Source organism: Oceanobacillus caeni (assembly GCF_019037185.1).
Taxonomy (GTDB): domain Bacteria; phylum Bacillota; class Bacilli; order Bacillales; family Amphibacillaceae; genus Oceanobacillus; species Oceanobacillus caeni.
Map to the genome: position 1 here is coordinate 1 of NZ_JAHHXM010000009.1, position 57,671 is coordinate 57,671.

The following is a 57,671-nucleotide window of genomic DNA, read 5'->3' on the forward strand; positions in this document are numbered from 1 at the left end:
AAATATTTGGTAAGACAATGTATTAGGCAAAAATTTAGAGACACTTCAGTACTGTCTACTTGACAGAACCAGGTGCAATTCCATTCGGGCACTCATCTACCTCATGAGTGACCGTTTTCTTATAATTCCATTCCATTCGGGCACTCATCTACCTCAGAACTCCCGATCCCTCCGTTCTTTCCTCAACAGTCAATCCCCTAGCTGCTGCTCAGCAAATGTCCGGTATAATTCATGGGAAGCCATCAACTCCTGATGTGTTCCTTCCCCTGTTATTTGTCCTTTTTCGATAAACATTATTTTATCAGCGTGAACGATGGTGGATAGTCGGTGTGCAATGACAAACGTTGTACGTCCGACCATTAAACGAGATAATGCCTCCTGGACAGCTTGTTCGGATTGACTATCTAAACTTGCAGTCGCTTCATCTAGCATTAATATTTTCGGATCTCTTAAAAAGGCCCGAGCGATATTAATTCGCTGTCTTTGCCCTCCGGAGAGTTTCACACCACGTTCTCCAACCTCTGTATCTAATCCTTTAGGAAAAGATTGAATAAACGTATCGGCATAGGCCATTTCAGCAACCTTCCATAATTGATCATCGGTAATACTACTCGCATTACTTAATCCGTAAGTTAAGTTATCTCTAATCGTCCCTGCCATCATCGCACTTTCCTGTGAAACATAGCCAATCTGACTTCTCCATGACTTCATTGATAAGGAGTGAATGGGAGTATTCCCTATCCGAATGACACCAGATGTTGGTTCATAATATCTTTCAATTAGCCCAAATAAGGTCGTTTTCCCCCCACCACTCGGACCAGCCAAAGCAACCATCTCTCCTGGTTCCGCTGTGAAATTAATATTCCGAAGAACAGTTTCATTTTCATCATAGGAAAAGGAAACGTCTGAAAAAGAAACAGGTTGATTAGCAATATCCTGTTCCAAACCTTCTTGACTCTCTTCCTCACGCAAATCGAGAATTCCTATAATCCTCTCTGTCGCCCCTTTTGCCTTTTGTAATTCTGTAAAGAACATCGCAAAGGAAGTAATCGGATAAATAATTTGAAATAAGTACAACAAGAATGCCACGAGAGATCCCGTCGAAAGCGTACCTTCTGCAACACGAATTCCACCATAGCCAATAATAACAACAATGACAATCATCATAATGGTGTACATAAACGGACCGATTAAAGCAAAAATCCGTGCTTCTTTTAATCCATAGTTAAGCAAATTGGTAATACCAGACATCCCTTTATTCTGTTCCACTTCTTCGGCGGTCGAAGCTTTGGTTAAGCGAATTTCACTTAAGGTTTGTTGGATATCACCAGTAAATTTTGCTGTTTCGTCTTGCAAGTTCTTTGATATTTTCGCCATTCTTGCACCAAGTGGCATCATAATTGCAAATGTAACCGGTACAGCAATGAGCATTAACAACGTCATTTTCCAGTCCATAATTAGTAAAATGACAATTGCCCCGATAATAGTAATAAAACCAGTAATGAATTGCGGGAAATGCTGTGTAATAAGGTCTTTGACAATACCAGTATCATTTACGACACGGCTTACCGATTCCCCACTTGCATGTTTGTCAAAATAACTTACTGGTAAACGAAGTAGTTTAAACCACATCGTCTCTCGTAATCTTGCAACAATCTTTTGCCCAACAGCTGCTAATAAATAAGTTGATACCCCATCTACAACCGCTTGTAAAACAAATACGACAAAAATCGTAACAACAAGTGCAGTACTTATGGCATCTACCGAAAACCCATCCACTAATTCCTTTGTAAGCAAGGGAATGGAAAGACCAATGATCATCGTAATAATACTTCCGATTAACCCGATGAACAAGGACCATTTTGGTATTTTGGTTGATAAAATTAAAGAAATAAATGGTTTAAGTTTTGTTTTTTCTTGATTTTCCACTTTTGATCTCCTGTCTCATTTTTTACAAGGTAGGAATTCGCTAAAGCCTGGAAAACGTCAAGTTTTCTAAAAAACCTACCTTACTTTGTATACATTACGGATATGAAATCAATTTAGATTCACACTTCTTTAAAAAAAGTCATAGAAAAAGCTTGCAGCTACGTATGATTTGCTGCAAGCTTCTCATTTTACTCTGCCACTGCTTGTGCTGCTGTAATTAGGGCTAAGTTATAAACATCCTCTGCATTACATCCACGTGATAGATCATTTACAGGTTTATTCAACCCTTGAAGGATTGGTCCTACTGCTTCAAATCCACCAAGACGTTGAGCAATTTTATAGCCAATGTTTCCTGCTTCCAAACTTGGGAAGACAAATACGTTTGCGTCCCCCTTAATAACGGAATCAGGAGCCTTTTTCGCTGCTACACTTGGTACAAATGCTGCATCAAATTGAAATTCTCCATCGATAACTAAAGAAGGATCATTTTCTTTTGCAATTTGAAGTGCATTTTCTACTTTTTCAGTTTCTGGTGATTTTGCAGAACCTTTCGTAGAAAAGCTTAGCATCGCAATGCGTGGATCCACACCGAATAATTTAGCTGTAACCGCACTTTCCGCAGCAATTTCCGCCAAATCTTGGCTATCTGGTGATATGTTAATCGCACAATCCGCAAATACATATTTTTCTTCGTCGCGAACCATGATGAAGACTCCAGACGTTTTCTTCACTCTACCATTTGTTTTAATAATTTGTAATGCTGGACGTACTGTATCTGCTGTGGAATGTGCTGCACCACTAACAAGTCCGTCCGCTTTTCCCATATATATTAGCATTGTTCCAAAGTAGTTTTCATCAAGTAAAATTTTACGTGCATCTTCTTCTGTTGCTTTACCTTTACGGCGTTCTACAAATGCCTGAACCATTTCATCAAACTCTGAATAATCATTAGGATTTAAAATTTCACAGGAAGAGATATTTGCTCCAACTTCTTTTGCTTTGCCTTCAATTTCTTCTTTATTTCCAATTAAAATAGGAGTTACTAATCCATCTGCACTTAATCTACTTGCTGCAGTTAAAATTCTTTCGTCTAGTCCTTCAGGAAAAACTATCTTTTTATCTTTTCCTGAAATTTTTTTAGTTAAATCATCGAATAAGTTACTCATTTTACAATCCTCCAATATGCTATATATTCGTGTTCAAAAAGGAGGATGAAAAGACCGAGTTCGGCTAAATGCGAAGTGTCATTTTCACCGGACTTTTTGAACAGCCTCTATATGCATTTCCATCATAAATCAAACCATACTTTATTTAAAGAAATTGACATTGTTTTTCCTACATTTTTTGACAAACAAATGACAAATTGCAATAATCGATTTAATCCAAATGCTTTCTCATGATTAGTATTCCCCAATTATGCTATAGTAAAAGGGAAAGTAAAAGTCCTTAAAATCCTTAAAATCATGGTTAGTTTGGGTATACAGGACTATGATATAAAAAATAATCATTTTAAAGGAGAGATACATATGGTAGAAGCAGTGGGAACTTTAGACGGTTGGTGCACCTTGCACGATACACGTACATTCGATTGGACTTCTTGGAAGATGGCGTCTGAAAATGATAGAAAAGAAGCGGTACAAGAGCTTAAAGAATTAATGACCAAATGGGAAGCCATAGAAGAAGAGAAAAATGGTAGCCAATCCATTTATAAAGTAGTAGGTAATAAAGCCGATTTAATGTTTATCGTTGTTCGTCCGACAATGGATGAATTGGAAGAATTCAAAACAGAACTGAATAAATCAAAAATTGGCGATTACCTTATTCCAGGTTATTCATATGTTTCCATCGTGGAGCTAGGTACAAATGATACTGTTGATGAAGTGAAGAACCGCAAAATCAACGAGGCAGTGGAAGCACGCCTTAAACCAATTCTTCCTAAATGGGAACATGCTTGTTTCTACCCTATGAATCGCCGTCGTTGGAATGAAGCAAACTGGTTTACGATTGATCGTAAGGAAAGACAGAGATTACTAACGGACCACGCTGCAACTGGTCGTAAATACGCTGGTTTAGTGAAACAAATAATTACTGGATCCATGGGACTTGATGAATGGGAATGGGGCGTAACTCTATTTGCACACGATCCCCTTCAATTTAAAAAGATTGTTTACGAAATGCGTTATGATGAAGTTTCCGCAATCTACGCTGAATTTGGCGACTTTATCATCGGAAATTACTTACCAAAAGAAGATCTAGATACTTATTTCACACTGTAAAGTTAATATAGAAAACTTTAAGCTATCACCCTTTGTGGTGATGGCTTTTTTATTTATTTTGAATGAATACAATCGACATCCTCTATCCGGAATTATATTCACCATTAAAAAACTCTCCCAAAATAAATCCCATTTATCTGTCATCATTTTCTAGGTATTTACATACATATAATTATTGAGTCTAGCATCCCAGATTATGGGCAGAAAGAAAAGATTCAAGTAATAACCACACTAACCATACGACTGCCCAGCAGTCTAGAGATAAGGGGAAGCCAACAAAGCATCAAAAGGAATCACTTAAAAATAGGGAGGAATTTTAATGTCTAATTATCAAGTTAACCGACAACAGGGGAACTTTTATCCGGTAGCTGCTGCTTATCCTTACCCGGGATACCTAATGAGTGCAGTGCCCGGTCAACCTATGCATCCTGTACAACAACAACAACAAGGTCAAATGCAACAAGTGCAACCACCATCAATTCAACAGCAGCAACCTGCTCAACAACAACAACACCAATCTACAGATGTACCTGGAATGCTACCTATTGAACAATCCTATGTTGAAAATATTCTTCGTCTTAATAAAGGAAAACTAGTAAAAGTTTACATGACGTTTGAGAACAATCCGAGCTGGAACGCAAAGGTGTTCACCGGAGTCATTGAGGCTGCAGGAAGAGATCATCTTATTTTAAGTGAACCAAATACCGGAAAACGATACTTATTATTAATGGTTTACCTTGATTATGTGGAATTTGATGAGGAAATCAATTATCAATCTCCATTTGGAGGTAGTAGTGGGCAATTAAGTACCTTCCCACCGAGATAATTAGAAGGAAATTGGCATTGGGCAAATGCCTCCGTTGTTCTTATGCAGGAAGAAAGTTTTAACTCCCCTATGTGCAAATCAAAAGGATGACACTTCCAAAAATCTTGTGTCATCCTTTCTTTTCTCAAATATATTTAAAATGGAGGTATTATGATGAAGAGCCCGTTAGAAAAGTTTACCCTAGTTGAAATCCTCTCTATAGGTATTGCAGCTGTTGTTGGTCTGTTTGCCATGATACAAGGTTACTTCATCCTACTATTTATAACCTTCTATTTTATAGCGATTAGTTTAGTTTGCGAAGCTTTTATCTTTTTACATAAAAAAGATACTGCTCATGCTGGAAAACAATTAGTACGAGCTGTCTGTATTTTTATCTTTATCACTTATATGATTTTTCAAATATAGCGAAGCACAAAAATCCCCAATAATACCCAACCAATTAAAAATGCAAGTCCACCAATTGGAGTTATCATTGCAAAGGTTTTAATGGCTGTGGTGGAGTAAATATAAAGACTACCTGAGAAAATTATAATTCCTAGGAAAAACATCCAGCCAGCCCATGTTAATGACCCGCTTTGCGCTTTTGTCATTAGAATTCCAACTGCTACTAACGCAAATGTGTGAAACATTTGATATTGTACTGCTTTATTCCATGTTTCTATTTGTTTTTCAGTCAATCTGCCCTCTAATCCATGTGCACCAAATGCCCCAAGTGCCACTGCTAAAAATCCATTGATTGCCCCTAAGATTAAAAATAGTTTCATCCCATTGTCTCCTTTCTAAAAAGAGGATTAGCTTTAAAAGTCAAAGATAGAATCGCCATTTTCCTGTTCATGATCGATTGTCTCGCTTTGTTTCAATTGTTGTTGTTGGATTTTTTTAATGGTATCTTGCTTCCCAATCATTGCCTTTAATTCCGCTTCTGTAAATTCATCACGTTGTTCTTGAACTGTACTAATCTTTTCTGAATCTTCTTCTAGAAACAAATCACATAGCAATTTCACGTTATTAATATGTATCAATAATTTATCTTGATTATTTTGGTTCTCTTTCGCATCATTTATTTCTTTCAACATTTTATTTAAAATCGTTTCATTTTCTATCGCCATACGAACGCTCCTTAAACCTTGTGTTTTACACAAACTCATTATATCATGAATCCTATTGTATGAATAATTATGGTATTGAACAAGTAAAAATCCTTGAGTTTTGTTCCCAAGGATTAATAAAAGCGTTTTCATATTTTTGTATTTATAAAATTTATAGTTAAGCTTTTACAAAAGTCTCTGCACAAGATTCTTGTTTTTCCTCTGAGTAGCGATGATACATCCAATGTAGAAAATTAACCTCTTCTTCTTTTAATTGTCTACCAAGTTGTTTTGTGGCGTTCTCACAAAATTGCAAAAAATTTACCATACCGCTTTATTCACCCCCGAATGGAAAAACTTCATCTAATTTGTATTAATTATACTACAATTTTTACAGAATGCAACTATATTTTTTAAATTGTTTGATAATATCGACACCTAGTAATGTAAAAATAGAAAAAGTGAGCATGCGCTCACTCTTCAATAACATCCTTATCCGCTAATTTTAATTCTAATGTATGAATTCTTCTTCTAAGATCTTCTAATTCTTCTGTCGTTGCTATGCCCATTTCTTTTGCAATCTTTTGTGTTTGTTTCTTTTGCTTGGATGACCATTCTTGTTTTTTTGTATCGCCTTTTTCAATAAAATTATCCATCATTGATTTTGCTTCATCTTGTGTTAACTCATTTTTATCAACAAGTTCCTTTAACTTCTGTTCCAGTTTTTCTTTTCCACTAACTGCAGCGCCAAGACCTAATAAAAAACCTTTTTTTAAGTAATTGCTCATTTTCCTAACCTCCGTTACGTCTTTTTCTTATAAATCGATGATGAATCAATAATATAATACTAAATATTACTGTAAATATTCCCGTGACAATGAATCCGACCCATTTCATTATTTCTAAGCTATTAGTTATACTATATGCAGAAATACTAAATCCTACTATCACCATGATAAAAGAAGTAATCTCTAAAAGTAAATAATATTGATGTTTCAGATTTATAAAATGTTTTTCTTTATCCCACTGCCTATCCTTTTCTCCGCTCTCCAGCCATGTTAAGAGAGCCCTTGGATAAGCTAAAATTGGTTCTGTTGCATTTTTTACATATTGCTTTGCAACTGACTCTGCGATACTTTTCGTCCCAAACCAATCTTTGATTTTAGGTTTAGCCCATTTAATTATATTTATATTCGGGTTAATGGCAAAAATAATTCCCGCTACAATAGATATTGCTCTTAATAAGTAAGCATAGTCTGCTGGAAGTTGAATGGCGTCGTCTTTCATCACAACATCCAATTCTTCCTCAATGAGCTCCATTGCATTACCATCAAACTCTTTTAACATACCGTTTGAATATTTTTCAGTTGCTTCTTCAATAACCTTCTTTAACTTTCGTTTATCCGCTTTTGGTAATACAAAATTCATTTTAGTTAGTGCCTCAACGACCATATCATAGTTTTCCAAAATAAAACCTTGTATAAAGAGTTTAAAATGATCGACGTCCTTCTGTTTGATTTCTCCCACCATTCCGAAATCAATAATTCCAACACGGCCATCCGCTTGAATAATAATATTTCCCGCATGTGGATCAGCATGGAATTTCCCTGCGTGTAAAAATTGATCCATAAAAAAATCAAAAACAGTTTTGGTCGTTTGTTCCACATCAATATGATGTTGTTTCATAAATGCAGTATCTGTTATCTTTGCTCCTTCTATCCATTCCATAACAAGTACTTTATCGGTACATAAATCTTCATAATAGGTCGGTATGTGGATATTTTTGTTTTCTTTGAATCGTTCTTTAAAGAATTTGCCGAATTCAAGTTCTTGTTCGAAATCCAATTCCCGATCCATCACTGTGATAAACTCTCGGAAAAGTGCTTTTAGGTCTAACTTCTTCCCAAAGGCCGTTAAAACTTTTATAATCCAAAACACCATTCTTAATGCTATAAAATCTTTATGAAAAATTTCTTCAATCCGGTAACGGCGTACTTTAATTGCAACATCTGTCCCATCCTTCAACACACCAACGTATACTTCCCCAATCGATGCAGAGGCGACTGATTCTCTTTTTATAGCCTTTAAATGCGTACCTAGGTCAGTCCCCCATTCTTTTTGCAATAGGCCTTTTGCATACTCATAAGGCATTGGTGGTACATGGTCAACTAATCCAGACATTTCGTTAATAAATACATCAGGCATGAAGTCGGTTCTTGAACTTAGAAACTGACCAACTTTGATTAATACTCCTCCCAACTTTTCTGCCGTAACCCGATATTCTTTAGCCATTTCTTCTAAAAGTTTATTCCATCTTTTTTTAGCCTGTCTATCCCAAATGGCTGTCTTCAAATGGAAAAGATAGATTTGAAAGATGAATTTGATAACCATAGAAACAATCACCGTAAAACGATAGACTGCGTTATATTTTAATCCTTTCATCTGAGACACCCCATCGTTGTCTGTTTGATTCGTGTATAATCCCTAAAGTACTAATACTTATACCATCTCGTATTCTTCCTGTTTTTATGCAAAAATTACTATTGAATATTTCCCCGAAATCCTGTATATTTATTCAATGTATGCTGGCTATTATGTAGCAGCAACTAACTAGTTTTTATTACTATTTCTAAAAATATTATATTTGATATTACATAAATTAGAAAGGATCTTACTTCTTGAGACAACATCAGTTAAGCATTCATTTAAAATTTATTCTCACCTCCATTATTGGAGTTTTCTTATTTATGATTCCGGTTAAAACGAAAGACGGGTTCTCGATACCAATTGCATTACTGGCTAATAAAGTTCAAGACTTGCTTTCGAGCCAATTGTCTTTCATTATGATGGCCATTATTGTCATAACGGCAATATGTACGATTATTGGATATATTTCTCCAAAGCTATTTCAGAAGACCCCTTTCTTTCAAGGGTTATTCCATGTAAACCTTTTTTGGACGATTACAAGAATCCTAGCAGCCATTTTTGCCGTCATGGTATTTTTTCAAATTGGACCAGAGGCAGTTTATGGACCTGATACAGGACAAAAATTATTAGATGATTTATTACATGTTTTGTTTTCTGTGTTCTTATTTGCTGGGTTATTTTTACCTTTACTAACGAATTTTGGTTTATTGGAATTCTTTGGGACGATGATGACAAAAGTAATGCGCCCTTTGTTTACTTTGCCAGGTAGATCCTCTGTAGATGCGTTGGCATCATGGATTGGTGATGGGACAATTGGAGTTCTTTTAACAAGTAAGCAATATGAAGAAGGTTTCTATACAAAACGAGAAGCGGCAGTCATTGGTACTACTTTCTCCGTTGTATCGATTACTTTTTCTTTAGTGGTTTTAGCGGAAGTTGGCCTCGCCCATATGTTTGGACCATTCTATTTAACCGTAGTGGTTGCAGGTATTGTTGCGGCAATTATTATGCCAAGAATCCCACCTTTATCAAGAAAAGCAGACACCTTTATTAACGATGAGGAGAACCATTCACAAGAGCTTATTCCTGAAGGTGAAACAGCGTTATCTTTCGGTTATAATAATGCACTAAAACAAGCTAAAACCCAAAATAGTGTCTATCGATTTTTTAAAGAAGGCGGACAAAATATACTAGATATGTGGATGGGTGTAGCACCTGTCGTCATGGCTTTCGGTTTAGTTGCACTAATGATTGCTGAATATACACCATTTTTCCAATGGCTCGGTACTCCATTTGTACCACTATTAGAATTATTGCAAATTCCTTATGCTCAGGAAGCTTCCCAAACCATTATAATTGGTTTTGCTGATATGTTTCTTCCATCCGTTATTGGAGCTGGTATTGAAGCAGAGATAACAAGATTTATTATTGCAGCTTTATCCGTTAGTCAGCTCATTTACATGTCAGAGGTCGGCGGATTACTATTAGGAACTAAGATACCTGTTTCTTTCTTAGATTTAATCATTATATTCCTTTTACGTACTATCATTACTCTTCCAATTATCACTATAGCTGCGTATATTCTTTTTTAAGAGAACGTTCAAAAACTCCGGTGAAAATGACGCTTCGTATTTTTTCATCTACAAAAGCGTCGGCGTTGCAACAAACCTAGACGGTGAGACAAGTAATCGAGGAACCAGGGCGTAGATTTTTGAACACGCAATTTTAAAAACCTTGCCCAATTTGGGTAAGGTTTTTAAATATAGTCTTATTGCCCGTAAAGGTGGCAAAAAAAATAAGCAGTCCAAAGTTGAACTGCTACACCATTTCGTTCATTTATATAATAAAAGGGGGAGATATATATAGACAATTTGTTGTCTATAGGAGTAGTATATCCAATAAATTACAATTTAAACATGATAGGATTGACTTTGTTTATCTCTTCTTCCCCACTGTTTTAATAAATTTACCTTTCCTTCTACGATTGGTTGGGTTATGGCTATAATCGGTTTGCTAGATAAAAGGATAACGATAAGGATAGAGAGTACCAACATTTCGATAAAACTAATGAAAGAATTCATTTGGAATAAATCATAATGACGGAATGTTTGTATAAAAAATCCGTGTAAAAGATACACGTATAATGTCCTTTTACCAAGTTCTGTAACCCAGTTTAAATTCCGCTCGGGAACCCATGCTAAAATACTTGCCGTCATGAAAGCTGCTGTAATATAAACCGATAACCTAATGGCTGCACTATATTGCCCAGCATCCAAATCATCATAAGGCTTAGACTGAAGAAACCAACCTGAATCAATATTCGGAATATAATATAAGAACACAGCTACAGCTATCATTACGAAGACAGAGGCAATTTTTACAACCGGTCGTTTTACGAAAAGCAACTGTTTTTGTGTCAAATGAAAACCTAACAAGAAAAATGGGAAAAAGACCAACGTCCGTGACAAGCTAAAGGTGTGGCCAATTTCACTAAAATAACCTGCTATTAAGCCAATTATTACTGATAATGGAATGCCAATTTTGGCTGGCCATCTTTTATAAACGATGAGTAGAAGATGCCAACAAAGAAGACTAAGCAAAAACCATAATGACCATTGTGGCTGAAAAACCCCAGTTTTCCAACTTCCACTTCCTACGCTAAAATAAAATAAAGTGTATATCCCTTGGAAAATAAAATAAGGGACTAATAACTTTTTAATCAGTTTCCATAAATAGCCTTTATCACTCGACCCTTTCGCAAAAAAGCCAGAGACCATAATAAATGCAGGCATATGAAACGTATAAATCCACAGATAAAGTGTTTCAACTCCCCTAGAGTCAGATGTAAACGGTTGAATCATATGTCCAAATACTACTAAAAAAATGAAAAGTACCTTTGCGTTATCAATAAATGCATTTCTCTCCATTTTTTCTCTCCTTATTAGAAAACTTGGCATTCGCTTTCGTTTAAGCGGATGACTTAGTTGCCTTGAAAATACTATGTACTATAACTTTACTCCTTTTAAAAGAAAAAATCACCTTTTGGAATGCTTGTTACTAAACTGTTAACTTCCAGTAAAATGGTTGTTAAAACCTTAGTATTTGCTATTAGTAAATTACTATGGAATCAGCATTCATTTCAGGAATTGGCTTTTTGTTATACTTATTGCTTGCTGCCTGCCAAAAAAATGTCCCCCTTGGGAGACATTAAGATGTTGCTTTCTTCTTTTTGAGTGTTGTTTTTGTTTTTTTCTTTGGTTGGCTCGGTTTTGGCTTGTCTTTCTTTGCTCGATCCAATGATGCTTGAAGTGCATCCATTAAGTTTGTCACATTATCAGGCATTGGTTTTTCCGTAAGTGTTGGTGTAGATGTTTCCTCATTATTTTTCTTGTCTTCAATCAGATTTAGTAAAGCTGTTCTATACTCATCCGTGTATTTTTCTGGTTCAAATTCAGTGGTTAATTGTTCAATTAACATTTTCGCTGTTTCTAATTCCTTTTCGCCAATTTTCGTTTCCTCTGGAACATTTGGAACGTCTTGTACATTACGAACTTCATCAGGGAAATGAATTGTTTCTACAACGAGAACATTTTCATAAACTCGAATGACAGCTAATTGTTCCTTAGATCGAATCATCATTTTTGCGATTCCAATTTTTCCTGTATCTTTCAAAGCACTACGAAGTAAACTGTATGCTTTTGCCCCTCCTTCATTCGGTGAAAGATAATAACTTTTTTCAAAGTAAATCGGATCAATATCCTCTAATTTCACGAAGTCCACAATTTCCACAGCTCGGTCTTCCTGCTCTTTACGTAGCGCCTCTAAATCTTCATCATCTAAAACGACAAATTTATTTTTTGCATATTCATATGCTTTTACTATTTCATCATTGTTTATTTCTTTATCACATACAGGACAAACTTTCTCATATTTAATTGGGGATTTACATTCTTTATGCAGTTGGCGTAGTTTGACATCTTTGTTTTCTGTTGCGGCGTGCATTTTTATTGGGATATTAACTAAACCAAAGCTTATGGAACCTTTCCACATCGTATGCATGGGGTAACCTCCATTCATTTAGGCATTTTTTTCATCTTTTAATTAACAAATCATAATCCTATCTTTTGTTTTACATCATTTATTATCCCTTCGTTTATTTTCCACATAATTAGCCAATTTATTAAAGAAGGGGGAATTTGTTTATGGATATGATGAAACCAATTACAAGTACAGAGATTCCATATGGTAAGGAATGGGTTTACGAGGTGAAATATGATGGATTCCGTTGTGTATTAACATGGGATAAGGATGGAAGCATTCAGTTAACTAGTAAAAACAGAAAGGATTTAACAGAAAATTTCCCGGAAATAATTACCTTTTGTCAAAAAAACTACAATCAAGTAAAAGACTATCTTCCGTTAACAATAGACGGAGAATTGGTCGTTTTAAACAATATGTATCAGGCCAATTTCAACTGGATACAAAAACGCGGACGCCTAAAGAAATCTTCAGCTATTCAACAAGCTAGTAACCAACGCCCTGCTTCCTTTATGGCCTTTGATTTACTGACCTTAAAGGGAGAAACCTTATTAATCACTTCTTTTAGCAAGAGGAAACAGAACTTACAAAACCTTTTTAAAAATTTACCAGAAAGCAAACGAATGATTTACGTCCCTTCTTTTGAAAATGCCGATCATTTATGGGGGATCATTTTTGATTATAAAGGGGAAGGCATCATTGCCAAACGGAAAAATAGTAAATACATATCTGGGAAAAATCATCAAGATTGGTTTAAGATTAAAAACTGGCGGACGATTCAGGGATTTCTTACGCATTATGACATGCAAAATGGCTATTATACGTTCAATGTATTTCACAATGATGAAATTTATGTTGTTGGGAAATGTAAGCATGGCTTAAAAGAAGATGAAGCGAAAACATTAGAGAAGCTATTTATAACGAATGGAGAGAAAACAAAGGATGGTGTTTCCTTGCCACCAGCTGTTTGCGCTAAAGTTCATACGCTCGATTTACATCAGGAAGAATTGCGAGAGCCAGAATTTGTTTCCCTTTTGCCACAAACAGATCCACAGACTTGTACGTTAGCTAATTTACAAATCGATTTGGCGATGATACCCGAACATATCGGCATTTCTAAGATTGACAAAATCTACTGGCCTGGCCCTATGTACACAAAGGGAGATTTACTTTCGTATATTCGAGAAATCAGTCCATATATGTTACCGTTTTTGAGAAATCGTGCTTTAACCTTAATCCGTTTCCCTGAAGGCATAGATGGAGAATTCTTCTATCAAAAACATCTTCCAGCTTATGCACCGGATTTCATCGACTTCAAACTAATAGAAGGCGAAAAAATGATTATTTGTAATCGTATGGATGCAATTCTTTGGTTTGCAAATCACGGGGCATTGGAATATCATGTCCCTTTTCAGATAGTTGACCAACCGAAGCCTATCGAAATCGTATTTGACTTGGATCCACCAGACCGAGATGCATTTTCTTTAGCTATTCAAGCTGCAAATCTGATTAAACCAATCCTTGATGATTTAGGCCTCCTTTCCTTTGTAAAAACTTCAGGTAATAAAGGAATTCAAATTCATATTCCTATTCCGGAAAATAGTTTAACATACGATGAAACTGCTGTTTTTACCCAAGCTGTTGCCTATACCGTGGAAGGAGCTTACCCTAATTTATTTACAACGGAAAGAATGAAGAAGAAACGCAAAGGTCGTTTGTATATAGATTACATTCAACATGGAAAAGATAAAACAATTATCGCTCCATATTCTCCTCGTAGAACAAGAGAAGGTACAGTAGCTACTCCATTATATTGGGAAGAAGTCAATGAAAACCTTAGGCCAGAACATTTTCATATTAAAAATGTATTATCCCGTGTGAAGGAATTGGGCTGTCCTTTTAGATACTATGAAGAAGCAAGAGAAAAGCAAAATTTAAGCAAGGTTTTATCTTTAATCAAGTGAGGTCTGTTGTAATTAAAAAGTATACATTCAGCTAGTTATATTTTTTTCGGAAGGGCAAAAAAATTGATTTCAGAGGAACAACCTTTATCGGTGAATCATCTAGACTATGTGTAATCGCTATAAGTTGTGGAATGAAGTGGTTTTTCCCTTATGCAGGCACTCATCAAAACTAGAAAGGAATTTATTACAGTAAAAAAGTAGCATACCAATCACATTTGCGATCTAGTATGCTACTCCTTAATTTAGTTATTCTTCATAATAAAAGCTTCTTCCACTAAAATCCATCTGTTTCCGTTGTTGCGTTTTTATCATTAAAGATCTTCGTATTAAAATTACCCAAAACTCGTGAGGTGATTGTACCAGTTACCATAGAGCCGTTAACGTTTAATGCTGTTCTTCCCATGTCAATTAGTGGTTCAACGGAGATTAGGAGACCTGCCAACCCTACAGGTAGCCCCATGGATGAAAGAACAATAATTGCTGCAAATGTTGCCCCACCACCAACACCGGCAACTCCAAACGAGCTAATACCCACAATGACTGCAAGCTGAAGAATAAATCCGATAGAGAATGGGTCAATTCCAACAGTTGGTGCAATCATTATCGCTAACATTGCCGGATAAATACCTGCACAACCATTCTGTCCCATTGTCGCCCCAAAGGATGCAGACATGTTTGCTATCCCTTCATCAACACCTAATGATTCTCTTTGCGTTTGCACATTTAACGGAATAGATCCCGCACTAGAACGAGAAGTAAAAGCAAACCCTAATACTGGGAAAGCTTTTCGCAAATAGGTGAAAGGATTTAATCCAAAACCACTAACAAGGATTAAGTGAATCATAAACATAACAATTAACGCAACGTAAGAAGCTAAGACAAACTTACCTAGTTCAATAATTCCAGCAAAGTTAGTCGTTGCAACCATATTCGTCATAAGTGCAAGAACCCCGAATGGAGTTAATCGTAATATTAACGTAACAAGGCGCATGACAACTGTATAAGTGGAATTAACTATTTTAATAAATAGGTCAGCCTGTTCCGGATTTTTCCTACGTACTCCAAGAACAGCAATACCTAAAATAATCGAGAATATTACAACCGCAATCGTGGATGTCGCTCTCCCACCAGTCATATCTTCAAAAATATTACTTGGAATAAAATCAAGGATACGTTGTGGTGTTGTTTGACCTTCCATATCCGCATACATAGCTTCTATTGATTCTCCACGTTCTGCTTCTGCATGACCCGCTTCAATTTGTTCTGCATTTAAATCAAATAACCATGACGAACCAATCCCAACCAAAGCCGCAACCATGGTTGTAAGGATCAATGTCCCTATAATCCAACCCGCCATTTTTCCTAGTTCTTTCGTCTTTTCCAAATTAATGATGGCCCGAATGATGGATACCATAATAAGTGGAATGACGATCACCATTAATAGACGGACATACCCTGTCCCTACAATGGCAAACCAATCCATTGTTTTTGCAATAATTTCAGATTCTGTACCATAAACGGCTTGAAAGATGACTCCAAGAAGGATACCGATTCCCATCCCTGTAAACACACGCTTGGAGAAGGAAACATGTTTCTTTTGCATATTGATTAATAAAATGATAGCTAATATAAGAACAATTACGTTCACAATAACCAATAAACCATTCATTCTTATGACCTCCTTTTATCTATTTATATAATTATTATTCCAATTGGGTTACTACGTTTTATATTTTAAACCTAATCCATAAGTTATTCAATACCTTGAAAGAAATACTGTAACTCTTTAACTCAATGTTGGTTCTAATTTCAATTCTACATTTCCCTTAATCGCACGGGATATCATACAGCTCTTCTCAGCCTTTTCCACCAAAATCCTTAGTTTTCTATGATCTTTTTCCGTAGCACTTGTCTGTAAAGCGACGGTCGGACGATGAATAATTTTCTTATACGTAAAAATGCCATTTGTAACATCGACTATCCCTTCTGATTCAAGGGCCATCTCTTTTAATGGTAAATTAGCTCGTTCAATCATGGCAGCTAGTGTAATTAGGTAACAAGTTGCAGCAGCACCAAGCAACATTTCATCGGGATTTGTGCCTACTCCCGGTCCGTCCATTTCGGTCGGTATCGATATTTTTGTTTTCAAATTTCCTGCAGCTATATACCCCTCACTATTTCTTCCTCCGGGCCAATCTGCTTTTAAAAGAAAATGATGTTCGGCCATATTATATCACCTCATTGTTTATTCATACCTTAACCTAGATAATATTGAACTTAGCAAAGGATAAATACCTATGCTAATTAACGTCTTTTTATTGTACCCCAGTAGGAAATTAAATAAAAATAATGTGCATCTTTACCTAACTCGAAAAATATAAAGAAGACTAACCATCAGTGGGGGTTTTCCTTCATCCCCAACTAATGGTTAGTCTGTTGATCACCCACCTACCTTAAGCTTGAGGTGGGATAAATAACTTAACTGGTCATCTATTTTTCTAATAACTCCTTTAAAATAACGGCTTGGTTATGTTGTTCATCCTTTGCACCGTAGAGTAGTGTTACTTTGGAATTGCTTTTCACTATGTCCTTTAATTGATTTAGCTGCTCTTTCTGTTCTCCATTTTTCAATTCTTGCTTATACTTTTCTTTAAAGTCAGCAAACTTTTCTGGATCATGGTTAAAATCCTTTCGCAACTTGGTTGAAGGTCCAATTCCCTTTAGCCAATAGTCCAGTTTGGCTTTATCTTTAGAAACTCCCCTTGGCCAAATGCGGTCAACCAAAACCCGTATTCCATCATTTTTATTAGCAGACTCATAAATACGTTTTAATTGAATGGACATGATTATCTCTCCTTCAAAAATGTTAAATATATAACAAAAAACGATTTCCATTACGCATACCCGATTTCAGGGCTTTTAAATGGAAATCGTTGTTTTTTGTTAAGATTGTGCTCCTTCTTTCTCTTCTTCTTTCTTCGGTCCGGAAGCAAACCAACCGACGATGGCGATAAGGACTAATACACCATAGAAAATAAGTTTCCATAAGATGGAGTGTGGGAATTCATGAGGTATTAAACCAATATCTTCATGTGCTAATACCATAATAGCCAACTTCACACCAACCCATCCGACTATAATAAATGCTGCCACTTCCAAACCAGGACGTTTATGAAGTAGGTCGACAAAGACATTTGCTGCGAAACGCATAATGATTAGACCAATCATACCTCCAGCAAAAACAACCCAAAATTGTGCAGCATCTAAACTTCCGATTGTTCCTAGTCCACTTGGTGGAAGAGCCATCGCCAAAGCAACTGCGGCCAATATAGAGTCAACCGCAAATGCTAAGTCTGCAAATTCCACTTTCACTACGGTTAGCCAAAATTCTTTTGGTGATGCTTCATGAATTTCTGAATCTCTCAGTTTAGCCTTGGCCGCTTCTTCATCATCCGGGGTCTTCGGTTTAAACCTGTCATACAGGTTTTTAATCGATATAAATAATAGATAAATGGCACCTAAAGCTTGAACCTCCCATACATCTACAAGGAAGGAAATAATAAATAATGATCCGAAACGAAGGACAAATGCACCTGCTAAACCATAGAATAGTGCTTTCTTCCGTTGTTTTTCCGGTAAATGACGAACCATAATCGCTAATACTAAGGCATTATCTGCTGCTAGTAAACCTTCTAAAGCCACTAACACAACTAATACCCAAAGGTATTCAATGATTAATTCTGATCCCATAATCTCTCTCCTTAAAAATAAAAATGGTCTTACCATTAGGTAAAGACCATAAAAAGACCTTTACCCGACTGGTAAAGGTCTCGCTAACAACGTTAGTTGCCAACTAAAGCCGGAGACTTAAGATCTCGTAATGACGACTTTAATTGTACAGCTACTCCCCTTTATAGGAATATAAATATATTAAAACCCTAAATATATAATATGTCAATTTCCATCTCTATAATATATATAACCTAAGATACAAAATTTATACGCTGCTTTTTTAAACTTTCTTCCGTCATTTTATTTAGTGTAGATTCTAATGATGATAACAAATTTCTACTATCTTCCATACTTTCCCCACAAACACCGTAGTAGTATTGGATCTTATGCTCTATGCTATTTGGACATAAGCAAACCCAAGCGTTATTATCTAAATAGAATTTTACCATATTTTCCTTTGGCAATAAAATATCCTCTGCTAATCCATCTACAACAAATTTCCGTTCCCGCTTCTCATAATTTTCTATTTGTTTCACTTTTAAACCGGCAATTTCTTTTGGAGGATTTTCTTTAAATTGATTCATGATTTCCTTTATTTTAGATAAGTCATTTTCGCCTTCTAGAGCGAATGCTGACGTACCTTCTAAATAATATCCATGTTTTTGATACAAGTCTTCTAATACATCAAGCAATGTTTTACCTTGTTTCTTCCAAAAATAAACCATTTCAGCTGTCATAACGGAAGCTTGGATCGCGTCTTTATCACGTGCAAAACCATTTACTAAATAGCTGTCGCTTTCTTCAAAGCCAAATAGGAATGTCTCCCCACTAGAGTCAAACATACCAATCTTTTCCCCAATATGGTTAAAGCCAGTTAGCGTATCGATTGTCTTCACATAATAAGAATCCGCAATAGCTCTTCCTAATTCTGTAGTAACAACAGATTTTATCACGCGTGAATTCCGATAAACATTCGGATCACTATGTCTCAAAATATAATCTAATAGGATAGACCCTAGTTGATTTCCGGTAAGTACTTGGTAATTCCCCTCTGTTGTTTTCACAGCGACTCCAAGTCTATCACCATTCGGATACGTAGCAAGCAAAATATCCGCATCCACCTTTTTCCCAAGTTCTATTGCCATCTGGAAAGCTTCGTGCTTTTCTATATTTGTTGAAATAGCTTCCACGTCAGGTATTGCTTGTTCTTCTACTAGATGAACTTGATCAAAATTAAGTTGCTCTAACCCCTCTTTCACAAGTGGGAGTGCAGGTCCATGAAGAGGTGCAAAAACAATTTTTATATCCTTATCCTTTAATTGTTCTTCATGTTCCATTTTAGAGATATATCGTAAACGTTCTAAATAAGCCCGGTCAATCTCATCTTTGACCCAATAAATTATCCCCTTTTCTTCCAAATCCTTTTGTTCCAAAAAAGGCACTGATAATTCATCTTCCATATGGCCCATATAAGAAACAAAATGATCTGCTTCTTTAGGAGTCATTTGTGCTCCATCCTCATTGTAAACTTTAAACCCATTGTATTCTTTAGGTTTATCGCTTGCAGTAATCATGATTCCAGCGGTTGTTCCGAAATATCTCACGGCAAAAGATAATAATGGAGTTGGAATAGCCGATTCAAATAGATAGGTTCTTATTCCATAAAAGGCTAATACCTTGACCGTTTCCAACGCAAATTCCTTCGACATAAATCTTGAACCATATGCAATAACAACTCCACGATCCTTCACATTTACGCTAGTTGCAAATAAATAGTTTGCTAGAGCATTTGCTGCCTTTCGAACAGTATATATATTCATACGGTTTGTTCCAGGTCCAATTAAGCCATGCATCTCACCTGTCCCAAACTCTAATTCTCTATAGAATGAATCTTCTAGTTTTACGTGATCATCTTTTAATCTTTCTAACTCTAATTGAAGGGATGGATCTAATTCTTCAAATGCATCCCATTTTTTGTATACTTGCATCCAAGCAGTCATGATTCTATCCTCCATTAGAAAACTTGGCATTTGCTTTAGATTAGGCAAATGCCATCGTTGCACTGAACGTTTATACTTTTTATCTGCAAAGACTTCCATGACTAGGGGGTTCCTTCATCCCCCACTCATAGTTAGTCGCACTTATCGGATCTTTACGAGCAGTTGATTTCCAACCTATCTTCTTTGTTTCCCCAGAAGCTTGAGGTGGGAGTCTTACCGCCCTTTTAGGTGAGATAAATATGCTCAAATTTTAACATATTTTAAACAATTATTCTATATTCTGTTTTTTTAACTTGTATGTTCAGAGCGGGGATTGGATAAAATAGTAAGTAAATATGCCTTAAATTTCCAATTTCTATCATCTATCGTTTAAAATGAAGTTAGTTATATCAAGAGAAAGAGGGTAATGGAATGTTTCAAAAGCGTTGGTTTAACGTTCTTAGTTTTTTAATTCTTTTATTTCTATTAATCTTATTATTAAATTATACAAGTTTTATATTCATTCCTATTTTGCAATATATTGGAGCCATCGCCTTTCCATTAATTGGTGCGGGGATTTTATATTACCTCACACGACCTTTGATGCATTTTTTTGAGCGGAAACTAAAAGTTGGACGAATTATTGCTGTCATTCTAGTATTCCTCGTTATTCTATTACTTTTAACAGTATTTATTATGTATGTATGGCCAATTTTACAGAAGCAGGTTACGAATTTGATGTATGGGATTCCCGGAATGATTGCAGCTATTGAGGATTTCATATTTTACTGGAGAATTAATTACACAAGTATTCCACCACAAATCATTGTTGCAATAGAAGATTTTATCAGCAATATTCCGAACCACATGCAAAATATTTTAGATAACCTTTTTGGGCTTCTAGGTGGCTTTATTGGCCAAGTTATTAGTATTGTTGCTGGACTTGTTATGGTACCATTTTTCTTATTTTTCATGTTGAAGGATGGGGAAAAGTTATTACCATTTGTCTTACAGATATTCAAGAAGGAAAAGGCTGATAATATTCGTAGTTTATTAGCTAAGATTGATCATGTTTTATCAAGCTTTATTCAAGGACAATTATTCGTAAGCTTTTGTGTTGGAGTATTATTATTTATAGGATATGTCATTATTGATTTAAACTATGCCTTGATTTTGGCACTATTTGGCATGATGACGAACGTAATTCCGTATCTCGGACCGTTTTTAGCAGTTACTCCAGCTTTGATAGTCGGAACCATCCAGGACCCTTACAATTTAATCTGGGTTTCCATTATTATGATTGTTGCACAGCAAATTGAAAGTAACTTGATTTCCCCGAACGTGATGGGGCAGGCACTAAATATTCATCCTTTAACTGTAATGACTGTCATTATTGCAGCGGGTAGTATTGCTGGCTTCCTTGGAATTCTATTTGCAGTCCCAACATACGCCGTCGTTCGAACCATTATCGTTCATTTTTATCAAACGTATGTAAATTCTAAAAAGGATAAAGAAGATGCTTTGATTTAAAAGTGAAAGGGGGACAGAGGTTGAACCGGGACAGTGCACCTGTCCCCTTGTCCCTCTCACTTAAACTCATACACCACCGACGATCCTACTACGTCATACCCAATATTTGAATAAATTTTATTGGACGTTGGGTTCTCTCTGTCGGTATATAGACTACAAAATTGGTAACCGCTATCCAATAACTTTTGACTTAAAGCTGCCACGATATTTGTGGCATAGCCATTTCGTTTAAATTCATCTGGGGTAAATACCGCATTAATGGATACTCCATTTTTGGTTCTCCTCGATTGGTTAGCCATCGATACGGGCATCCCATCCACTTTCCACAAGTACAAACTTTCATTCTCAATATATTTTGTTGCCATTTGACTAGCTTTAATTTCAGTAATTGGTTTTTCCTTTGTTTCTTTTCCAAACTGAATGAGCCAGCTTTTTATTAGTTCGTGCTCTGATTTCGTTGCCTTTACTAATTCCCCATTTGGGCTTGGTGTAATTCGAACCTCATTTAATTGATAAATAACCTGGTTCATTTTTATAGAAGCTTTTACCTTTTTATATTTCAACCATTCTCGAACAAAGCATTCCACATTATGAATAGGCCCCAGTACTCCTGGCACCTTAATTGCTTTTTTATAAAAGAAATTCGCTAGAGTTGAAAATAGTTGATCATCAACATGATCTACATCTGCCAATATCCAATTATTAGGTACAGTTTGCATAAAAGCATATATCACTTCTCCACCATCTTCTATATATCCGCAATAAACATCTTTTGTCATGGTTGTTTTAAAATATTCTAATAGACCAAGCATTAAATTATTGGAAGACTCTTTACGCAATAGTAATGGTTCTACCTTCTCCAAGTAATTTTTAATAGAAGAGGAAAATATAATTTTCATTCATAAACCTCCGAAATAAAAACATATGATATGCCTTCATTATAACGGATTTTCTTGTTTTATAAAGAGGATTTAGCTAGACTATACGTAAGGGGGATGTGTGAAAATGACGAAAAAGGAACTTGAAGCAAAACTAGCGGAATTAAAATCGGATTATGTTCGTATTCAAAGCGATTTAGATAAATTGGAGTATGTAAAAGGCAGAGTGTCATCTGCTCAAAATCAATTAGCGCGCTTGGAAGATGAAATTGCGGAAGTTAATCGTCAGTTAGATGAAATGGATTAAGTGTATTAATGCAGCTCGAATACCCTTCACTTCTCATGATATCGTCGTGTATTCGAGCTGCTTCTTTTACCTATTACACATCATCTGATTGTTCTCTCACCTTATCTAACTTTGCCTGAATCTTTTCTTTTTCTTTAAGTGGTGGGGTTAGACTAACGATGGTGTCTCCTGTGGATGGAATGGTCCGCATTTCCTCTGAGAAAAACTTCAAGACACCATTTGGTTTAATTAAATACAAGAATACGGTTGAATCATCTTTTTCATCTAGATATTGTTTCAGGCCATATTGTTCCGTTAATGTCGTTCTACGGAAAACAAAGCCTTTTTCTATTTTTTCATTTAGAACTTCGATGGAGAACTTCCTGTCAAACAAAATTCTTCCTCCAACTCTAGAAACAACTCCAGTAGAGTTATCCACTACATCGTATGGACTAATTTTAAAGACATTTGTCCTTCCATATTCAGGAAGGAAAGTCGTACATGTAAGGGAATTATATGCATGGTCATCCGTTGCAGCGAGTAAATAATCATATGGAATCGTGTTTAGCATATGCTCTGTCTGTTCGGAAAGCATATTTCCGCGGTAGAAAGGAACCCCAGCCTTTCTTGCAAGCTTTAAATGCTCCCATGATGAATCAACAATGATAACCGGTATACTTGACTTCTTTAACGAATCCGCCAATCGAACTGTAAATGGGTTACTTCCAATAATCAGTACACCTGGTTTTCCTTCTTCAGATAGACCCAACTTTCTAGCTAACCAACCGATAGAAAAACCATGAGATAGTACAGTAAAGAATACAAGGGCAAAGGTTAATGTTGTCAAGATAGAAGCATCTTGGTACCCAGCATCAAGTAGAATTGTAGCAAAGTAACTAGATACAGTTAATGCAACAATTCCTCTTGGTGCAATCCACCCAAGTAATACTTTTTCATTTAATGATAAAGATGTCCCAATGGTTGATAAAAATATAGACAATGGTCTTACGATGAACATCATTAATAACACATAACCAATAATGTTAGGACTGAAAATGTGTAATAATGTATCCACCTCTAAGGAAGCCGTTAGCATAATAAAAATAGTGGAAATAAGTAATATAGAAATATTCTCTTTAAAATGCCTCATATCGGAAATGGAGCTAATTCCTATGTTTGCTAACGTAATCCCCATCGCAGTAACCGATAATAGACCCGTTTCATGCATGACTAAATCCGCCACTGTAAAACCAAAAATAACAACAACTACAACTGCAGGCGATTTTAAGAATTCCGGTATATGTCCTTCTTCAAACACCCAACCTAAACCTCTTCCAAGTGCCCAACCTAATATAATTGCAAAAACCGAAGCAGTGAAGAACAAGATTAACTGTGAACCATCAGGATTATCTGCTGTAATGAAAGTAATGATTTCAAAAGCAAAAACTGCCACTAATGCTCCAATTGGGTCAACAATAATCCCTTCCCACTTTAATACTTTGGCTGGTCTTGATGTTAATTTTGCTTGTCTTAGTAATGGCATAATAACCGTTGGACCAGTAACAATAAACAGCCCACCAATTACAAAGGCAACCGCCCAAGACAATCCAGCTATATAATGGGCTGTTAGTGAACCTAAAATCCAAGCAATCAGTGCCCCAACTGTAGATATCCGGAAAATTGGCTTTCCAATGCCCTTTAATTCCTTAAAACTTAAATTCAAGCTACCTTCGAATAATATAATAGCCACGGCTACTGAAATAATGGGACTATATAAATCTCCAAAGTCTTCTTCAGGATTAATAATTCCAAAAATTGGCCCTACTATTAAGCCCGTAACAGACATGATAACAATTGCAGGCATTCTATAGCGCCAAGCAAGCCATTGCGAACCTATTCCTAAAATACCAATAAGCGCAATTTCTAGTAGTAATGAAGGACCCATCTCACCCCTCCTAATCAAAAAGTATATAATGGACATTTTATAGATGTCAGATGAGTATGTAAATGAATTTGTCGTTATTTATTAAAATACTATTCTAACCAAACTTCTACGAAAAAGTTCTGTAGAAAGTACTATTCATGTTAAATTATGATAGGATAATATTATTAAAATGGTTTTATCATGTTATGATTATTTTAGCAATGGTTACTATTAATTTAGGGCTATAACAGGTTGTTCAAAAAGTCCGGTGAAAATGACATGCCCCTATGTAGGAGCAGCGTTGCAATAGGACGTGGCGCATTTAGTCGATCTCGGTCTTTTTCTTTGAACACGCACTATAATCTAAAACTATTTATTATTAAAATAACAATCTATAGAAGCAGCAATAGCAATAAGATATATGAAAAAGGAGGATTGTTTCATGCTCACAAAAGAGGAGAAAATTTTACAAACGTATTTTGGCTATGAGACATTTCGGCCTGGTCAAAAGGAAACAATTGAGCATGTCCTACAACGAAATAATACACTTGCTGTCATGCCAACAGGAGGCGGAAAGTCCTTATGTTATCAAATCCCCGGTTTGTCCATGGATGGAACGGCTATCATTATTTCCCCATTAATATCACTCATGAAGGATCAGGTGGATGCACTAAACGCATATGGTATCCCTGCCACTTTTATCAATAGTTCCCTTTCCCAATCTGAGCAGCAACTCCGATTGAATGATGTCATGCAAGGTCGATACAAATTTGTTTACGTTGCACCCGAACGATTTGAATCTGGCCTCTTTGTTAACATCATGAATCAAATACAAATTGCTCTAGTAGCTTTTGATGAAGCTCACTGTATCTCTCAGTGGGGGCATGATTTCAGGCCAAGTTACAGGTCGATTGTAAGTACATTAAAACAAATTTCTAATATTCCTGTGTTTGTAGCACTTACAGCTACCGCAACGGAAGAGGTCATCCACGATATTCAGCACCTTTTACATATCGATCATGTTATCAATACCGGATTTGCCCGTGACAATTTAGCCTTTCACGTTGTTAAGGGGAAAGATAGAACCAGTTATATTCGTACTTTTTTAAACGAACATAAGGTAGAATCTGGGATTATTTATACGGCTACACGTAAGCAAGCAGATAGTTTATATGAACAACTTTCACGACTCGGGTTGTCCGTTGCCAAATATCATGCAGGAATGTCGGAAACAGAGAGAAAAGAAGCACAAAACTCCTTCATTCATGATGAAACGAACGTAATGATTGCTACGAATGCTTTTGGTATGGGAATTGATAAATCGAATGTTCGCTACGTCATTCATTATGCGATGCCAATGAATATTGAATCGTATTATCAGGAAGCTGGAAGGGCCGGTCGAGATGGAGAGCCGAGTGATTGCATATTGCTTTTCTCCCCGCAGGATGTACAACTGCAAAAATTTCTGATTGAGCAATCCTTGATGGACGAGTCAGCGAAACAAAATGAATATCGAAAATTACAAGAAATGATGAATTATTGCCACACTCACAGCTGCCTGCAAGATTTCATATTAGATTATTTTGATGATAATCAATCAGAAAAAAATTGTGGCCGTTGCAGTAACTGTATTCAAGGACAAGAAAAGACCGACATCACAGAAGAAGCACAAAAAATACTCTCTTGTGTCAAACGAATGGGTGAACGGTTTGGCGTTACGATGACAGCAAAAGTATTAAAAGGATCGAAGGATAAGAAGATTTATACATTTGGATTGAATAAATTAACTACCTATGGTCTCATGTCTAACTATACTGAAAAGGAGATCACAGAGCAGATTCAACTCCTTATTGCTGAACGAATGCTTTCAACCGAAGAGGGAAAATATCCTACTCTAAAACTGAATCAAAAATCTGTTGATATTTTGAAAGGGAAAGAAAGTGTTTGGATGTTCGCACCAACCATTCCTAATAGCGAAGAAACAGATTTCTTTGAAGATTTATTCTCGAGTCTTCGCTCTCTTCGTAAGAAAATTGCAGATGAAGAAGGAATTCCACCATATATTTTATTTTCAGACGCAACATTAAAAGAGCTAAGTCGTTATTTTCCAACAACAAGGGAAGATATGCTTGCCATTAAAGGGATAGGTGAAAAGAAATTTGAGCAATATGGAGAAGCTTTCTTAGAAGTAATCCAACAATGGAGAACTGACCATCCAGATGTAAAAGAAAGAGTTCGCATTACAGATACTAGACCAAGACCGAAAACGAAGAAACAACCTGGAGATGATCAACCAAGTCATCTCATTAGTTACCAAATGTTTCAGTCAGGAAAATCACTAAAGGATATTGCCGCCATACGTGATATGTCTAACCAAACAATTGAAAATCATATTTTTAAAGCATACAAAGATGGATATCCTGTTGCTTGGGACATCTTTTTTAATGAAGAGGAAGAGAAAGTGGTACTAGAAGCTCGAAGTCAAATTACCGAGGAAAAACTTAAGCCATTGAAAGAAGCTTTACCTGAGGATTATAATTACACGATGATAAAAGCGGTGCTTGTGAAAAATGGATGGATGTAATAGAAGGCTATCCCCCAATAGATTTTGGGAGGTAGCCTTTTTTGCTTCTTGTATGATGTGATCAGAATCATGCGCTTCACTCTCAAATGAGCACTCGTAAACACGATGAGTTACCGAATTGGATTTTTTTGCGCTTGTTCCGACACTCATAATCCGATGAGTTACCGAATTAGATTTTTTGGCGCTTGTTCCGGCACTCATAACACCTATGAGTTACCGAATTAGACTTTTTGACGTCTGTTCGGGCACTCATAATGCCAATGAGTTACCGAATTAGATTTTTCGGCGCTTGTTCCGGCACTCATAACACCTATGAGTTACCGAATTAGATTTTTTGGCGCCTGCTCGGGCACTCATAACGTCGATGAGTTACCGAATTAAATTTTTTTGCGCTTGTTCCGGCACTCATAATCCGATGAGTTACCAAATTAGATTTTTTGGCGCTTGTTCCGGCACTCATAACACCTATGAGTTACCGTAAACAACCCAATGGGGAATCCCCCTAGTTTTCACAGGAAGGATTCACCCAAAAAAGCAGGCACAAGGGAAAAGCCTATCCCTTGTGCCTGCTATTATTTATGCCCATGTACCATTTCTAAAAATTGGTTCCACTGTTCCATCTTGCTTGACCCCATCAATATCCAATTCATGAGAGCCTATCATGAAATCCACATGAACAAGGCTATCATTGACACCATGTTTGTGTAGTTCCTCATCTGACATGGTTGAGCCATTTTCTATATTCGTTGGATAAGCCTTTCCAAGTGCGATATGACAAGAAGCATTTTCATCAAATAATGTATTATAGAAAATAAGTCCAGACTGAGAAACCGGAGATTCATGCGGTACTAAAGCTACTTCACCTAATCGACGTGCCCCTCCATCTGAATCTAAAAGATGTTTTAATACTTCTTCCCCTTGCTCGGCCTTAAAATCAACTACTTCCCCGTCTTTGAAAGTTAAACTGAAATGATCAATCACACTTCCACCATAGTTTAATGGCTTCGTACTAGCGACCGTTCCATTCACACCATATTTATGTGGCACGGAGAATACTTCTTCTGTCGGCATGTTAGGATTAAATGTTACTCCTGTTTCTGCTTGAGCAGATCCACCCTTCCATATGTGACCTTCTGGAAGTTCTATTTCTAAGTTCGTACCAGGAGCCTTAAAAATTAATTTCTTGTAATTCTTAGCGTTTAATTCTTCTCTCTTTTCCTTTAATGTTTGATTATGCGCATCCCATGCTGCAACTGGGTCGTCTTGATCGACACGGACAATTTTTAAAATAGCGTCCCATAGACTTTCGATAGCTTCCGCTTTTGTTTTATCTGGGAATATTTTTTGTGCCCAATCGCCTGAAGGAATAGAAATAATAGACCACGGTATTTTATCATTCATTGTATATTTGCGAAAATTTTTCAGGGCCTCTCCTGCTGCTTTGTTTGCCATTGCCACTCGCTTTGGATCAATATTTTGAAGTAAATCAGGATCGGTAGAACGAATGCTTAATACAGCAGCTCCATCCTTAGCATACATATCATGAAGCATGACACGCCATTCTGGGAATGAACCGATAACTTCATCTGGGGCATTCTCATATTTTAATAATGCTAACTCGTCATCTGACCAGTTAATATGTACATCCTTTGCACCAAGTTCATACGCCTTCTTCGCAACTATTCTTGTAAAATCTGCTCCTTCAATCGGTGCATTAATCATTAATGCTTGATTGGGCTGTAAATTTACTCCTGTTTTTAATGCTAATTCTGCATATTTTTCCAGTGATTGATGGTCTACCATCTTTTCCCCTCCAATTAATTAGTTTTACCACTATTATTATTCCACTTTTTCATATGAAATACCTTCTTAATTGCTTATTCCATTTTCTCCAAGTTCTTTACTCATCGTTCAGATTTTGCTAAAATGACATTTAGTTACTTTTAGTAATTAATAGATGAGATTGAGGTGATCAGAATGGAGAAATTATGTCCACGATTTGAAAAAGCAATGGGACTTCTTAGTAAACGCTGGGTTGGTCTTATATTATTTGAATTATTGCAAGGGCCGAAGCGATTTTCAGAGATGGAAACTGATTTGCCTATAAGTGGAAGATTGCTCTCTGATCGTTTAAAGACGCTTGAAAAGGAAGGAATTGTTAAACGTACTATTTACTCTGAATTTCCAGTTCGGATTGAATATAGTCTATCAGATAAAGGGAAAGCTTTAGAACCTGTTATAAAGGAAATTCAAAATTGGGCAGAAGACTTTATCACCTATGAGGAAGTTGAACCAAAGTCATAGAAAATTGACATTTACTATTAGACTTATCATCATTTATTTAACATGAGTGACCATTTTTAGCTGTATGGTCACTCACCCATTCATTTTTAAAATCCAAATTTCTCCGCAAACTCTTTCGAACGTTTTCTTCTTGCTTTACGTTGTTCTGCACGTTCGATAGCCGCTTCATGAAGTGCCCTTTCCTGTTCTGTTTCTGGATAAACGGCAGGAACTACATCTGGTTTTCCATTTTCATCTAATGCCACAAACGTTAAAAATGCGGTATTACACACTCTTTCTTCACTCGTTATTACATTTTCTGTTACTACCTTAACGAAAATCTCCATAGACGTCCGGTGTGCATATGTAACAAATGCTTCTATTGTGATTGTTTGCCCTAATGTTACTGGGGATAAGAAGTCAACAGAGTCCATGGATGCTGTTACAACATTTTTTCTTGCATGCTTTAATGCAGCGATGGACGAGACCTCATCAATATGTGCTAATAACTTTCCACCAAAAAGAGTTCCATGATTATTCGTATCTGGCGGAAGTACAAGTGTTGTTTTTATTGCTCTTGATTCTGAACAAGCCTTTGCTTCTAATTCCATTTCTGTGTATATCCTCCCATTATAGTACCGGTGAAATTAAACGAGAAATCGACTCCTTAAATCGAATCCCGATCGTACGTTTATTATATAGTTTTTCCGTCATCTGCGTAGATAATTTTATATCTTGATTAAAGGCATCCACTAATTGTTTGGAGATTTCTTGGTCATAAATAAATGCATTCACTTCAAAATTAAGTTGGAAACTTCGTACATCAATATTTGCTGTACCCACCGAGGCTATCTTTCCATCAACTACAATTGTCTTGGCATGGAGAAAGCCATTTTGGTAAATATACACTTCCGCACCCGCAGCTAGTAATTCTCCAGAATAAGAAAGTGTTGCCCAATAAACAAATGGATGATCTGGTTTATTCGGAATCATTAACCTAACCTTCACACCGGAAAATGCCGCAATTCTTAATGCGTCAAAAAGACTATTATCAGGAATAAAGTACGGTGTTTGAATGTAAATATATTCCTTAGCTGATAAAATCATTTTAATGTAACCATACTTTATTTGTTCCAACTCTGAATCCGGACCACTCGAAACAATTTGCATTCCTACATTACCACTAGGTTTAGCATTATAATAACGTTTATTATATAAAATATCCCGTCTTGACGCATGGTTCCAATCTAAAACAAACCTTGTCTGTATGCTATTTACTGCATGTCCCTCTATTCGTAAATGGGTATCACGCCAGTAACCGAATTTTTTCTTTTTCCCAAGGTATTCATCACCAATATTAAAACCACCTATATAAGCAATCCTCCCATCAATGATGGCTGCTTTTCGGTGATTCCGATAATTAATTTCAAAGTTAATTTTTAAGAATGTAGAAGGGAAAAATGCCTCAATCTGAACCCCTTCCTTTCGAAGTTTATGGAGGAATTTTTTACTTAACGAACGAGACCCCAAATCATCGTATAGTACACGTACTTCTACTCCTTGCTTCGCTTTCCTTATTAATGTTCTTGCAATTCTTTGTCCGAGCTCATCATTTCGTATTATATAATATTGAAGATGGATATGATCTTCCGCCTTTTCTAAGTCCTCTATTAATGAATCAAACTTTTTTTTTCCATCCGTAAAAATTTGAACATCATTATCCTGGGTAAGAACGGCATCATCATTTCGTAGATGCAAGTAGGCAATATCCGAATACTCCTGCATATTCGGATTATTAAACCGAAACTGATGGTTATGGAAAACACCCATCTGATCCTTTACTGACTTCCTGAACGCTATCCATGTTTTTCGATCCCAGGTAAAAATACGTTTTCTATATAGGGAGCGGCCAAAAATTAAATAGAGGATAAAGCCTAAAATCGGAATAAATAAAAGTACCATTAACCAAGCCCAAGTCGATGGTGGGTTTTTCCTTTCAAGAAAAACAATAGAAATACCTAATAAAATGTTCATTACGATGATAAAAGCGAATAAAAAAGTTAGTATTCCCATTGTTTCACCTCTTCCTATAGGAATAATATATCCATATTATACTTACTTTTCCTTCATTTAACTAATTATAAGAACGATGCATTGAAGTTTAGTATTCCATCCATATTGTTTCATATTCCATTCTACCACGCCCAATCCCCGCTTTCTTTGATTCGGCATGTGGATATTCAATTCCTTATTTCAACTGATCTAATGCTTGTTTTAAATCGTCCCAAATGTCTGGCCATGCTTCCAAACCAACCGATAATCGAATTAATTGATCTGTAATCCCCATCTTTTTACGAGATTCTTCAGGTACTACAGCATGAGTCATCGTTGCTGGATGTTGAATGAGTGATTCTGCGTCACCTAGACTAACCGCAATTTTTATCATCGATAAAGCATTAAGAAATTGTTGTGCATCTTTTTTGTTTCCCTTAATCTCAAAAGATACCATTCCCCCACCTTTTCTCATTTGTTTCTTCCCTATACGGAAGTCAGGATTTGTTGAATCATGTGGATAGAATACGTTATCCACTTTCGGGTGATTTTTGAGATGTTCCATGATCTTCTTCGCATTTTCGCAATGGCGATCCATACGTAAAGGCAATGTCTTTAACCCACGAATTAAAAGCCAGGCATCAAACGGGGACATAACCCCACCAATGTCTTTTAAAGTAGTTAATGCAACCTTATCCACAAATTCCTTCTTCCCAACCACGAGTCCTGCTATCACATCTCCATGCCCGCCAATATATTTCGTTGCACTATGAATGACAACATCACAACCTAAATCAAGTGGTTTCTGTAAATAAGGAGTGGAAAAGGTATTATCCACAACAACTGGAATATCAAATTCCTTGGCAACCTTGGAAACCATTTCTAAATCTACTAAACGCATCGTCGGGTTAATCGGAGTTTCAATATAAATGACCGCTGTTTCAGGTTTTACTTTGGAGCGGATTTCTTCTTCGGTGTCCATATTTGAAAAATCAACTTTCATGTTATACTTATCCTTCATCATGGTTAAAAGACCAAACGTACACCCATATAAACCTGAAGAGCATAAGATATGATCGTTTGCTTTTGATAAGGCGATTAGTACAGCCGAGACTGCTGCCATCCCTGAACTAAAAGCTAGTCCCCGCTCCCCATTTTCTAACGTAGCTATCTTTTTTTCCAAAATAGTTACAGTAGGATTTCCAAGTCTCGAATATATATACCCATCTTCTTTCCCCGAAAAACGCAACTCCCCTTGTTCTGCTGAATCAAATGTAAAAGTTGACGTCTGAAAAATGGGTGGTGCCAAACTTCCTAACATTTCTTTATCCTCATAACCATCGTGAATAATTGCTGTTTCTATATGTTTATATTTCTTTCCCATCCGTCCTTATCCCCCTTCCATTTCCATACTTATATATATGCATTTAGTTAAGTTTCATTGAATAGGTTTAAAAAAACTTAAGCCCCTGAAAATACAATAGTTAGAATACTAAATGTATAAAGAAAAACAACCATCTGTGGAGGTTTTCCTCCATCCCCTTAGTCGGATTTTTACGGACAGTTGATCTCCCACCTACCTTTTTTGTTCCCCCAGAAGCTTGAGGTAAGATAAAATTATTTATTTTTTTGAAATGTATTGACAAATAGAATCCCGACCATTATACTAAGCATTAATCAATAAATCTCTTATCAAGAGCGGTGGAGGGAATAGGCCCTTTGAAGCCCGGCAACCTGAAAGTTAGTAACTCTTACTTTTCTACGGTGCTAAATCCTACAGGTCACATGAACTGGAAGATAAGAGGAGGATCGGCTATTTGTATAAATAGAAGCCCTCTTCTTAGGAAGAGGGCTTTTTTTCATCCCCTCTACCTCCAGATTTGGAATAGTAACATACCAATCAAACACTCAAGGAGGAATTATCTATGTCTAAATTCGATTTACAAAACCCTGAAACATTATTACTTCATGCAGGTCAAGAGGTTGATCCAACAACCGGCTCACGTGCGGTTCCGATTTATCAAACAACTTCTTATGTTTTCCGTGATACCGAGCATGCGCAAAATTTATTTGGTTTAGCAGAACCTGGTAATATTTACTCTCGAATCATGAATCCTACATTGGATGCGTTTGAACAACGAATAGCAGCTTTAGAAGATGGTGTTGGTGCCCTGTCGCTATCATCAGGAATGGCGGCCATAACATTTGCTATTTTGAATATTGCAGAAGCCGGAGATGAGATTGTGGCCGACAGCAACCTATATGGTGGTACATACAATCTTTTTGCTAATACTCTTCCAAAGTATGGCATCAACGTTAAATTTGTAGATGGAACAAACCCTGAAGCAGTAAGAGCTGCTATCAACGAAAAAACAAAGGCCGTTTTTGGTGAAATTATTACAAATCCAAGTTTACAAGTATTCGATGTAGAAACCATTGCGGACATTGCTCATGAGAATGGAATTCCGTTAATCATTGATAACACATTTGCAACTCCATACGTTACAAAACCAATCTCATGGGGGGCAGATATCGTTGTACATTCCGCCACAAAATGGATTGGTGGTCATGGTACTACCATTGGCGGTGTCGTTGTAGATGGTGGACGTTTTGATTGGGGGAATGGGAAATTCCCAGGGTTTACAGAACCTGATGAAAGCTATAATGGGTTAAAATATGCAGACCTTGGCCCAGCAGCATTTATTACAAAATTACGTGTCCAATTATTACGTGACATAGGCGCGTGTTTAAGTCCACAAAATGCTTTCCTATTTTTACAAGGATTGGAGACCTTACATTTACGCATTAAGCAACATACGAAAAATGCACAAGTAGTTGCCGAATACCTAAACAATCACCCAGCAGTCGAGTGGGTTAACTATCCTGGATTAGAAAATCACCCATCCCACGAAAAGGCGAAAAAATACCTGAAGGATAGTTTCGGTTCAATCATTACGTTCGGTATTAAAGGTGGACGTGAGGTAGGAAGAAAGCTTATTGACAATATTAAATTATTATCTCACGTTGCAAACGTTGGGGATGCGAAATCACTAATTATCCATCCAGCTTCTACTACTCACCAACAATTAAGTGCTGAAGACTTGAAGAAGAGCGGTACATCTGAAGAACTTGTTCGTCTATCTATTGGGCTTGAATCAACAGATGACATCTTAAAAGACCTAGACCAAGCTATTGTAAAAGCTACTGGTGAAGCTCCAGTTATTAAAGAAACAGAAGAGGACGCAATTAAATGGTTACTCTCTTCCCCATTTGACCGTAATGGAGGAATTAGAAAGAAAGTAATTGCAACAACTGTTTCCAACAGTGAAGCGGCAACAAAGTTACAAAAACTCGGGTTTCAAATTGTTTCTATTAACAACTTAGCAGAAATTCCAAATGAAGTAGATGCTTTATGGGTTAAAAGTGCATCCCTATCTGCTTCTTCCATTGAAGATCTTGAGAATAAACAAGTAAAAATTCTTTGGATTGAAGATGAAGAATCCTTTGATTTCGTTGAAAAAGCAAATGGAATTACTGTAATTTCTGGCAAAAATCCATACGATGAACTAAATCGATTAAGGGGTAATATAAACGAAGCAGCTCTTGTGTAATTAGAAGGGAGCTTACAACACTAAAACTGAAAATCATACAAAAATAGCAGGGCAATTCGTACTTGAATTTGCTCTGCTATTTTAATTATTCTAATATATCTTATCTTGTAAAAAAAGACTTAAACTCTTTTTCTTCTTTCTTGTTTAAATCATATGTTATTGAATAAAATATAAGGGTATAGAAAATATAACATGTTATAATTAACATTCAAATTATTTTTGTGGTGAAACGACTCACACTACCATAAAATAAAGTAAACAACTTAGGTGTGATGACATGAAGCGTAAATATCTTATTATTATAGGAATTTTATTAGTTTTAGCAATCGTATTTATTTCTTATTTAAGTGAATTAAACCCACCTGTTAGCCAGCAAACCTTTAAAAGAGCAGAAGTAACAAACCAAGAGGAAGAACCCTCGAAAGCGGAAGAGCAGACGGAGCCATCTATAGAAAACAGGGATGTGGAAGAACATACACCTAATGAACATACTTCTCTTCAAGAGGAAAGGCCCCTTCCAGACAGGATATCTGAAGTACTAGAAACCACCTTAAACTTCTTCTTGTCTAATCATACACGAGTTGTCGCAATTGGGGACTCCTTAACGCAAGGTGTAGGCGATGAAACAAACCAAGGTGGATATGTTGGAATATTGGAACGAACGATTAATGAAAATAATGAAATAGCAAAATTTGAAAACTACGGAAAGCGCGGAAACCGCTCGAACCAATTGTTAGAACGGTTAAATGAAAGGGAAATCCGTTCTTCTATTAAAAGGGCTGACATTGTCCTCGTTACCATTGGGGCAAATGATATTATGCAAGTTGCAAAAGAGAATATTATGAATTTAAAACTTAACGATTTTATTGAGCAAAGAGGCCATTACGAACAGAACCTCAGAAAAATCGTAAATATAATAAGGAATTTAAATGGAAATGCTGAAATTTACCTTGTTGGTTTCTATAATCCATTTGAAAAGTATTTTCAAGACATTGATGAGTTAAACACTATTGCGGAAACTTATAATAGCACAACAGAAAGCATTGCCGAAATGAATGATCATGTAACGTTTGTCCCAACCAGCGATTTATTCCGGGACACAGATACGAGTTTATTTTCGGAAGATAACTTTCATCCCAATTATCAGGGGTATCGCAAAATTGCTGAACGGGTATTGGAATATATATCACATGACATTATGAGTGAAGAGAGTTGAAAACCATGAATACACAAGAAGGGACAAAAAACGAAAATAATAAGTGGAAAAAGCTATTTTACAGTTTATTAGGTTTCAATATCCTGGTCTTCATAGTTCTTCTTATTCTTATTTTTTGGCCTGTATCTGAATTGAATCCAAAGCCACATTCAGAAGACATAATAAATGAAAGTTCGGAGTTTGTAGTTCGAACAACAAAACAAAATCTAAATGAATTGATTAATGCCTACCTTGAACAGGTGCTTCATAATTCAAGACATCAATACCGTATTCTACTAGAAGACGATGTACAGTTAAGAGGAGAACTACCTGTTTTTAATACAACAGTTCCTCTTTCCGTTCATCTAGAACCATTTGTTCAAGAAAATGGTGACATCATATTGAAACAGCGTTCCATTTCAATTGGCTTATTGGAATTACCCAATCGGAAAATAATGGAATATATGGGGAAATATTTAGATATGCCCGAGTGGGTTACCATTAATCCAAAGAACGAAGAAATATATGTTGCAGTAACAGATATGGATATCAAAAGTAATTTCAACGTGTCGGTAGAACGGATAGATTTAGAAGCAAATGATTTGGCATTCCGTATACAAATTCCATACAAAACGTTGGGAATAGATGCATTAGAATAGTTAGGCTTTTAGGCGAAAAAATAGCGAAGGGAATTCACCCCTTCGCTATTTTAATACGTTTTAACTTTTTAGATAGATAGAATGGTAGAAAAAAACGCTGAAGTTGCTCTTCTTCTTCCATCTCCTCTTTATAATAACTTTCAAGAACTCCCTTATACATTAAATGAAGGCCTTCCAGCATTCGTATATCTTCTGGCTTCACGAAACAAATAGACTTTGAAAATTGAATTTGTTTTACTTCATTTAGTAGAGAAGCAATAAACTGAGAACAGAAAAAGGCATTCCTGCGCTTCCATTCAATTTGTAAAAGAACACCAAATAATCCAATAAAATTGTATTTATAAGCATCTTTTTTCGCTTCCATTTCACAAATTCGTTCCAAAATTCGATGATACTCCAAATCTTCTACAGCAAGTTGATAAATCTCACATTCCGATTTTCTTAGAAAACCACAACGGACATCTTCTTTCACAAATCCACCAATAAAAGGATTTCTCACATTTTTACGCCCAAAACTATAAACATCTATTAATTGTTGATCAAAACTAATAGATACATGGGTTAACGATTGACCTGTAAACAACCGAATCACTCTCGCTAACAAGGTACCCGTATTCGTAAACAATAAGTATATTACTTTCTCTTCCATGACTTTCCCTCTTCTCTTATATGAGTTTATTCGGAATACCTTAAGCTTTTATGTTTTATATATCTCTTTCATACATTCCTAAACGGGCGCTTCCGCTTTTTTATAATATGACAGTTTTTTTATATTTTTCAATAGTTATTTTACGGCTGTTCTATAATAATTGTTACTTTTCATTGACGTATCTAGTGAAATGACGTAAGCTAACTTTGATTACTTTTTAAATTGGAGGCAGTTTAGTTACATGATTACGGTTACGAATGTAAGTTTACGATATGGCGATAAAAAATTATTTGAAGATGTAAATCTAAAATTCACTCCCGGAAATTGTTATGGTGTAATCGGTGCGAATGGTGCAGGTAAATCGACGTTCCTAAAAATTTTATCTGGTGAAATCGAACCTCAATCAGGCAATGTATCTCTAACTCCAGGTGAACGTCTTGCTGTTCTAAAACAGGACCACTTCGCTTATGAAGATCATCAAGTATTGGACACCGTATTAATGGGCCATGAGCGCCTATATAAAGTAAAGCAAGAAAAAGATGCTATTTACATGAAAGGTGACTTTACCGAAGAAGATGGTATGCGTGCTGCAGAACTCGAAGGTGAATTTGCTGAAATGAACGGTTGGGAAGCTGAATCTGATGCTGCTGTTCTATTAAAAGGACTTGGTATTGATGAATCCCTTCATATGCTAACTATGTCAGAGCTTACTGAGGACGATAAAGTGAAAGTATTGCTTGCCCAAGCTTTATTTGGTAACCCTGATATTCTTCTACTGGACGAGCCTACGAATGGTCTTGATATTCAAGCAATTCAGTGGTTGGAAGAGTTCCTCATTAACTTTGAAAATACTGTTATCGTAGTATCCCACGATCGTCACTTTTTAAATAAAGTGTGTACACACATTGCTGACGTTGACTTTGGTAAAATCCAAATTTATATTGGAAACTATGACTTCTGGTATGAATCAAGCCAGTTAGCTACAAAGATGGCACAAGAAGCTAATAAGAAAAAGGAAGAAAAGATTAAGGAATTGCAAGCATTTATTGCTCGATTCAGCGCAAATGCATCTAAATCAAAACAAGCAACTTCTCGTAAAAAATTACTAGATAATATTACATTGGATGATATTAAACCATCTTCTCGTAAATATCCTTACATTGCCTTTACCCCTGAAAGAGAGATTGGAAATGACTTACTACGTGTGGAAGGATTAACAAAAACGATTGGTGGCAAGAAAGTTTTAGACAATGTGAGCTTTACGTTAAATAAAGATGATAAAGTTGCTTTTGTTGGTCCGGATGATATTGCCAAAACAACTCTATTTAAAATTTTAATGGGTGAGATGGAACCTGATGCAGGTAGTTTTAAATGGGGAGTAACTACTTCTCAGTCTTATTTCCCTAAAGATAACTCGGAGTTCTTTGAAAACAGCGATCTCACTTTAGTAGATTGGCTCCGTCAATTTTCACCTGAAGATGAAACAGAAACATTCCTACGTGGATTTTTAGGTAGAATGTTGTTCTCTGGGGAACAAGCTTTGAAAAAGGCAAATGTTCTATCTGGTGGAGAAAAAGTTCGCTGTATGCTTTCTAAAATGATGTTATCCCATGCAAATGTGTTAATCATGGATGAACCGACAAACCACTTAGATCTTGAATCGATTACATCTCTAAATAATGGTTTAATGAAGTTTAAAGGGTCTATCTTATTTACCTCCCATGACCATCAATTCGTTAATAGTATTGCAAACCGTTTGATTGAAATCACACCAAACGGCTTGATTGATAAAGAAATGAGTTATGATGAATACGTGCGAGATAAGAAATTACAGAAACAAATTAAAGAAATGTATGCAAGCTAATTCTTTAGCACTCCCAATATTTATAAGGGAGTGCTTTTTGGTTTTTTATAATTCTGTACTTAATATATATCAGCATTCTTTCCTCTGATATCAATACTTCTCAAGATATCAGTACTACTTCTCAGATATCAGCACTACTTCCCAGATATCAGTACTACTTCCCAGATATCAGTACTACCTCCCAGATATCAGCACTACTTCCCAGATATCAGCACTACTTCCCAGATATCAGCACTACTTCCCAGATATCAGCACTACTTCCCAGATATCAGCACTACTTCCCAGATATCAGCACTACTTCCCAGATATCAGCACTACTTCCCAGATATCAGCACTACTTCCCAGATATCAGCACTACTTCCCAGATATCAGCACCACTTCTCTGATATCAGCACCACTTCTCTGATATCAGCACTACTTCTCTGATATCAGCACTACTTCCCAGATATCAGTACTACCTTCCCAGATATCAGCACTACTTCTCTGATATCAGCACTACTTCCCAGATATCAGTACTACCTTCCCAGATATCAGCACTACTTCTCTGATATCAGCACTACTTCCCAGATATCAGTACTACTTCTCAGATATCAGCACTACTTCTCAGATATCAGCACTACTTCTCAGATATCAGCACTACTTCTCAGATATCAGTACTACTTCTCAGATATCAGTACTACTTCTCAGATATCAGTACTACTTCTCAGATATCAGTACTACTTTTCAGATATCAGTACTACTTCTCAGATATCAGATATCTGCAGGTCGTACACCTTTAGTCATACAAGGAGCAACCTCTCTATTTCCCCTTAATTTTTCGAAACATATCCTCCGTCGTTTTTTCTAGGTCAAATTTGGGTTGGAATCCCCATTCCCTTTTTGCTGCAGTACAGTCTAATTGATTTGGCCAGCTATCAGCTATTTTTTGCCGGATTGGGTCTATTTTATAATCAAGTTGAAAATGGGGAATATGTTTACGGATTGCTTGTGCAAAATCCTTTGGTGCTGCGGCAAATGAGGAGATATTGTAGGCATTTCGATTCTTTAGTTTATTAGAGTCCGTTTCCATTAGTTGTATAATGGCATCTAATGCATCTGGTATATACATCATGTCTAGCGTCGTATCCTTTTTAAGATAAGATGTATATGCACCTCTTTCTAATGCAGCATGATATATTTCTACTGCATAATCTGTCGTCCCTCCCCCTGGTTCATTATGTGAAATGATCCCTGGGAAGCGAATTCCTCTTGTATCCATCCCATACTTTTTAAAATAATAATCACATAGTAATTCCCCTGCTGTTTTATTAATACCATACATGGTTATCGGCCGTTGAATGGTAAGTTGAGGTGTGTTTTCTTTTGGAGTGGAGTGGCCAAATGCCGCAATAGAGCTTGGAGTAAAAAATTGAAGATCCATTTCTCGAGCTATTTCTAATCCATTGAGCAAACCTGTCATATTGGTTCTCCATGCTTCTAATGGTATGAATTCTGCCTTTGCTGATAGTATAGAAGCTAAATGGATGATTGTATCCACGTTATGCCTTTTCGCTATAGCCGAAAACTCCTTACCTTCCGTTACATCCATTTTTTCAAATGGTCCTTCCTCTTGCGCCATCAAAGAATTTCGAATATCGGCTGCAATGACACTAGAAATACCATAAATCGTTCGTAGTTGTTCTACAAGTAAGGAGCCGATTTGACCGAGTGCACCAGTAACTAAGATACGCTTCATATTGGAACCTCCTTCTTTACAAGCTTTTTTAAATCAACCCCATTTCCCTTCCGACCTTTTCATATGCTGCTAGGGTTCGATCAAGCATTTCCTTCGTATGTGCGGCAGTTGGCATGTTCCGGATTCGCCCTGTTCCCTTTGGTACGGTAGGGAAGACGATTGATTTAGCATAAACACCTTCATCATACAGTCGGTTACTAAATAGTTGTGTCACCTTTTCATCACCGATTATACAAGGTGTAATCGGCGTTTCACTTTTGCCTATGTTAAAACCTAACTTTACGAGCCCATGTTTTAAATAATTACCATTTTCCCAAAGCGCTTGATTCAATTCCTTAGAGTCCATTAATAATTCAATCGCCTTTATGCTAGCCGCTATATCTGCTGGGGATAAAGCTGTTGAAAACAGAAACGGTCGGGAGCGTGCTTTCAACCAATCAATTAAGACCTTTTTTCCAGCAACGTATCCACCTACTACCCCAATCGCCTTTGATAGTGTTCCAATTTGAAAGTCTATCTTTTCCTCTAATCCAAATTGCTTCACTGTTCCATAGCCGTTGCCTGTAACACCAGACCCATGTGCATCATCTACATAGGTAATTAAATTTAATTCTTCGGCAATATCCACAATATCAGGAAGTTTCGCTATATCTCCATCCATAGAAAAGACACCATCTGTAATAATCATCATTTTCTCGTATTTTCCTAAAGAAATTGCTTGTTTCGCCTTTTTCCTTAAGTCATCCATGTCCGAATGCTCATACCGGATAATCGTTGCCTTTGATAGTCGGCATCCGTCAATGATTGATGCATGATTTAAAGCATCAGAAAAAATAACATCACGCTTATCCATTACAGCGGAAATGGCCGCCATATTACAATTAAATCCCGATTGATAAGCAATTGCCGCTTCTGTCCCTTTAAATTCAGCTAATTTATTTTCTAATTTATCATGAAGATCCAGTGTCCCATTGATTGTACGTACAGCTCCAGATCCAACCCCGTGGGAACCTATAGCTTCCTGAGCAACCTTTTTTAATCTTGGATCCGTTGCAAGTCCTAAATAATTATTAGATGATAGGTTAATGAAACTTTTATTGCCAATGGTTATCATTGGGCCGTTCGCTCCATAAACCGTATCGATTTCATTATAGAGTCCATTTTTCTTCAGATTCGCCAAATTACTTTCTAAAAATAACCTTAATAAATGATTTGCCATTGTATTGCCCCCTTATTAACATCATATTCATGACACTGCTTACGTTTTCGTCATTGGAAGAAATTTATTAGAAATCTAGGATAAAGAAGACTTCCATAAGTGGGGGGTTCCTTCATCCCTTACTGATGGTTAGGATCTTTACAGGCAGTTGATCACTCACCTACCTTCTTTATTTCCCCAGAAGCTTGAGGTGGGTCTTACTACCCGTTTAGGTGGGGTAAAAGTAGAAACTATGAGATTACTTGTTTATATTTTAGAATATGAAAGATTTCCCTGTGGTTAATTCCCTTCATTTCTATTATAATACATGTAGTACATTTGATGGAGGGCAACTAGAATGCGTAAGGTTTTATTGGGACTGTTTGTATTAGTTATATTGTCAGTCGGAACGTTTGGGGTTATGAAGTCAACAGACGAACCAACAGAGATCATCGAGGATAACGGGGTGTCTACGGAAGTTCACTTTTAATAGAAATCTATTTTAATCACAAACCCCGTGGAAAATTTAAAGAAGGAATACCACTATCCTGCCAGGTATTCCTTCTTTTTATCATCTTATAAAATTGTTATGTCAAGAGTACGTGTTCCCCACTCTTTGGCTTTATCTACATTTGGAATAAATACATCAATTCGATTACCTTTAATGGCACTTCCAATATCAGCTGCTACTGCTTCTCCATAACCCTCTACATAAACTTTTGATCCTAATGGGATAACATCTGGGTCTACGGCAATTACTTTTGCATCTGGATTGCTATTCAAATCCATACCAGTATATGTAACACCTGAACAACCTTCACAATCAGCAGTATATGCAGTTGCTTTTACCGTTATTGTTTTTCCTTCTGGCTTATCATCAGAAACATCAGCTTGTACTGGTTTTTCTTCTTGTTTTACTTCGTTATCTGCTTTTTGTTCTTCGTTTTCTTCTTTTTGTACTTCATTATCTGCTTTTACTTCTTCTTTTTGAACTTTATTCGGCTCTTCTTTTGCGATATTTTTATTAGATAATTCTTTAATATGAAGTTCTTGACCTTCAATAATAGTATCAGACTTTAGATTATTCCAATCTTTTAAATCGTCTACCGTTACACCATATTGATTGGCAATACTAGTTAAAGAATCTCCGCTTTCTACTACATATGTTTCATTTAATAATAGAATTTGTTTCGGATGAATAACTGTTGTTTTTAAATCATTTAAATCTATTAAATCATCAACTGATGTATTATTTTCATTTGCTATTTCCCAGAGACTATCCCCTGTTTGAACTTCGTATTCCTCCGCTGATACGGTTGTTACAGTTGCTGTTAACATCATAAATCCAGCAAAAAATCCTGCTACTAACTTTCTCATTTGGATTCCTCCTTTTAAGTCTAGATTAATCCTATCATAGCTTCATAGAGAAAACAGTAACAGTACAATTAAGAGTTTATGACAAACATTACGAGTGTCTTGTATTTTGTATCATTTGTAATATTTTTGATACATTTGCACTAGTTTTGTCTATTAATATTACAAATAATAAATAGTAATGTTGCTTTGAAAATTAAGGGAATTTTCATTTAATTGCACCAGCCACCCGTACATAACCTATGTTTCCATCGTATAGTTAATAAGTAAACATTTAAATATAAAAAGGAAGCACAGCTATAAAAACTGTACTTCCTTTTATTACCTGGGAAATATTTGTCGAACTTTGTTCCACAAGTTATAAACTTGCTTTAAAGATTTCAATGGAATCTTGCTTCGTTAACTTTTTAAAGTTACCAAATTGAGGACGGGAAACTACCGTTTTTTCCGCCATTAGCTCAATAGAAGTTTCGTCGATATCATAATCCGCTAGTCTAGATGGTGCACCGATACTCTTCCAAAATTCGCTTAGTCTATCAATTCCTTCTAATGCCACTTGTTTATCCGTTTTGTTTGATGGGTCAACATGAAATACATTTTCAGCCAATTGTTTAAAGCGATGTACATTTTCATCATCTAAAACATGTCTCATCCAGTGAGGGAAAAGAATGGCTAGTCCTCCGCCATGCGGTATATCGTGCACAGCTGATACGGCATGCTCTAGGTTATGTGTTGCCCAATCACCTGCATACCCCATATTTAACATATTGTTTAATGCTAATGTACCAGCTAAAAGAATCGTTTCTCGATGTTCATAACTATCTAGATTCTCTAAGAGCTTTGGCGCCGTTTCTATAACTGTTGTAAGGATACCTTCACAAAATCGATCTTGTATTGGTGTATTTGGCGTTTGATGGAAATAATGCTCTAGTACATGTGACATCATATCTACTATTCCATAGATTGTTTGGTCACGGGGAACCGACATCGTATGTTCTGGGTCCAAAATAGAAAACTTCGGAAACGTGTATGGAATGGCATTCCATCCATGTTTTTCATTTGTCTCCCAATTCGTAATGACGGAACCAGCATTCATCTCAGAACCTGTTGCAGCTATTGTTAAAATGGTACCAAAAGGTAATGCATCCTTAGCACGGGCCTTTTTCGTTACAATATCCCACATATCCACATCGGTTTTCGCACCTACTGCAATAGCTTTCGTGCAATCAATTGTACTACCTCCACCAACCGCTAAAATAAACTCAATTCCTTCATTTTTACAGATTTCTACACCTTTTCGAACGGTAGTGATTCGTGGATTTGGCTCTACTCCTGAGAGTTCAAATACTTCTGCATTGATTTCTGATAATTTCTCTAAAACATTATCGTAAATACCATTACGTTTAATGCTTCCTCCACCATAAACTAACAAAACCTTCTTCCCATATCTCTCCACTTCTTTTGGTAAAGTATCTAGTTGTCCTTTTCCGAAAATTAATTTTGTTGGATTATAGTACTTGAAATTATCCATGCTTCAAATCCCCTCTATAAGTTATTTAGTGTAGGCTATGACATCCATTTCTACCAAAACATCTTTAGGTAAACGACTGACCTCAACTGTTGCTCGTGCTGGATATGGCTTTTCTAAAAAACTGCCATAAATTTCATTCACTTTCGCAAAGTGATCCATATTTGCTACAAAAATGGTGAATTTCACTACTTGTGAAAAACCTACCCCAGCTTCTTCTAGAATAGCTTTTAAATTTTTTAATACTTGTTCTGTTTGTTTTTCAATTCCTTCCACTACTTCACCAGTTTCAGGATTTATAGGAATCTGTCCAGACACATAAACAAAATCCCCTGCTTGAATCGCTTGTGAATATGGCCCAATTGCTGCTGGTGCATTTTCTGTATGTATTTCTTTTACCATTTTTTCATCCTCCTTTTAGTAATAGCTATATATATTTATACTACCAGTTTCTCATTCCTTATTCCAAATCTAGCCCTTCCTTATATTCCATAACAGATTGAACATAATAAATATCCCCATAACAAGCATTGTATTGCTTTGCTTCTTCCCTCAAACATGAATAAATAGATTTATCAGAAGCATTTTCGTACATTTTTTGAGAAAAATCAATGGCTATCTCTTCTGAGTAACTTCCCGTTTCTTCTAAGACATAATTTATAAAACCTCTGCCAAAATTATAGGACTGAACAGCTAATTCTAGATCCCCTTTAGCATCGTCTAATACTTCGGAAAAGTAATAGACTCCTTGTTTAATAGATTGTTCAGGGTCCTTTATGCAACCTACCTTTCCGCAGTAGCTTTCAGAAGATTGCATAGGATCATTACCCCTTCCGCCAGATTCTTGCATCATGATGGCTAGTAAAACATCTATATACGGGGTTACACCATACTCTTTTGCATACTTTTCCACAAGTGGACGATAGTCTTGAACTTCTTTTGTTATTTGTGGATAACTTTCCTGTGGATTAGTAAAGTTAGCCACATCATTCTTCGATAGAATAGAAACAAAGCTCATGACGCCAAATAACACAACGCAGATGAAAAATACTTTACCGATTGATTGCTTCGTCTTTTTATTACGTTTCATACTTTCACATTTCCTTCTTCTTTTCTACTAAAACACTATTTATCCACAGCTATACTTACTTATGCACAATAATTGATAAGTTATCAACAATTTGTGTACAGGTGTGTGATTATTTACTCGTTTCAAACAATTCCTTTTTCCGCCATTTTCCGTAACGGAAGTACATAAAAGCAAATACACTACTTATTAGAAAACTCGATCCCATACCAAGCGCAATACCTATTTCTCCAAACAGTTTAGATAAAAAGGCTGTTAAGGGGAACCGCAAAATCCAAAAGGAAATTATATTTAATACTAACACTTGATACATCGCACCAGCAGCACGTACAATTCCATTTAAAACGAAATTAATTCCCAAGAACGGATAACATAATGCAATAATCTGTAAGTACATTTCCCCAAATTGTACTGCCGTATCATCACGTATAAATAATTTCATCCCAAATTCCGCAAAAAATAAAACAAGAACTCCAACAAATAACATAATGGCAAAGTTATACAAAACACTATATTTAGCTATTTTACTTACCCTATCCCAATTCTTCATTCCAATATTTTGTCCAGCCATACTCGTTACCGCTGCACTTAATGCGTGAGCCGGAAGTAACAGTAAACTATCAAGTCTTTGTGCGGCACTAAATCCAGCAACTACACCGGAACCAAATGTTGTTACGACACTCATAATAGCAGCAGACCCGGCGGATATGACGGCCATTTGTAATCCAGATGGAATACCTAAATGGAAGATCAACCGTGCCTCTTTCCAGGAAGGTAATTTTGGTAAGGTAAATGGCGCGAGCTTTCTTTTTAAGACATAAACAAGCCCAATAAGAAAGGCAAATCCTTGAGATGTGATAGTTGCAATCGCTGCACCATCCACACCCCAATTAAAAACAGAGATGAACAATGGGTCCAATACGACATTCAGTAACACCGCAATCGTCACAAAGTACATTGGGGTTTTACTATCCCCTATAGCACGAAGTACCGTACTAATGAAGTTGTATCCAAACAGAAATAAAATCCCTAGAAAATTTATACGTAAATAACGATTAGCCTCTTCCATCATTACTTCAGGTGTACCTAATAGAGACAATAGCCCATCCGTAAAAATAAAACCCAATATACCTAAGACTAATGCCATGGCAGTTATAATGACTACAAATGCATTTAAATAACTTACCAATCCTTCTTCATTATCACGACCTTTTTGCTGAGAAAGAATCGTTAATGCTGCATTGTTTAATCCAATAATAAAAGAAAGAACTGTAAATATAATCGTACCGGAAACCGCTACAGCACCTAAAGCATTAGCTCCAAGTAAATTCCCAACCCACAGACTATCAACAAATTGGTAGGACGTTTGCAATAAGTTGGCAATTAGAATGGGACCAGAGAAACCAATGAGTTGCTTTAAAATATTTCCTTGTGTAAAATCATACTGCTTTTTCATTCTAAAAGCCTCTTTCTTTTATATATAGGACACTACGAATCTATTTGTTATTACTACTATATCAAAAATACGTAATAGTCTCTCGCCAAAAAGAGAAAAACTCGGCATTTTAAAATCAATGCCGATTTTTCTAATGCATATTAAGCACTTACCATTTTTTCCTTATCGTTATCCTTATTTTTTGTCATAAATTGAATTGCCACTAAGACAACAAATATTCCAAAGCCTATAAAATCTGAATACCCTTCTGGATAGATTAACATCAATCCTGCAATAACCGCAATGATTCTCTCAACCCAGTGTAGTTTACGGTACCAGTACCCAATTAACCCGGCACCAATTGCAATCATACCGATGATTGCGGTGATTAATGATATGATTACTGCCCCAGCGGTTGCATCGATCATCAATAGGACTGGATTTAATATAAACATATATGGAATAATATATGCTGCAATCGCAAGCTTCGATGCATTTAGAGCTGTTCGTATTGGCTCTCCACCAGATATTCCCGTTGCAGCAAATGCAGCTAAAGCAACAGGAGGTGTTATATCTGCTACAATACCGAAAAAGAACACAAACATATGTGCAGCTAAAATAGGAATCATGACGGGTAATTGGTCGTTTAATGCAATAATAGCAGGTAGAGCAATGGTTGAAGTAATGATATAGTTAGCGGTTGTAGGTGAACCCATTCCTATAATTATGGATGTGATCATCGTGAACACTAAGGTTAACATTAACTGGACCTCAACTGAATTTGCAAGTGTACCTGCAAGATCAACTAAACCATTCCCAAGTTTCAAACCTAATCCGGTTTTAGTTACAACACCAACAATAATACCCGCACAAGCTGTTGCAGCTGCAACACCTAAAGCTGTACGTGCGCCATCCGTGAGCGCAGTAATAATCTTGCCAAACGTGAATTTACCTTCATGTAAGAACATATTTGTATCTTTACTAAACATACTTACAGCAATGGTAAATAGGATCCCATAAATTGCTGTTCTTTCAATACTAAAGCCAGCAAATAAGAAATATACGATAGCGAAGATTGGTACTAATAAATAAACCTTCTTCCATACTTCTTTTCTATCTGGCATTTCCTCTTTGGAAAGTCCCGTTAAGCCCAATCTCTTTGCTTCAAAGTGGGTCATAATCCATATTCCTGCAAAGTAAAGGATGGCGGGAATCGCTGCCGCCTTTGCAATATCCCAATAAGGAACACCAGCAAATTCAATCATTAAAAATGCAGCTGCCCCCATAATTGGCGGCATAATTTGCCCACCAGTAGAGGCTGCGGCTTCTACTGCACCAGCAAAGTTTGGTTTATATCCTAAACGTTTCATCATTGGAATCGTATAGGATCCAGTTGTTACCGTATTTGCAACGGAACTTCCAGAAATCGTTCCATTTAATGCACTTGAGAAAATAGCTACCTTTGCAGGACCACCAACACGACGCCCAGCTATTGCAATAGCTAAATCATTAAAATATAATCCTACACCGCTTTGGACAAGGAATGCACCAAATAGCAAGAATAAAAAGATGTATGTGGAAGATACTTGTAACGGTGTACCTAAGATACCCTCTGTTGTAAAGAACATCGTATTAATTAATTGACCTAGATCAAGTCCTCTATGCGCTAGCATTCCTGGCATATACGGTCCAAAATAAGCATAAAGGAGAAATATAATTGCAATAATCGTTATTGGAAGACCTACTGCACGTCTTGTAGCTTCAAGAACGAGTAATATAGCTATACCGCCGATAATCATTTCGGCATTATCAATACCACCTACTTGTTGTACTAGCTTATCGTAAAAGACAGGCCAATAACCTGTAACAATGATAGATAAAACAATTAAAATCCAATCATACCAAATAACTCTATCTTTTTTCATTCCACGCTTAGCCGGGAATAGAAAATAGATAAGTGATAAAGCAAAACCTAAGTGAATCGTTCGTTGAATATAAGCTGTGAATACTCCGAATGCACCAGTATAGAGTTGGAATAGTGAAAATGCAATTAATCCGATGAATACGATCCAACCCGCAGCTCCAGTCAGTTTCCTTGTGTTTGATTCCACATCATACTTTTCGAGCAATTTCTGTTGTTCTTCCTCTGTTAATTGCTGATTTTCCTTTTGTTCACTCATGAATCTCCACTCCCCCCATCATTTCCCATAGTGAAATACTTTTTACTTTAATCGTAAACCAAGCCCCAGGCTCAAAGTAATCATTGAACCAAACCATATGTTGGTCTTCATTATCTTTCGTACCCCAAACAAGGCGGTTTTCGGATACAGTTTTTCCATTACGTACTTTTATTTCCGGGAATACATTATCCATATTCTTTATATGATACTTTCCATCTTCGTATACAAAGGTCTCCCCTTCTTCAGCATTAGATGGCATCCCGATTCCAAATTCTTCATACACAAACTCATACTGTTTTATTTCTAAGTCTTTAGTTACTTTATATTTTTCAACGACATCTGTTAAGTGAATAGAATGTTTAAAGATTATTTGGAAAGTATCTCCTTTTTTAATAGGCAAAAAGGCTTCGATATTAGGTGTGTTTTCTTTATAAAACACTAATGCCGTTCGAAAGGGAATAAACAAAGCAATGATTAAAATTAATAGCATTACGAAGGAAAGAAGTAATCTTTTATATTTCATTAGACTGTCCACCTATTCGATTCCTGAATATGTATAGAGGAACGAAACGGATTATAGTAAAAGAATGCCGGCAGCAAACACCTATATCAACAATAGGATTGACAGCCGGCCATTTAACTAATTTATATTACTCAAGTAATCCCGCTTCTTTAAAGTACTTCTCAGCACCTGGATGTAAGTCAACATCAATACCATCTAAAGCGGATTCTTTCTTAATAAACTCACCTTTAGAGTGAGAAATTTGATCTACATTCTCATAAAGAGCTTTTGTAATGTCATACACTACATCCTCAGAAAGAGAATCGGTAACCGCTAGCATAGCAAGTACAGCTACTGTATTTACATCCTCTTCAAGTCCATATGTTCCTTCAGTAATTGTATCTGCTGCATAATATGGGTATTTTTCCACCAATTCATCTATTTTTTCTTGTGCAATAGGAACGATACTAACGTCTGTAGTAGCCCCTAAACCTTCTACAGCACCAGTAGGAGTTCCAGCTGTAATAAATGCCGCATCAATATTTCCATCTTGAATTCCACCAGTAGACTCACCGAAGTCTAGGTTTTGAGCTTTAATATCATCCATTGTTAATCCGTGAATTTCTAAGATTTGTTCTGCATTAATATAAGTTCCGGATCCCGGCGCACCAACAGAAACAGTTTTACCTTTTAAATCTTCTACTGATTCTATACCTGAGTTAGCATTCGTAACAATTTGAATAGTTTCCGGATACAATGATCCTAATGCTAGTACATTATCAACTGGTTTCCCATCAAATGCGTTTATCCCCTCAACCGCATTTGCAATAACGTCAGTTTGTACAAATGCAAGTTCTGCTTCCCCTTCTTGTAGAGAAATCACATTATCTGCAGAAGCATTTGAAGATACAGCGTCTGTTTGAATTCCTGTTTCATCTGTAATGATTTTCGCCATTTCTCCACCTAGTGGATAATATGTACCACTAGTACCACCAGTAAGCATACTTAAGAATTTTGGCTTTTCTGCCGCTTCATCATTTCCTGAATCAGATCCCGCGTCAGTTGTTGAAGCGCTATCATTACTGCCACCACCACATGCAGCTAAAAATAATGCCAGTACTAAAAGCATGGCAACTGACAAGAGTGTTTTCTTTTTCATAAAAACAATCCCCCTTTTATTTTTATAAAACTTACCAACCTTATTCTATTATACTCCAATTATAATTGTCAAATAATTCCCCATTTATGTACTGTTTGGAATTTACAATTTCCAAATCATTTATAGTTTATATGAAGGTACCTTCTTGACAATATTATGAAGATTCAATATGATAATAACAATGGATTATTAGTTCATTATCTGTGATAGTACCTATCACTTTTACAAGATGTTAAATAATAATTTTAATAGCTATTCTACAACTTACGAATTCTTCCATCATAGTATATCTATTATATAGTTAGAAAAGGAGTAATAAATGCTATGAACGTAAAAGCTGCTGTATTTGGAAGAGAAGAATCCATTGTAAAATTAAGCGAGATTGCCAATAGAGAGAATACAATTGAACTTGTCCCATTTACATATAGGAACGAAAGTGAAACAGCCGAATTAATTGAAAGGGCTTTCATGTGTGGTGTTTACATTTTTACCGAAGCTCTCTCCTCTTTATATGTAAAAGACAGAATTAAAAGAAAGCGGTTACCTACCGTTTTTGTACAACATGATGAGCATATGACTCTTATAAATCTATTCTTGCAAAGGAATTCTGGATATTCTCTAAATCGTTTCTCCATTGATATCGATAACGAAAATGTAGTGAAAGAAGTTCTTCGCGATTTAAAGATTAACAATAATGAAATCTATATCTATGATTACGGGCTAAAAACAGATCCTTCCGTTGATTCCATCGTTGACTATCATTCCAAGCTTTGGTCGGAAGGAAAGATTGATTATGTTATTACTTCGGTTAAAAGTGTTGTCGACAAATTAAGAATAATGAATATACCAGTTCACTCCATGGTAACTCCGGAAGCTAACTTAAAAAAGGTGTTAGAACAAGCAAAATCTATCATTCGATTCGATTCAAACATCGGTGCACAAGTTGTAAGTGGGCATATTCAAATTAAAGATCCAAATACGATTTCTAAACAGAAATTAAAAGAAGTAATGGAAAAATTATCAGTGATTCTTGAGAAGTTTAGTAAAAAAACCGATGTATCCTTCTATCAGGTCAATGATCATGAAATTATTCTTTTCGGTACAAAAGCACTAATACACCATTTAACCAATCATTATCGTGATTTTCCTTTACTTAGAGAAATTAAAAACGATCTTAAAGTACCTATGAATATTGGGTATGGACTAGGGCTAACTGCCAAGCAATCTAGTATCAATGCGAAGATTGCTCTTGAAACATGCAATGGAGCAGATGACAGCAAATGCTATATCGTAAATGAAAGGCAAGAAGTGATTGGGCCGATTGGGGTTAAAAAGGAATTCGATGCATCCAAACTATATCACGCGCTTATTCATAAAGCTCGATTAAATAACGAACTATCCTATAATTTTATTGACTTTATCCGTACGCGAAATAATGAACCATTCTCCTCCAATGATATTGCTAATTATTATAAAGTGACAAAAAGGAGCGCAGAAAGAACAGTTAATAAACTATTAAGTGGTGACGTTATCCGCGTGTCAGGAGAAGAACGCCCATACCAAAAAGGAAGACCGAGAAAACTATTTACCTTAAATCAATAAGCTAAAGGCCAGATTCCTAAAGAATCTGGCCTTTGAAATTTAACTGTAGCGAGACTGTTTCCATTTCCGTTCGTCGCTACGAAGCATAGGAGGTGCGAGTACAGGACATCGTGTTCTTAGACTGTAAGGGGCTTACGCTTTTCTTATATGCTTAACAATTCCCGAACGTCATCTTCGCTTAGACTGGATAACATCGTCTCACCTGGTTGAATGACTTGGTCGATTAATTCACGTTTCTTCTGTTGTAATTCATAAATCTTTTCCTCAATCGTACCTTCCGTAACAAGCCTTATTACCTGCACGACATTTTTTTGTCCAAATCGATGAGCTCGACCAGTCGCTTGATCTTCTACAGCAGGATTCCACCACAAATCATATAGAATAACCGTATCCGCTCCCGTAAGATTTAATCCCGTACCACCAGCTTTTAAGGAGATTAGGAAAATACTCTTTTCTCCGTTATTAAAACGTTCACTCATTTCTACTCTGTCTTTCGCATGGGTTTGGCCACTTAAATAGAAATAATCAATATCTTCTTGATCCAATCTTTCCATAATGATTTCATGCATACTCGTGAATTGCGAAAAGATTAACATTCTACTCCCATTCGAAATAGTTGTTTTTACCGTCTCCATCAGTTGTTCTAATTTCCCCGATTGTCCTTCATAGTTTTCAATAAACATGGATGGATGACAACAGATTTGTCTTAACCTTGTCAGTCCCGCCAATATCTTCATGCGGTTCTGATTAAAACCACTTTTTTTTATTGTTTGAGCAGCTTCTTGCTGAACTTGCCTTAAATAACCAACATATAATTCTTTCTGATCTTTGGTTAACTCGGAGACATGAACCGATTCAATCTTATCAGGTAATTCCTTTAATACATCTTTCTTCAAGCGACGAAGAATGAACGGTCTTGTAATCATAGCGATCTTTTCATTGGATAATTGCTTAAAATTCCGTTGATTAGGCATTAATCCCGGTAGAATAACCTGAAAGATAGCCCATAATTCGTCAATTGAGTTTTCAATCGGGGTTCCACTTAGAGCAAATTTTCTAGTTGCCCGAACCTCACGTATTGCTTTTGATGTTTTCGTTGCGTAATTTTTAATATATTGCGCTTCGTCCAAAATCAGTGTTTGAAACGTCATTTCACGATAAAGTTCAATATCTTGTCTTATCGTAGCATAGGAAGTAATCCAAACATCCATTCCCTTTAACTCTTTAATCTTTTCCTTCCGCTCCCCGGGTGTCCCCGTCATAATAGCAACATTCAAATCTGGGACAAATTTTTCAAACTCATTTTTCCAATTATAGACTACGGAAGACGGGGCAACAATTAGGTGTGGACCTTCAACCACTGGTTCAGAAGCTATATAAGCAATACTTTGTAAGGTCTTTCCTAGTCCCATATCATCAGCAAGAATACCTCCAAGGTGATAATGACTTATTGATTTAAACCATTGAAACCCAGTTAGTTGATATTCCCTTAATGTAGCATGGAGGTTTTCTGGTAAGTCATAAACCTGTTCTTCAGGAGATTTTAGATGATGTAATAATTTACGATAAGAAGAATCGTATCTCTTATCGGTTTGGATTAATTCATCTAATTGCATTCCCCGATAAACAGGTACTTGGATATTCCCGTTATGGATATCTTGTTTCCCAATATCCATATCCTCTAAAAGTTGCTTAATAGAAGTAAACTTGTCACCTTCTAGAGAAAGTAGCGCTCCATCAGGTAATTTATAATAGCGTTTCTTTTCAATCACAGCGTCTAAAATCTTATTAATCTCTGAATTGTCCACTCCACCGATGTCAAAACCAATTTCTAATAAATTCGAGGATGACTCTAACCTGACATTTGTACTAGGGATTGGGTCTGTCTCCATTAGCATGTCGCGAATAGACGATGTTAAGAACAATTCCACATTTTGGTCTAAAAGTGGCATCACATAATAAAGGAAATCATACATATCCTCTTCATCCGCCGTATGGATATATAGTTCCTTCCCATTATAATGAAAATTAGCATGCTCAATAAGTTGCATAATATCTTGTTCTTTTTCCACATCACGAATGATGATAACATCGCCTTGTTTTCGTCCATTAAACGGATCAATCATGTGCTCACCATAATGATATTCCAATTTACCCGTGATCACATCGTCATTCATCTCTAAATACATTTTTGCTTTTAAAGGATATTGAATAATTTCAGAACGGACTTTTTCTGATGTTTCTACCTTTCCAACCTTTTTTAGGGATGGTAATACTTCCGATACAAATGTATCTGCTTGTTCCTTCGTAATCGGTAGTTTTAAATCTTCCATTCCAAATCCAATCATTTCTTGTACAATCGGTATTTGTTCCTTTTTAGGAAAGTAAAATGTCCCTTGAGCAAATAACACTTCATAAGAGCGGAAGTAAATTGCACCTTTCACATCTTCCATTGTTAACATTAAATCGTCATGAGTATTTTTTGTTAAGGAAAATTCAAAAGGTAATGCCTCTTCTTCAATACTTATATTCGTATATACTTCATTTCCAGATTCTACTTTAAAGTCTCGTTGATATAATTTCTCCAGAAGGGTCTTAAATAGAAATGGTGGAATGACGATATTTCGTAAATCATTCATATTTCCTTGATAATGATAGAACCGGAATCCTTCATAGATTTCCTCGTTCTTACGAATGGATTGTAGCATTTCAAAAATTTCTAGATCTTGGTCATGAAAATAATGTGTATCCGAACTATATGTGAATTTCTTCGTGAAAAAGTGCTCTCGATTCTCTAAAGCATCGGAGATAAATTCGTATGCATCCTTCACCACATAACGATGATTAATACCCGCCTTTAATTCAATTAAAATTTGATTATCATAGGACCATTTACAAATGTATTCTACATGCATTGGTATTTTTCCGGTTACTATTTCTGAGTATGCATTAGAATGGGTAACCGAAGTAATTCTCTCCATAAACCGTCCAGTTAATTGATAATCATAATTTTTTGTAGGATTCGAATTACCTTTTTCTTTATTAGCAATCGTTAATAAAGTTGCAACAATATGTTTACACGATCCAAATGTATCGAATGCTGGACAATCACAATACGTATGAACGAAGCCTTTGTCCATTTCTTTCATATCTATTTCAACAAAGTAATCCTCAGACCCATGAACAACTGCCGTCCAAACTTGATAATTAATATCATATAAGAGGTCACTTACTTTATTCTCTTTATAATATTGTAGCCCCCGCCTGTAAATGACAGATGGAAATAACTTTTGGAGATTAATATCACTAAGTCTTTTCAAAACATTAGTAACCTACCTTCTAAACTGACATCATTACCTTTATTTTATACGAGTCCAATGTTTTTTGAAACTTTTCCAACCTAAAATCCTATTATTACCAGGATTGGGGAATCTAGTTAGGATTATACCTGTTAGCTAGTATAGACGAGTACGCTATCAACTTTTCAATATTTTTTTATCCAACCTAAACGTGCAGTAAGATTCCCACCTCAAGCTTGCTGGGAAAAAGGAGGTAGGTGGGGGATGAAGGAACCCCCACTGATGGAAGCCTTCTTTATACTTTTTTTCTTGCCTTTCTATAAAGATAAACATATAAAACCATAGATAAAATGACAGAAAAAGCAGATGTTATATAGATCACTTCGTAACCAAATATTGCAATTACACCGAAAATAATGGCACCACAGCCAACCCCTAAATCAAAGAAAGAGAAAAATGTAGCGTTCGCCATTCCCCTCCTCCTATTATTCGCCTTTTCAACTGCCCATGCTTGGAGGGCTGGTTGAACACCACCAAACCCTAATCCATATAGGGAAGCAGCAATTAAAAGCACCATCGTGTTTGGAAGCCATGCTAATAAAAGCATTGCTAAAAAAATAAGGAATGTTCCTGGTAGAAATACATAAAAATGCCCTTTTTTATCATAGAGTTTCCCTGCAAACGTCCTTGAGGCCATTAGAAAAATAGCAAAAAAGAGAAAATAAAGTTCAATTCCCTTCACCCCATTTTCAAAGGAATGTAAGGGTAAAAATGTAGTAATACCACCGAATGAAAAGG

General features: G+C 36.2%; 48 protein-coding genes and 1 riboswitch (1 of these 49 running past the window's edge). Of the genes, 15 read left to right on the plus strand and 33 right to left on the minus strand.

Translation table 11 applies throughout. The annotated features are described in order from the left end of the window. Positions 1–189 precede the first annotated feature (189 nt). Both KM885_RS07270 and pta read right to left on the minus strand, forming a co-directional pair. The gene (locus KM885_RS07270) at positions 190–1,929 is read right to left on the minus strand and encodes an ABC transporter ATP-binding protein (RefSeq protein ID WP_047186655.1); all 1,740 of its coding nucleotides are present in this window, start codon (positions 1,927–1,929) and stop codon (positions 190–192) included. Between the two features lie 188 nt (positions 1,930–2,117). Further along, entirely contained in the window at positions 2,118–3,095 is a 978-nt protein-coding gene (gene pta, locus KM885_RS07275) for a phosphate acetyltransferase (protein ID WP_204798669.1), read from the minus strand. A gap of 360 nt (positions 3,096–3,455) precedes the next feature. Here pta and hemQ point away from each other — a divergent pair, with 360 nt between their 5' ends. The 3 genes from hemQ to KM885_RS07290 all read left to right on the plus strand — a co-directional run bounded on the left by hemQ (position 3,456) and on the right by KM885_RS07290 (position 5,436). Beyond that, entirely contained in the window at positions 3,456–4,205 is a 750-nt protein-coding gene (gene hemQ / locus KM885_RS07280; protein ID WP_047186653.1) for a hydrogen peroxide-dependent heme synthase, read from the plus strand. A 319-nt stretch (positions 4,206–4,524) separates the two neighbouring features. After that, on the plus strand, positions 4,525–5,031 hold the full coding sequence (gene gerQ / locus KM885_RS07285) for a spore coat protein GerQ (RefSeq protein WP_216883731.1): 507 nt from the start codon (positions 4,525–4,527) through the stop codon (positions 5,029–5,031). Positions 5,032–5,184: 153 nt separating this feature from the next. Next, positions 5,185–5,436 (plus strand): hypothetical protein, encoded by a 252-nt coding sequence (locus KM885_RS07290; RefSeq protein WP_047186651.1) that lies wholly within the window; start codon positions 5,185–5,187, stop codon positions 5,434–5,436. Here the strand turns inward: KM885_RS07290 and KM885_RS07295 are convergent. The 5 genes from KM885_RS07295 to KM885_RS07315 all read right to left on the minus strand — a co-directional run bounded on the left by KM885_RS07295 (position 5,427) and on the right by KM885_RS07315 (position 8,561). After that, the gene (locus KM885_RS07295) at positions 5,427–5,795 is read right to left on the minus strand and encodes a DUF423 domain-containing protein (RefSeq protein WP_047186650.1); all 369 of its coding nucleotides are present in this window, start codon (positions 5,793–5,795) and stop codon (positions 5,427–5,429) included. The two genes, KM885_RS07290 and KM885_RS07295, sit on opposite strands and share 10 nt — an antisense overlap. 33 nt (positions 5,796–5,828) lie before the next feature. After that, complete coding sequence (locus tag KM885_RS07300) at positions 5,829–6,140, minus strand: YwdI family protein (protein ID WP_060669032.1); 312 nt, start codon at positions 6,138–6,140, stop codon at positions 5,829–5,831. A 157-nt stretch (positions 6,141–6,297) separates the two neighbouring features. Then, a complete protein-coding gene (locus KM885_RS07305; protein ID WP_216883732.1) occupies positions 6,298–6,447 on the minus strand; it encodes a hypothetical protein in 150 nt (49 codons plus the stop codon). 145 nt (positions 6,448–6,592) lie between these two features. Then, on the minus strand, positions 6,593–6,907 hold the full coding sequence (locus KM885_RS07310) for a phasin family protein (RefSeq protein WP_047186648.1): 315 nt from the start codon (positions 6,905–6,907) through the stop codon (positions 6,593–6,595). 4 nt (positions 6,908–6,911) lie between these two features. Further along, entirely contained in the window at positions 6,912–8,561 is a 1,650-nt protein-coding gene (locus KM885_RS07315; RefSeq protein ID WP_216883733.1) for an ABC1 kinase family protein, read from the minus strand. A 305-nt stretch (positions 8,562–8,866) separates the two neighbouring features. On the opposite strand from KM885_RS07315, the gene KM885_RS07320 reads away from it, so the two are divergent. Next, positions 8,867–10,138 carry a YjiH family protein gene (locus KM885_RS07320; RefSeq protein ID WP_205625417.1) on the plus strand — a complete coding sequence of 424 codons (1,272 nt, stop codon included), beginning with the start codon at positions 8,867–8,869 and terminating at the stop codon, positions 10,136–10,138. Between the two features lie 318 nt (positions 10,139–10,456). Here KM885_RS07320 and KM885_RS07325 read toward each other — a convergent pair whose 3' ends face one another. Both KM885_RS07325 and ku read right to left on the minus strand, forming a co-directional pair. Further along, entirely contained in the window at positions 10,457–11,473 is a 1,017-nt protein-coding gene (locus KM885_RS07325) for an acyltransferase family protein (RefSeq protein ID WP_047186645.1), read from the minus strand. Between the two features lie 280 nt (positions 11,474–11,753). After that, positions 11,754–12,605 carry a non-homologous end joining protein Ku gene (gene ku / locus KM885_RS07330; RefSeq protein ID WP_047186644.1) on the minus strand — a complete coding sequence of 284 codons (852 nt, stop codon included), beginning with the start codon at positions 12,603–12,605 and terminating at the stop codon, positions 11,754–11,756. A 143-nt stretch (positions 12,606–12,748) separates the two neighbouring features. On the opposite strand from ku, the gene KM885_RS07335 reads away from it, so the two are divergent. After that, positions 12,749–14,548, plus strand: a complete 1,800-nt coding sequence (locus KM885_RS07335; protein ID WP_216883734.1) for a DNA ligase D — start codon at positions 12,749–12,751, stop codon at positions 14,546–14,548. A 274-nt stretch (positions 14,549–14,822) separates the two neighbouring features. Here KM885_RS07335 and KM885_RS07340 read toward each other — a convergent pair whose 3' ends face one another. The 5 genes from KM885_RS07340 to KM885_RS07360 all read right to left on the minus strand — a co-directional run bounded on the left by KM885_RS07340 (position 14,823) and on the right by KM885_RS07360 (position 20,280). Continuing rightward, positions 14,823–16,217: an L-cystine transporter gene (locus KM885_RS07340; protein ID WP_060669036.1), complete on the minus strand. Its 1,395-nt coding sequence runs from the start codon at positions 16,215–16,217 to the stop codon at positions 14,823–14,825. 117 nt (positions 16,218–16,334) lie between these two features. Beyond that, positions 16,335–16,775: an OsmC family protein gene (locus KM885_RS07345; RefSeq protein WP_047186641.1), complete on the minus strand. Its 441-nt coding sequence runs from the start codon at positions 16,773–16,775 to the stop codon at positions 16,335–16,337. A gap of 263 nt (positions 16,776–17,038) precedes the next feature. Continuing rightward, positions 17,039–17,392 carry a DUF488 domain-containing protein gene (locus KM885_RS07350; protein WP_060669037.1) on the minus strand — a complete coding sequence of 118 codons (354 nt, stop codon included), beginning with the start codon at positions 17,390–17,392 and terminating at the stop codon, positions 17,039–17,041. 99 nt (positions 17,393–17,491) lie between these two features. After that, complete coding sequence (locus KM885_RS07355; RefSeq protein ID WP_047186639.1) at positions 17,492–18,298, minus strand: TerC family protein; 807 nt, start codon at positions 18,296–18,298, stop codon at positions 17,492–17,494. 233 nt (positions 18,299–18,531) lie between these two features. Beyond that, positions 18,532–20,280 carry a phospho-sugar mutase gene (locus KM885_RS07360; RefSeq protein WP_216883735.1) on the minus strand — a complete coding sequence of 583 codons (1,749 nt, stop codon included), beginning with the start codon at positions 20,278–20,280 and terminating at the stop codon, positions 18,532–18,534. A gap of 411 nt (positions 20,281–20,691) precedes the next feature. Between KM885_RS07360 and KM885_RS07365 the strand changes: the two genes are divergently transcribed. After that, a complete protein-coding gene (locus KM885_RS07365) occupies positions 20,692–21,789 on the plus strand; it encodes an AI-2E family transporter (RefSeq protein ID WP_047186637.1) in 1,098 nt (365 codons plus the stop codon). 56 nt (positions 21,790–21,845) lie between these two features. Here KM885_RS07365 and KM885_RS07370 read toward each other — a convergent pair whose 3' ends face one another. After that, on the minus strand, positions 21,846–22,688 hold the full coding sequence (locus tag KM885_RS07370; RefSeq protein ID WP_047186636.1) for a GNAT family N-acetyltransferase: 843 nt from the start codon (positions 22,686–22,688) through the stop codon (positions 21,846–21,848). Positions 22,689–22,794: 106 nt separating this feature from the next. Between KM885_RS07370 and KM885_RS07375 the strand changes: the two genes are divergently transcribed. After that, a complete protein-coding gene (locus KM885_RS07375) occupies positions 22,795–22,974 on the plus strand; it encodes an SE1832 family protein (RefSeq protein WP_047186635.1) in 180 nt (59 codons plus the stop codon). 73 nt (positions 22,975–23,047) lie between these two features. On the opposite strand, the gene KM885_RS07380 is transcribed toward KM885_RS07375, so the two are convergent. Continuing rightward, a complete protein-coding gene (locus KM885_RS07380) occupies positions 23,048–24,898 on the minus strand; it encodes a cation:proton antiporter (RefSeq protein WP_216883736.1) in 1,851 nt (616 codons plus the stop codon). A 421-nt stretch (positions 24,899–25,319) separates the two neighbouring features. On the opposite strand from KM885_RS07380, the gene recQ reads away from it, so the two are divergent. Then, positions 25,320–27,461: a DNA helicase RecQ gene (recQ, locus tag KM885_RS07385; RefSeq protein WP_204798664.1), complete on the plus strand. Its 2,142-nt coding sequence runs from the start codon at positions 25,320–25,322 to the stop codon at positions 27,459–27,461. A 576-nt stretch (positions 27,462–28,037) separates the two neighbouring features. Here recQ and KM885_RS07390 read toward each other — a convergent pair. Continuing rightward, positions 28,038–29,264: an aminopeptidase gene (locus tag KM885_RS07390; RefSeq protein ID WP_204798663.1), complete on the minus strand. Its 1,227-nt coding sequence runs from the start codon at positions 29,262–29,264 to the stop codon at positions 28,038–28,040. A gap of 174 nt (positions 29,265–29,438) precedes the next feature. Here KM885_RS07390 and KM885_RS07395 point away from each other — a divergent pair, with 174 nt between their 5' ends. Then, positions 29,439–29,765: a winged helix-turn-helix transcriptional regulator gene (locus tag KM885_RS07395; RefSeq protein WP_047184494.1), complete on the plus strand. Its 327-nt coding sequence runs from the start codon at positions 29,439–29,441 to the stop codon at positions 29,763–29,765. An 86-nt stretch (positions 29,766–29,851) separates the two neighbouring features. Here KM885_RS07395 and KM885_RS07400 read toward each other — a convergent pair whose 3' ends face one another. The 3 genes from KM885_RS07400 to megL all read right to left on the minus strand — a co-directional run bounded on the left by KM885_RS07400 (position 29,852) and on the right by megL (position 33,180). Then, positions 29,852–30,355, minus strand: coding sequence for an acyl-CoA thioesterase (locus KM885_RS07400; RefSeq protein WP_047184493.1), 504 nt, complete (start codon positions 30,353–30,355; stop codon positions 29,852–29,854). 19 nt (positions 30,356–30,374) lie between these two features. Further along, positions 30,375–31,817, minus strand: a complete 1,443-nt coding sequence (gene cls / locus KM885_RS07405; RefSeq protein ID WP_204798826.1) for a cardiolipin synthase — start codon at positions 31,815–31,817, stop codon at positions 30,375–30,377. Between the two features lie 175 nt (positions 31,818–31,992). Continuing rightward, on the minus strand, positions 31,993–33,180 hold the full coding sequence (megL, locus tag KM885_RS07410; protein ID WP_204798827.1) for a methionine gamma-lyase: 1,188 nt from the start codon (positions 33,178–33,180) through the stop codon (positions 31,993–31,995). A gap of 302 nt (positions 33,181–33,482) precedes the next feature. Further along, positions 33,483–33,600, plus strand: a riboswitch (SAM riboswitch). Between the two features lie 121 nt (positions 33,601–33,721). On the opposite strand from megL, the gene KM885_RS07415 reads away from it, so the two are divergent. The 3 genes from KM885_RS07415 to KM885_RS07425 all read left to right on the plus strand — a co-directional run bounded on the left by KM885_RS07415 (position 33,722) and on the right by KM885_RS07425 (position 37,261). Next, positions 33,722–35,407 carry a PLP-dependent aspartate aminotransferase family protein gene (locus KM885_RS07415; protein WP_204798828.1) on the plus strand — a complete coding sequence of 562 codons (1,686 nt, stop codon included), beginning with the start codon at positions 33,722–33,724 and terminating at the stop codon, positions 35,405–35,407. A 277-nt stretch (positions 35,408–35,684) separates the two neighbouring features. Next, positions 35,685–36,623, plus strand: a complete 939-nt coding sequence (locus KM885_RS07420; RefSeq protein ID WP_204798372.1) for an SGNH/GDSL hydrolase family protein — start codon at positions 35,685–35,687, stop codon at positions 36,621–36,623. Positions 36,624–36,628: 5 nt separating this feature from the next. Beyond that, the gene (locus KM885_RS07425) at positions 36,629–37,261 is read left to right on the plus strand and encodes a YpmS family protein (protein ID WP_047184500.1); all 633 of its coding nucleotides are present in this window, start codon (positions 36,629–36,631) and stop codon (positions 37,259–37,261) included. Between the two features lie 34 nt (positions 37,262–37,295). Here KM885_RS07425 and KM885_RS07430 read toward each other — a convergent pair whose 3' ends face one another. After that, entirely contained in the window at positions 37,296–37,910 is a 615-nt protein-coding gene (locus KM885_RS07430; protein ID WP_047184488.1) for a hypothetical protein, read from the minus strand. Positions 37,911–38,151: 241 nt separating this feature from the next. Between KM885_RS07430 and KM885_RS07435 the strand changes: the two genes are divergently transcribed. Continuing rightward, entirely contained in the window at positions 38,152–39,774 is a 1,623-nt protein-coding gene (locus tag KM885_RS07435; RefSeq protein WP_047184487.1) for an ABC-F family ATP-binding cassette domain-containing protein, read from the plus strand. A gap of 799 nt (positions 39,775–40,573) precedes the next feature. Here the strand turns inward: KM885_RS07435 and KM885_RS07440 are convergent. Both KM885_RS07440 and KM885_RS07445 read right to left on the minus strand, forming a co-directional pair. Next, positions 40,574–41,509, minus strand: coding sequence for an NAD-dependent epimerase/dehydratase family protein (locus KM885_RS07440; RefSeq protein ID WP_047185136.1), 936 nt, complete (start codon positions 41,507–41,509; stop codon positions 40,574–40,576). A 28-nt stretch (positions 41,510–41,537) separates the two neighbouring features. Beyond that, positions 41,538–42,728, minus strand: coding sequence for a glycine C-acetyltransferase (locus tag KM885_RS07445; protein ID WP_047185137.1), 1,191 nt, complete (start codon positions 42,726–42,728; stop codon positions 41,538–41,540). A 337-nt stretch (positions 42,729–43,065) separates the two neighbouring features. On the opposite strand from KM885_RS07445, the gene KM885_RS18080 reads away from it, so the two are divergent. Further along, positions 43,066–43,197 carry a hypothetical protein gene (locus KM885_RS18080; RefSeq protein WP_276516063.1) on the plus strand — a complete coding sequence of 44 codons (132 nt, stop codon included), beginning with the start codon at positions 43,066–43,068 and terminating at the stop codon, positions 43,195–43,197. Between the two features lie 86 nt (positions 43,198–43,283). On the opposite strand, the gene KM885_RS07450 is transcribed toward KM885_RS18080, so the two are convergent. The 8 genes from KM885_RS07450 to KM885_RS07485 all read right to left on the minus strand — a co-directional run bounded on the left by KM885_RS07450 (position 43,284) and on the right by KM885_RS07485 (position 51,972). Further along, the gene (locus KM885_RS07450) at positions 43,284–44,084 is read right to left on the minus strand and encodes a LysM peptidoglycan-binding and 3D domain-containing protein (protein WP_047185138.1); all 801 of its coding nucleotides are present in this window, start codon (positions 44,082–44,084) and stop codon (positions 43,284–43,286) included. A gap of 355 nt (positions 44,085–44,439) precedes the next feature. Next, entirely contained in the window at positions 44,440–45,612 is a 1,173-nt protein-coding gene (locus KM885_RS07455; protein WP_047185139.1) for an iron-containing alcohol dehydrogenase, read from the minus strand. A gap of 21 nt (positions 45,613–45,633) precedes the next feature. Then, positions 45,634–46,011 (minus strand): RidA family protein, encoded by a 378-nt coding sequence (locus tag KM885_RS07460; RefSeq protein ID WP_047185140.1) that lies wholly within the window; start codon positions 46,009–46,011, stop codon positions 45,634–45,636. Positions 46,012–46,069: 58 nt separating this feature from the next. Further along, positions 46,070–46,699, minus strand: coding sequence for a lysozyme family protein (locus KM885_RS07465; RefSeq protein WP_047185141.1), 630 nt, complete (start codon positions 46,697–46,699; stop codon positions 46,070–46,072). Positions 46,700–46,808: 109 nt separating this feature from the next. Then, entirely contained in the window at positions 46,809–48,152 is a 1,344-nt protein-coding gene (locus KM885_RS07470; protein ID WP_204798373.1) for an MATE family efflux transporter, read from the minus strand. A 140-nt stretch (positions 48,153–48,292) separates the two neighbouring features. Beyond that, positions 48,293–50,311, minus strand: a complete 2,019-nt coding sequence (locus tag KM885_RS07475) for a TRAP transporter permease (protein WP_216883737.1) — start codon at positions 50,309–50,311, stop codon at positions 48,293–48,295. Continuing rightward, a complete protein-coding gene (locus tag KM885_RS07480) occupies positions 50,304–50,834 on the minus strand; it encodes a DUF1850 domain-containing protein (protein ID WP_060668628.1) in 531 nt (176 codons plus the stop codon). The genes KM885_RS07475 and KM885_RS07480 overlap by 8 nt, the downstream gene beginning before the upstream one ends. A 127-nt stretch (positions 50,835–50,961) precedes the next feature. Continuing rightward, on the minus strand, positions 50,962–51,972 hold the full coding sequence (locus KM885_RS07485) for a TAXI family TRAP transporter solute-binding subunit (protein ID WP_047185145.1): 1,011 nt from the start codon (positions 51,970–51,972) through the stop codon (positions 50,962–50,964). A 324-nt stretch (positions 51,973–52,296) separates the two neighbouring features. Between KM885_RS07485 and KM885_RS07490 the strand changes: the two genes are divergently transcribed. Next, complete coding sequence (locus tag KM885_RS07490; protein ID WP_216883738.1) at positions 52,297–53,574, plus strand: hypothetical protein; 1,278 nt, start codon at positions 52,297–52,299, stop codon at positions 53,572–53,574. A gap of 143 nt (positions 53,575–53,717) precedes the next feature. On the opposite strand, the gene KM885_RS07495 is transcribed toward KM885_RS07490, so the two are convergent. Next, the gene (locus KM885_RS07495; RefSeq protein ID WP_216883739.1) at positions 53,718–56,894 is read right to left on the minus strand and encodes a DEAD/DEAH box helicase; all 3,177 of its coding nucleotides are present in this window, start codon (positions 56,892–56,894) and stop codon (positions 53,718–53,720) included. Between the two features lie 274 nt (positions 56,895–57,168). Beyond that, positions 57,169–57,671: the end of an MFS transporter gene (locus tag KM885_RS07500; RefSeq protein ID WP_216883740.1), read on the minus strand. Its footprint extends 682 nt past the window's final position; the window shows 503 of its 1,185 coding nt (coding positions 683–1,185); the start codon falls outside the window, past its right edge — the gene reads right to left on this strand; the stop codon is at positions 57,169–57,171.

What these genes read in the sequence shown, in the direction of transcription:
- gerQ (WP_216883731.1), top strand. Translation starts at nt 4,525, where the DNA reads ATGTCTAATTATCAAGTTAACCGACAACAGGGGAACTTTTATCCGGTA.
- KM885_RS07340 (WP_060669036.1), bottom strand. Translation starts at nt 16,217, where the DNA reads ATGAATGGTTTATTGGTTATTGTGAACGTAATTGTTCTTATATTAGCT.
- pta (WP_204798669.1), bottom strand. Translation starts at nt 3,095, where the DNA reads ATGAGTAACTTATTCGATGATTTAACTAAAAAAATTTCAGGAAAAGAT.
- KM885_RS07490 (WP_216883738.1), top strand. Translation starts at nt 52,297, where the DNA reads ATGAACGTAAAAGCTGCTGTATTTGGAAGAGAAGAATCCATTGTAAAA.
- recQ (WP_204798664.1), top strand. Translation starts at nt 25,320, where the DNA reads ATGCTCACAAAAGAGGAGAAAATTTTACAAACGTATTTTGGCTATGAG.
- KM885_RS07425 (WP_047184500.1), top strand. Translation starts at nt 36,629, where the DNA reads ATGAATACACAAGAAGGGACAAAAAACGAAAATAATAAGTGGAAAAAG.
- KM885_RS07300 (WP_060669032.1), bottom strand. Translation starts at nt 6,140, where the DNA reads ATGGCGATAGAAAATGAAACGATTTTAAATAAAATGTTGAAAGAAATA.
- KM885_RS07320 (WP_205625417.1), top strand. Translation starts at nt 8,867, where the DNA reads ATGATTCCGGTTAAAACGAAAGACGGGTTCTCGATACCAATTGCATTA.
- KM885_RS07375 (WP_047186635.1), top strand. Translation starts at nt 22,795, where the DNA reads ATGACGAAAAAGGAACTTGAAGCAAAACTAGCGGAATTAAAATCGGAT.
- KM885_RS07420 (WP_204798372.1), top strand. Translation starts at nt 35,685, where the DNA reads ATGAAGCGTAAATATCTTATTATTATAGGAATTTTATTAGTTTTAGCA.
- KM885_RS07350 (WP_060669037.1), bottom strand. Translation starts at nt 17,392, where the DNA reads ATGTCCATTCAATTAAAACGTATTTATGAGTCTGCTAATAAAAATGAT.
- hemQ (WP_047186653.1), top strand. Translation starts at nt 3,456, where the DNA reads ATGGTAGAAGCAGTGGGAACTTTAGACGGTTGGTGCACCTTGCACGAT.
- KM885_RS07295 (WP_047186650.1), bottom strand. Translation starts at nt 5,795, where the DNA reads ATGAAACTATTTTTAATCTTAGGGGCAATCAATGGATTTTTAGCAGTG.
- KM885_RS07475 (WP_216883737.1), bottom strand. Translation starts at nt 50,311, where the DNA reads ATGAGTGAACAAAAGGAAAATCAGCAATTAACAGAGGAAGAACAACAG.
- KM885_RS07360 (WP_216883735.1), bottom strand. Translation starts at nt 20,280, where the DNA reads ATGACTGCTTGGATGCAAGTATACAAAAAATGGGATGCATTTGAAGAA.
- KM885_RS07310 (WP_047186648.1), bottom strand. Translation starts at nt 6,907, where the DNA reads ATGAGCAATTACTTAAAAAAAGGTTTTTTATTAGGTCTTGGCGCTGCA.
- KM885_RS07455 (WP_047185139.1), bottom strand. Translation starts at nt 45,612, where the DNA reads ATGGATAATTTCAAGTACTATAATCCAACAAAATTAATTTTCGGAAAA.
- ku (WP_047186644.1), bottom strand. Translation starts at nt 12,605, where the DNA reads ATGCATACGATGTGGAAAGGTTCCATAAGCTTTGGTTTAGTTAATATC.
- KM885_RS07460 (WP_047185140.1), bottom strand. Translation starts at nt 46,011, where the DNA reads ATGGTAAAAGAAATACATACAGAAAATGCACCAGCAGCAATTGGGCCA.
- KM885_RS07465 (WP_047185141.1), bottom strand. Translation starts at nt 46,699, where the DNA reads ATGAAACGTAATAAAAAGACGAAGCAATCAATCGGTAAAGTATTTTTC.
- megL (WP_204798827.1), bottom strand. Translation starts at nt 33,180, where the DNA reads ATGGGAAAGAAATATAAACATATAGAAACAGCAATTATTCACGATGGT.
- KM885_RS07445 (WP_047185137.1), bottom strand. Translation starts at nt 42,728, where the DNA reads ATGGCAAATCATTTATTAAGGTTATTTTTAGAAAGTAATTTGGCGAAT.
- KM885_RS07315 (WP_216883733.1), bottom strand. Translation starts at nt 8,561, where the DNA reads ATGAAAGGATTAAAATATAACGCAGTCTATCGTTTTACGGTGATTGTT.
- KM885_RS07435 (WP_047184487.1), top strand. Translation starts at nt 38,152, where the DNA reads ATGATTACGGTTACGAATGTAAGTTTACGATATGGCGATAAAAAATTA.
- KM885_RS07415 (WP_204798828.1), top strand. Translation starts at nt 33,722, where the DNA reads ATGTCTAAATTCGATTTACAAAACCCTGAAACATTATTACTTCATGCA.
- KM885_RS07450 (WP_047185138.1), bottom strand. Translation starts at nt 44,084, where the DNA reads ATGAGAAAGTTAGTAGCAGGATTTTTTGCTGGATTTATGATGTTAACA.
- KM885_RS07430 (WP_047184488.1), bottom strand. Translation starts at nt 37,910, where the DNA reads ATGGAAGAGAAAGTAATATACTTATTGTTTACGAATACGGGTACCTTG.
- KM885_RS07355 (WP_047186639.1), bottom strand. Translation starts at nt 18,298, where the DNA reads ATGGGATCAGAATTAATCATTGAATACCTTTGGGTATTAGTTGTGTTA.
- KM885_RS07325 (WP_047186645.1), bottom strand. Translation starts at nt 11,473, where the DNA reads ATGGAGAGAAATGCATTTATTGATAACGCAAAGGTACTTTTCATTTTT.
- KM885_RS07395 (WP_047184494.1), top strand. Translation starts at nt 29,439, where the DNA reads ATGGAGAAATTATGTCCACGATTTGAAAAAGCAATGGGACTTCTTAGT.
- KM885_RS18080 (WP_276516063.1), top strand. Translation starts at nt 43,066, where the DNA reads ATGCGTAAGGTTTTATTGGGACTGTTTGTATTAGTTATATTGTCAGTC.
- KM885_RS07370 (WP_047186636.1), bottom strand. Translation starts at nt 22,688, where the DNA reads ATGAAAATTATATTTTCCTCTTCTATTAAAAATTACTTGGAGAAGGTA.
- KM885_RS07345 (WP_047186641.1), bottom strand. Translation starts at nt 16,775, where the DNA reads ATGGCCGAACATCATTTTCTTTTAAAAGCAGATTGGCCCGGAGGAAGA.
- KM885_RS07305 (WP_216883732.1), bottom strand. Translation starts at nt 6,447, where the DNA reads ATGGTAAATTTTTTGCAATTTTGTGAGAACGCCACAAAACAACTTGGT.
- KM885_RS07390 (WP_204798663.1), bottom strand. Translation starts at nt 29,264, where the DNA reads ATGGTAGACCATCAATCACTGGAAAAATATGCAGAATTAGCATTAAAA.
- KM885_RS07290 (WP_047186651.1), top strand. Translation starts at nt 5,185, where the DNA reads ATGAAGAGCCCGTTAGAAAAGTTTACCCTAGTTGAAATCCTCTCTATA.
- KM885_RS07440 (WP_047185136.1), bottom strand. Translation starts at nt 41,509, where the DNA reads ATGAAGCGTATCTTAGTTACTGGTGCACTCGGTCAAATCGGCTCCTTA.
- KM885_RS07380 (WP_216883736.1), bottom strand. Translation starts at nt 24,898, where the DNA reads ATGGGTCCTTCATTACTACTAGAAATTGCGCTTATTGGTATTTTAGGA.
- KM885_RS07485 (WP_047185145.1), bottom strand. Translation starts at nt 51,972, where the DNA reads ATGAAAAAGAAAACACTCTTGTCAGTTGCCATGCTTTTAGTACTGGCA.
- cls (WP_204798826.1), bottom strand. Translation starts at nt 31,817, where the DNA reads ATGGGAATACTAACTTTTTTATTCGCTTTTATCATCGTAATGAACATT.
- KM885_RS07400 (WP_047184493.1), bottom strand. Translation starts at nt 30,355, where the DNA reads ATGGAATTAGAAGCAAAGGCTTGTTCAGAATCAAGAGCAATAAAAACA.
- KM885_RS07470 (WP_204798373.1), bottom strand. Translation starts at nt 48,152, where the DNA reads ATGAAAAAGCAGTATGATTTTACACAAGGAAATATTTTAAAGCAACTC.
- KM885_RS07335 (WP_216883734.1), top strand. Translation starts at nt 12,749, where the DNA reads ATGGATATGATGAAACCAATTACAAGTACAGAGATTCCATATGGTAAG.
- KM885_RS07365 (WP_047186637.1), top strand. Translation starts at nt 20,692, where the DNA reads ATGTTTCAAAAGCGTTGGTTTAACGTTCTTAGTTTTTTAATTCTTTTA.
- KM885_RS07480 (WP_060668628.1), bottom strand. Translation starts at nt 50,834, where the DNA reads ATGAAATATAAAAGATTACTTCTTTCCTTCGTAATGCTATTAATTTTA.